This is a genomic window from Novosphingobium sp. (genome assembly GCF_032093395.1).
GTDB lineage: Bacteria > Pseudomonadota > Alphaproteobacteria > Sphingomonadales > Sphingomonadaceae > Novosphingobium.
In genome coordinates this window covers 1-49,932 of sequence record NZ_DAMDBA010000034.1, presented here as the reverse complement: position 1 = coordinate 49,932, position 49,932 = coordinate 1, and the positions used below count along the sequence as shown (strand labels likewise).

Sequence of the window (49,932 nt, the reverse complement as noted above, 5' to 3'; positions counted from 1 at the left end):
CTGGGCGACTTCGGCAGCCTGCTGGACGGCTCAATATGCTGCCCGGCACATGCATCGCTACGGCCTCACGCGCGAACAGCTTGGACAGATCGCCATCAATGGCTCGAAAAATGCCATGGCGAACCCGCGCGCCCGCGCGATCACCAAGGAAGAGCTGACGCTGGACAAATACATGGCCGCGCGAATGATCACTACACCGCTCTGCCTTTACGACTGCGATCGCTTTTCGGACGCGTCGACCGTGGTGATCGTCTCCGCAGGTGACGCACTGGACGAAGTTTCGGCCAAGCCGATCCGTATCGCCGCGATGTCGGGATCGGTGGACCGCTATTCATGGGATCAGGTGGAGGAATTCGCCGCCTACGAAACCGGCGCGGATCTCTGGAAGCGTACGGACTACACCACTGCCGACGTCGATACCGCGCAATTCTACGACGGCTTCGCCTTCCTGCCGATCACCTGGCTGGAGGGCCTCGGCTTCTGCGAGAAAGGCGAAGGCGGTCGCTTCATAGAGGGCGGCCACCGCATCGCGCGAGACGGCGAACTGCCGCTCAACACCTTCGGCGGGCAATTGGGAGCAGGCCGCCTGCACGGCTTCGGCTTCGCCCATGAAGCCGTCACCCAGCTTCGCGGGAAAGGCGGTGAACGGCAGATCGCCGGTGACCCCAAAGTGGCGGTGGCCACGTCCGGCGGCGGTCCGATGGCGGCGGCCCTGCTGCTGGCGCGGGACTGACGGACAGGCTTTCCGCCCCCCTCGGATGGGGGCGGGGATGCCTATCGAACCGGTGTCAGCCTGCCGAAGCCAAGGCGGGTTTCGTCTCGTCCGAAGTTTTGCGCGCGCGTTTGCGCTTGAGTCCGATAAGCGGACGCAGCGGTCCGATCTCGCGCCCGATCAGATAGAAGATCCACGATCCACCCGCCACCGCTGCGCAGAGCGTCAGGAATTCCGCCAGTGCACCAAGCCCCATGTCACGGATGCCGTAACTCACGAAGACCATGACCGTCTGGTGGGCGATGTAGATCGGAAATACCGCCTCCACCAGCGTGGTGCGCCAGCGATGGTCGAAGTTCCAATAGCGGTCGGCAATGCCGAACAGCGCGATCACGGTGCCCCAGCACTGCACCGATTTTGCGAAGGAAAGCGGTTGCTGCCAGTCGGCCGGGGTCGGGATGTTGCCGGGATAGAGCAAGGTGTCGCCCATGACCCAGGCGTAGCCCAGCATGCCGAGTACGAGCGCCAGCTTCCACTGACGGGCGATGGCCGCCCGCATCGGCTCCGAACCACGCAGCAGGAAACCGAACAGGAACATTCCGAAATAGTGCAGGTGCGCGCTGCGATCCTGGAGGAAGTTGTGCATGTCGGTCCAGCCATAAGGCAACATGCGGATCAGGAAGATCAGCCCGATGCCCAGCGGCAGCAGAGCCGGTCCCGAAAGTAGGCGCTCAGTCCCTCGACGCAGACCTGCGCGCCACGCTTCAGGCAGCAGCATCAAGGCCGCGCACAGTGCCAGGGTGTAGGCCAGCAGGTAGATCACGAACCACATATGCATGGTCGCGGGAAGAACTTCGTAGCCGACCTTGTGGAACCGGAACGCATCGTGAAGCAGGAAGTAACCATATCCATGGTCGTACCCGCTGTTGACAAGGCCCATGTACGGCTGCGGTGGCACCACCACGGTAAGGCCGAAAAGAAGAGGAATTCCAAGGCGAAGGATGCGACTCTTCAGGAACGCTCGATTGTCGCCGTCCTTTTTCAGCAAGGCGGCGCTCGCATAACCGGAAATCGCGAAAAGCAGCGCGAGGCGCCATGCACTCAGCCCAAGCAGCGGGATTTCCGCCCAACCCACGACGCCGCGAGTGGGGGTCTGGTAACCCCACGGCGTGAACGAAAAGCCTACATGGTAGAAGATCAGCAGAACGAAGGCGCCTACGCGCAGCCAATCCATGCCATAGTGGCGTTGCGACGGGGCAGGCTTCATCGTTCTCCGGTGGGGTGGGCGGGTCCGCCAATGCGGAAGCATCGCTCACTTAGGGATTTCGCGGCTTTTCCGCAATAACCGGGTTGTATCAGGTCGTCGCAGCAGGACCATGGGAGGATCTCTCCAGATCGGACCGGGAGGAACTACCGGCGATTTGCGCCGAGGCGGGAATCGGCTGCGCGCGCCTGGGATATGCAGACCTGGCGTGCGACGATCGCGCCGCCATGGCCCAGCTCGTTCGTTGGCTGTTAGCCGAGGGGCACGGCCGGGTCGGCTTCATCTCGCATGCCGACAGCTCCCCTTCCGGCAGGCTTCGTGAAGAAGGCTACGTGGAAGGTATGGGGCATGGCCTCCGAAACGGCCCCTTGATGATCGTGCCTGGAGACGGCAGCCTCGCTTCCGGGTTCACAGCCGCACAAATCCTGCTGGACGTGAGTCCACGCCCCGCTGCAATCGTTGCAGGCAATGACGAGATGGCGGCCGGCGCGCTTCAGGCCGCAGCGCAAGCCGGGCTGTCGGTCCCGCGCGATCTGTCGGTGATAGGCTTCGAAGACCTGCCCATCGCAGCCAAGACCTGCCCCCCGCTTACCACCATGCGCGTGCCCTGGCAGGATATCGCGAAGGAGGCTCTGGCGCGACTGCTCGACGGACGGGTGTCGCGCCATACTTTCGCGATGGATATCGTCGTGCGCAGATCGGCCCGGCCCCTTGCCCGGCCCCCTGCTCAGCCCGGCCCGGCCGCACGCCTCACTCTCGGGGTGCCCCGGCGCGAAGGTCCTCGAGAGTGAAGCCGTTATCGGGGGCGCATTGCTGCACTTCGATCACGTTGCCCTCCGGGTCGTAACCGTAGAGCGTTTTGACATGCCCCATGTCCACGAAGGAACGATCGTTGAAGGTCATGCCGCAGGCTTCCAGGTGAACGATATCGGCAGCGATATCCGTCACGTCGATGCAGAGATGCGTATATCCCCGGTCGTTCGGACGAAGCGGCGGGGCGGCGCTGGGTGGCGGCGCGGAATAGGAGAAGAGTTCGAGATAGCATTGCCCGGCCCTCAGCATGATGCCGTTCGCTGCGGAGCCCGGTACGTCGACGATCAGATCCATCACCGCCTCATCCTGCCAGCCGAAACCCTCGCCGACCGGCTCGAAGCCGAGCGCCTCGACGTAGAAACGCGTCATCCGATCGAGGTCGCGGCAGTTTACGCCGATATGGTGAACACCCCTGATCATCGCTGCTCCCCGCCTTACGCCCCGCCCAGGCTACTCCCGCGCGACACCGGCGAACAACGACAACGGCTTGACCGGAAAGGATCGGAGCGATGGGCCTAAGGGCAATAGGCGTGTGCCAGCCAACTGGGCTAAGCGCTTGCAGGCTCCACCCAGGTGGTGCGGGTCACTCTCGGGCTGAGGTACTTGGTCGCGGTCCATCCGCCATCCACGACGATCGACTGCCCATTGATCATCTCGCTGCCCGGTAGGCAAAGAAAGGCGATCACGCTGGCGATGTCTTCCGGCTGGGCCAGGCGCGGATAGGGCGTGGTTTCCACATTCGCCCGCTTGAAACCTTCGTCCTCGAAGCGGTGGCGGACCATGTCGGTCATCGTCACGCCCGGCGCGACACAGTTCGAACGGATGCCGCGAGGACCATATTCGCACGCCATGTGCTCGGTAAGAGACTTCAATCCGCCCTTGGCCGCGGAATAGGCACCGCCGCGCCGCCCGCCGATGTGCGCGAACGTGCTGGTGACGTTGACGACGCTGGAGCCTTGCGAGAGATGCGGAATCACGTCGCGGCAGAGCCGAAACGGGGCGACCAGCATGATGTCCAGGAAATCGTCCAGCGTTTCGTCGTCGGTCTCGTCCAGCGGCTTGGGGCTGCCGACGCCGGCATTGTTCACCAGCGCATCGATCTGCCCGAAGCGCTCCATGGCTGCGGCGACGATGGCTCCCGGTGCGGCAGGGTCCGTCAGGTCGGCGCTGATCGCCAGAACATGGTCGGGATTGCCGATCTCGGCTTCCAGCACCGCCAGCTTATCCCTGCTGCGACCGACACCTACGATCGCATAACCTTCCGAATGGAGGATCTTCGCGGTTTCCAGCCCGATGCCGCTGCCCGCGCCGGTGATGATCGCCGTCTTCATCGCATGATCCCCTCGAACTTCTTTCACTTTTGGGCTCTTTCGCTTCCGGCTAGGCGCTTTCCTCCCGTCGCATAAGCCCGGTCACGCGTTTCGCGATGCGTGATCGTGGCCGCGATAAGCGAGGGCACTCGCCTTGGCCGCTTTCGAGGGCGGGGCTAGCCTTGCCCTCATCATGAGCACGAACCACAACGATAAGGCCGCCCCCCATTCAGCATTGGCGGGGATTCGCGTCATCGACATGAGCCGCGTCTTCGCCGCCCCGATCGGCGCGCAGATCCTTGGCGATCTCGGCGCGGACGTCATCAAGATCGAACGCCCCGGCGTGGGTGACGACGGGCGCGGCTACGGCTTCTCGTGGGTGCCCGGCAAGAACGGAATCGAGACGCGGCACTCCAGCTTCTTCACCGTCTCCAACCGCAACAAGCGCTCCATCACGCTCAATCATTCTCATCCCGAGGGTCAGGCGATCCTGCGTGAACTGGCGAAAAGCGCCGACGTGCTGATCGAGAATTACAAGGTCGGCGATCTCAAGCGCTTCGGCCTGGATTACGAGAGCCTGCGAGAGATCAACCCGCGCCTGATCTACTGCTCGGTCACCGGCTTCGGCCAGACCGGCCCAATGGCGGCGCGGCCCGGCTATGACGGCCTGTTCCAGGCCACCGGCGGCATGATGGCGGTCACCGGCATTCCCGAAGGCCAGCCCGGCAGCGGCCCGCTCAAGACCGGGCCAAGCCTGGTGGACTTCGTGACCGGCCACAATACCGCGCTCGCGATCCTCGGCGCCCTGCAATATCGCAACCGCACCGGCGAAGGTCAGTTCATCGACATCGCCCTGCTCGACAGTTCGGTGGCGATGGTCAGCCACATCATGCAGGACTACCTGATCAGTGGCCAAGCGCCGCCCCGCCTCGGCAATGGCGGCAATGGCGGGGGACCGGCTGATTTGATGCATTGCGCCGACGGCATCGTCTATCTCACCGCCGGCACCGACGAGCATTATCGCCGCCTCACCGTGCTGATGGAGCAGCCCGAACTCTTCACGGACCCGCGTTTCGACAGCAACCTGAAGCGCGGCAAGACCAACCGTGCCGAACTCATGGACCTCATCAACGCCTGGAGCGGCGGCTTCACCGTTGCCCGGATGCAGGAGATGCTCGACAACGCCGGTATCCCCGCGGCCCGCTACAACGAACTGGCAGACGTTTGGGAGGACGAGCAAGTCAAGCATCGCAACTTGCGCGCCACCACGCCCCACGCCTGGGCGGAAAGCGGATCGGTGGACCTTATCGCCAGCCCTCTCGCCCAGATGTCCGCCAGCCCGGCAACGATCCGCATGGCGCCGCCGATGCTGGGCGAACATACCGCAGAAGTGCTGGCGGAACTCGGCATCGACGAGGCTCGACTGACGGTGCTGCGAGACGCGGGCGCGGTTTAAGGCCGCGTCCCGCCTTCCCTTGCCTTCGAGATAAGGCGTCCGTGGTCCTGCTTGCGTTCACCGCCCCCTGAAAGCCGGACTGCGCTTTTCGGCGAAGGCCTTGACCCCTTCCACGAAATCCTCGGTGCGCGACGCGTCGCGCTGGCCGAGCCGTTCGTTGGTCAGAGCCTGCTCCAGCGTGCAGTCGGCGGCCGCCCAGGCCACCTGCTTGATCCGGCGCAGCGACCAGGGGCCTTGCGCAAGTTCCCCGGCAAGCGCCATGGCGGCCGCTTCCACTTCAGCGTCGGGTACGACCCGGTTGACCAGGCCCCATTCCAGCGCCTTGGCGGCGGTAAGACGCTCGCCGAGCAGCATCATTTCCATGGCGCGCACCCGGCCCACGGCGCGGGTCAGCAGCCACGACGACCCGCCATCGGGCACGAGGCCGACGTGGCGGAATGCCTGGAGGAAAAAGCCGCCTTCGCCGCAGACGATAAGGTCTCCCGCCATGGCCAGTCCGGCACCTACGCCCGCCGCCGCGCCGCGCACGGCGGTGACCACCGGCTGCTCCATGTCGCGCATGGCGATGATGACGGGGTTGAAGTGCCGGTCGAGCAAGGTGCCGACATCGCGGCGCGGATCATCGAGCATGTCCTGCGCGTCGCCCAGGTTGGCGCCTGAGCAGAACGCCTTGCCTTCGCCCGTCAGCAGTACCGCCCGTGCCTCGAAGGCGGCGCGGGAGACGGCGTCGAACAGTTCCTCACCCATCTGCGCCGATCCCGCATTACGCGTTGCAGGATCGTTCATCGAAATGCGCGCGACGCCGTTATCGAGGCTGTAGAGGACTTTCTCGTAAGTCATTGTGGTCTTGGCTCCTGTTCAGGCCAGCATCTTCCCAAGACGGCCTTCGACGATTTCCGTCGCCTCGGCAACGATCCTATCGATCAGTTCCCGGCAGGTTGGCAGGTCGTGGATCAGGCCCTGAACCATGCCGGCCCAGAAAATTCCCTTGGTAAGATCGCCCGACTGCAGCAATTCGCGGCCCACTGCCCCGGCGACAAGATGCTTGATGTCGTCGAAAGTCGAGTCCGGCCGCTCCGATATCTCTACGACTTCATCCGAAACCCCGTTTTTGCCGACGCGGGCGGTATTCTTGAACTTGCGAAAGATCAGGTTGGTCCCGCGCTCATCGTTCTCGATATAGCGGGCTTTGACGTTGTCATGGATCGGCGCTTCCCGGGTGGCGCAGAAACGGGTGCCCATGTTGATCCCCTCCGCCCCAAGCGCCAGCGCTGCAACAAGCCCGCGTCCATCGCCGAATCCCCCGCTTGCCAGCATCGGGATCTGTACCTTGTCCGCCGCCGAGGGGATCAGGATGAGGCCGGGAATGTCGTCCTCGCCCGGATGGCCGGCACATTCGAACCCGTCGATCGAGATGATGTCGCAGCCGTGCTTCTCGGCCGAAAGCGCGTGGCGAACGGCCGTGCACTTGTGGATCACGGTGATGCCATGCGGCTTCACGAGTTCCCAAATCTCGCGCACCTGCTGGGTGCCCGCCGTCTCGACGATCTTCACGCCGCCTTCGATCGCGGCCTGCGCGTAAGCCTTGTAGTCGGGCGGCAGAAGGGTCGGGAACACGGTGATGTTCACCGCGAAAGGCTTGTCGGTCATCGACCGGCAGCGTTCGATTTCCTCACGCAGTGCCTGCGGGCTTGGCTGCGTCAGGGCTGTCAGGGTTCCCAGACCGCCCGCGTTGGATACCGCGCTGGCCAGTTCCGCCAGCCCCACGCCCTGCATGCCACCCTGCACGATCGGATGCTCGATGCCGAGCATCTCGGTAACGCGGGTTTTGAACGCCATTGCCTGCAACTCCCCAGAAAACGTCTTTCCGGTCGTCCTAGGCGGGATTGCCGCGCTTGGGGACACCTCGCCCCCGCAATTCGCGCAGGCGATGGGAAAGCCGTTCCGGATATTGAAAGCCGCGCCGTGATACCCAGATCGCGCATTCGGCAATTCAAAGGAGTTTCAAGACGTGAACGGTTTCAAGACGGCCATGCTGCTGGCGGCGCTCACGGCGTTGTTCATGGGGCTGGGCTATATCTTCGGCGGCGCAGGCGGGGCGATGATCGCGCTGGTGCTGGCGGCGGGGATGAACCTGTTCACCTTCTGGAACGCCGACAGCATCGTGCTGCGGATGCACAATGCACGAGAAGTTGACGAGCGCACCGCCCCTGACTTCTACAACCTGGTTGCCGACCTCGCACGCCGCGCGCAACTGCCGATGCCGCGCGTCTATCTGGTGGAGAGTGCCAATCCCAACGCCTTCGCCACCGGCCGCAATCCGGAACATGCGGCGGTGGCGGCCACCACCGGACTGATAGAAAGGCTGACTCGCGAGGAAGTGGCGGCGGTGATGGCGCACGAACTCGGCCATGTGAAGAACCGCGACACTCTGATCATGACCATGGTGGCGACGATTGCCGGCGCCATCTCCATGATCGCCAACTTCGGACTGTTCTTCGGCGGGCATGGAGAGGACCGGCCCAATCCGATCGCGGCCATGGCAGCGGTGTTCATGGCACCGTTCGCCGCGATGATCGTGCAGATGGCGATCAGCCGCACACGTGAATTCGGCGCCGACCGCGCGGCGGCGGAGATCAGCGGCAATCCTCGCGCGCTGGCCTCGGCACTCGCCAAGATCGCCGGACCGGCGCAGTCGGTGCCGAGCGTAGCATCGGAACGCAACCCGGCCGCCGCGCAGCTTTACATCGTGCCGACGTCCGTCTCGGACCTGTTCTCGACCCACCCCGCGACCGAGAAGCGCATCGCCGCGCTGATGGCGATGGAAGACGTCGCGCCGCGCCGCTCGGCCTCCGCGCTCGATCCCACGCGGAAGTAACGCCATTCAGATAGCGCGCCCGCGATGCGGACGGGCGCGCCTCGGCATTGCCTGCACCGCCCACGGTTGTACATTCGTTCAATACGAACGAAGAATAATCCGAGAGGTGTCGGAGTGCTGAAATCTGTCGACGGCGGGCTGCGGTCCGTCCCCTACCCGATCGACGATCCCGAGCGGATCCCGGTCAAGCGCTACTACGATGCCGAGTTCTATCAGGCCGAGCTGGACCACTTGTGGCCGCACGTCTGGCAGATGGCCTGCCGCGAGGAACAGATCCCCGAAGTGGGCGACTGGATCGAGTACGAGAACGTCGGCAAGTCCGTGGTGATCGTGCGCACCGCCAGCGGTATCAAGGCCTTCCACAACGCCTGCCGCCATCGCGGCGTGCCGTTCGCCGGTGGCACCGGCCAAGCTCACGGCAACTGCAAGAAATCGGGCTTCGTCTGCCCGTTCCACGGCTGGCGCTGGAACATGGATGGCGAATCCACCCAGGTTTACGGCAAGCACATGTTCTCCGAGCGGCAGCTTCAGGAAGACGATATCAACCTGATCCCCTGCCGCGCCGAGACTTTCATCGGCTGCGTCTGGATCAACCATGAAGACGAAGCCCCTTCGGTCCGCGAATCGCTGGGTTCGCTCGCCGGCAATCTCGAAGCGCGCGGGCTGGACAAGATGCGTGCCGAATGGTGCTTCGCCACCGATCTGCCCGCCAACTGGAAGATCGCGATGGAAGCCTTCATGGAAGGCTATCACGTGATGCAGACGCATCCCCAGCTCCAGCACGCCGCGCCGATGATGTACGATTCGATGTACCGTAGCCCGCGCGGCCCGGTGCCGATCATGGCCGAACCGCATCTATCCTATCGCGAGAACCAGGAGTTGCAGGTCAAGTCCATGGCCCTGCTCAGCGAAGGCATGGCGGGCATGGTCCACGAAAAGGAAGTGGAGATCGCGCGCGGCCTGATCGGCATCGAGGAAGGCCTGCCGGAAGACCAGAACATGGCAATGTTCCATTGGCTGGGCATCGTCATGCACCAGATCTCGGAGCAGCTGAAAGCACGGGGCGAGCCGGTTCCCGACTTGTGCACCGTATCGCAGACGCATCCGGTGAAGGCGGTGGAGTTCCTCTTCCCGCACTATTTCCTGCTGCCCTACTTCACCTCCATGTCGGCCTATCGCATCCGCCCGCTCGGGCCGGAAAGCTGCCGCTTCGAAATCTGGTCGCTGACCTACGCGCCCGAGGACGACACGTCGGAGCCGGTCATGGAACCGACCGTGCTGCCGTACAACAGTCCGGATTTTCCGCCGATTCCCCGGCAGGACTATGCGAACATTCCCATCCAGCAGAAGGGGTTGCACGCCAAGGGCTTCGAATTCATGCGTTTGTCGCATGAAGTCGAAGGCCTGATCAGCAACTACCAGCGCATCATCGACGGCTACCTGAAGGGTGTTCCGCAAGAGCAGCTCGCCACGGCCATCCACAAGCTGGGCGGCAACTTCGACGGGCCGATCGAGGATCTCGGCTTCTGATCCGAACCAGGCTCCGCCCGCTTTCTCCAACGAAGGCGGGCGGGTCCATGGGCCTTGGGCTCAGTCGGAAAAAGCCTGCTCCGCCAGAGCGCCGACCAGGGCCTTCACTTTCTTCTGGCGCCATTGCGGCAGTGGGGCCACCAGCCAGTAGCCCCGGCGGCACGGCGTAGTCGCCTGGATGACGCTCTGGTCGCTTGCGCTGATCAGACCGCGCGCCAGCAAGCCCGGTACGCGTGCGCGACCGAGACCGGACCGCGCCGCGGCGATAGCCTGACCGGCATCGCTCACCGCGATCGCCGGCTTGGCCTCCTCGTTCTCCTGATCGTCCTCGGTGCCGGGTGCGGGATCGCCCGGCCAGCCGATCCAATCGCCCTCGCCGATCTCAACCCACTCCGCCGCCCCCAAAGGCGCGCCTTCAAGCTCTCCCGGGCCGTCCGTCCAGCGCACAGCCAGATCCAGATTGGCTTCTGTGAAGTCCGTCAACTCGCCATCGACGATGACGTAGCGGACTTGCGGGTTCTCGGCCCGAAATGCCGCGAGGCGCGGGGCCAGCCAGGCCGCGAAGAATTCGCGCGGCGCGGCGATCGTATAGACGTGGCTCGATTGCCCCGCCTGCATCGCCTGCACCGCGTCCTCGAAATGGAGGAAACCGGTGCGCAAGGCCGCGAGGCCAGCCCCCGCTTCGTCCGTCAGTTCCAAGCCCTTGCTGGTGCGGCGGAACAGCACCACGCCAAGAAGGTCTTCCAGCGCGCGAATCTGCTGGCCCACGGCGGCTGGCGTCACCGCCAGTTCGTCGGCGGCGCGGGTGAACGAGAGGTGGCGTGCCGCTGCATCGAACACGCGCAGGGCATTGAGGGGCAAGTGCGTGCGCTTCATGGGAGTTCCCTATGCGCTGGGACGGCCTGGAGCAATGCCCATGGCGCCTCGATCGATCCGATCGCTCAACGCCCGGTTACTCAACGCGCGGTTACTCAACGCGCGGTTACTCAACGCGCGGTTGCAGGTGCCGCCAGAGGAAAGAAAGGAATGGCCGCCTCTACCTCGCTGCCGTCCTCCCGCAGGAAGACGTAGTAGCCTTCCATCGACCCTTGCGGCGTCGGCAGCGGGCAACCGGAGACGTAATCGTGGCTGCGACCGGGAACGATGACCGGCTGTTCGCCAACCACACCTTCTCCATCGACCATGCTCACGTCGCCATTGCCATCGGTGATGCGCCAGTGCCGGGTCATAAGCTGAAGCGTTTCGTCCGAATCGTTCTCGATGCGGATGTGGTAGACCCAGAACCACTTACCCGCCTCGATGCGTGATTGCTCGGGCAGGAAATTGACGGCGACCCGCACGGTCACACCGTCGCTCATCGCGGTATGCTGGAAGAATTCCTTCATAACGCTCGCCAGCCTAACGATGAAATGAGCCCGCGACAACTGCGCAACCGAGCCGGTGAAGGCCGCCCCCCGCCCCGTTGCCGGGCGGAGCGGCGCGACCGCGCCACGGAAGCGTCCGGCCTGTCGCCCGGCGCCTCACCGCAAGACCCGCGCCATAAACGCCCCGCCGCGAAAGCTATCGTCAGAGCCCCGCCCTGGTCAGCGCCTGATCGAGGTCCTCAATGAGGTCGTCCGCGTCTTCGAGCCCGACATTGATGCGCAGCATGCCCTCGGTAACGCCCATCGCTTCGCGCCCTTCCGGCCCGACGCCGTGATGTGTGGTCGAGGCGGGGTGACACATCAGCGAGCGCGAATCGCCGATGTTGTTGGAGATATCGATAAGCTCCAGCGCGTCGAGAAGCGCATGGGCCTGTTCGCGCCCTCCATGCAGTTCGAAGCTGAAGATCGGGCCGCAGGCATCCATCTGCTTCTGGGCCAGCGCCTGCTGCGGGTGGCTGTCCAGCCAGGGGTGAAGAATCTTCGGCACCCGACCGGCGACGAACTGGCCGACCTTCAGCGCATTCTCGCTCTGCTTCTTCGCCCGTAGATCGAGCGTTTCCAAGCCCTTGAGCACGACCCAGGCATTGAACGGCGAGAGGTTCGGCCCCGTGTTGCGCTGGAACGGCAGCAGCTTGTCGTTGATGAATTCCTCGGTGCCACAGACGGCGCCGGCCAGCACACGGCCCTGCCCGTCCATCAGCTTGGTGGCGGAATAGGCGACGACGTCCACGCCGAATTCCATCGGGCGTTGCAGCACCGGCGAGCAGAACGCGTTGTCCACCACGGTCGTGATGCCGTGCGCCTTGGCGATGGCGCAGATGCCTTCGATATCTGCAATGTCCATGGTCGGATTGGCGGGCGATTCGAAGAAGAACACCTTGGTGTTCGGCCGGATCGCCGCTTCCCAGGCCGCGGTGTCGGTGGCGTCGATCACCGTCACGTCGATACCGAAGCGCGGCAGGAGGCTGTCGCCCAGCCAGCGGCAGGATCCGAAGGCGGCGCGGGCCGAAACCATGTGGTCGCCTGCCGAAAGCTGGCAGAGCAGCGCAGTGGTCATGGCCGCCATGCCCGAGGCCTGGGTACGGCAGGCCTCTGCCCCTTCGAGCAGGGCGATGCGCTCTTCCAGCATCTGCACGGTCGGGTTCTGGAGACGCGAATAGGTCATGCCGTCGTCCTCGCCCATGAAGCGGGCGGCGACGGTGGCGGCATCGTCGTAGCTGTAGCCGGAGGTGAGGAACAGCGCTTCGCTGGTCTCCCCCATTTCCGAGCGCCAGGTTCCCCCGCGGATTGCGCGGGTGGCCGGGCGCCAGTTGCGGGTCTTCGAGCGGTCCTGTCCGGTGGTGCGTTTCATGGCCGAGGCTCTAGAATCGCGGACGCGCCAGCGCAAGGCGCCAATGCAACCTTCTGGAGCACGCTCTTTGGTGGAGCACGCTTCAGCCAGTCTTGCAGTGCTCCCACTTCGCCCTTATCCCGCCCACCCGATGCCGAACGCTTCGCGCAATGACCGAGATCCGATCGGCTGGAGCCTGATCGTGGCGAGCCTGTTCCTGGCCCTCGCCCTGTTCCGACTCGCGGAGCCGGGCCGCTACTATTTCGACGAGGTGCACTACGTCCCCGCCGCGCTGAAGCTGCTGGAACTGATCCCGGCCAATCGCGAGCACCCAATGTTCGGCAAGGAAGTGATCGCCGGCTTCATCGCCCTGATGGGAGACCGCCCGCTTGCCTGGCGGATCGGCCCGCTGCTGTTCGGGGCCTTCGGACTATTCGCCTTCGCCCGTTTCGTCTGGCATTTGTCCGGCCGGCGGCGCGCTACGATCACCGCCACCGTCCTGCTGGCGACCAATTTCATGTGGTTCGTCCAGAGCCGCATCTCGATGCTGGACATGATCGAGGCCTCGGTCTGCATGGTCGGGCTCTGGCAGTTCGCGGCAGCCCTGCGCACGCGGACGAGAGGCTCTGCCCGATTCCATCTGGCGGCGGCGGGGATCGCGCTCGGGCTGTCTCTCGGTGCGAAATGGAGCAGCGCGCCCGCTCTCATGATTCCCGGCCTCTGGTTTCTGGCGCTGCGCATCCGCGAAACGGGATGGAAGGTCATCGGCCGCAAAAGCGCCGGTCCCATTCCCGGCGTCTCTCTGGCAGAGGCGGCGTTCTGGCTGGGGCTGCTACCGATCCTGGTCTATTGGGCGACTTACGCCCCTGCCATGTTCTACTCCATTCGACCGACTTCGCCCTGGGGTTTCGTCGAGCAGCACCGGCACATGATCGCGCTTCAGGACAGCGTGAAAAAGCTGCATCCCTATCGCAGCGTCTGGTACCAGTGGATGGTCGATTGGCGCCCGATCTGGTACCAGTTCGAGAACATCGACGGGCACCAGCACGGCATCGTCATGCTGGGCCATCCCTTCTCCATGATCGCCGGCCTTTTCGCGCTCGTCTGGGGCATCTGGGCATCGATCTTCCGCGCGCGGCGCGACGTCCTGACCCTGGTGCTGCTCTACGCCAGCACGCTGGGAATCTGGATCGTCAATGGCAAGCCGATCCAGTTCTACTACCATTATCTCCTGCCCGGCGCTTTCCTCATGGCGATTCTCGCCTTCGCTCTGGACGCGCTGTGGGAACGGCGCGACCGCTGGCGCCATCTCGGCACGGGCACGCTGGTCGCCTCCGTAGGCCTGTTCGTGGTGTTCTATCCGATCATTTCGGGCGCGCCGCTGCCGACGAAGGAGTTCTACAATTTCTGGATGTGGTTTCCGAACTGGCGTTGACGCCCGTGCGGCTCTGACAATTCAGGCGCTCTGCATATCGGCTGTCAGCACTTCAAGCCTGCAATTCCCTTCCAGAAGCAGCTCGATCACGCCCGAAGTTCCCTGCGGCCGGCGATAGCGCGCGGGCCACCCCTCGCGCCCGGCGACGGCGAAAACTTCGGCTACGGTCAGCGGAGTTGCGAGCACTATGCCGTATTCCTCGCCAGGGGGAAGCCCTTCCGGTCTTTCGAGGATTTCGAGATCGGGCCCTTCGGCCGAAACGACAAGCCAGCCCGCCTGAGCCTGGACCGCCGGGCGGCCGACGATTTCCGCAAGCACGGTCGCGACATGGCATGGATCGCGGACCTTCATGGAAACGCGCAATATCATGGTTCGCCTCATCCGTCGGTTCCCGGCGAAGACAGGATCGCACCGCTCGGCACAAAGGGAAACCGGCGAACGCCCTACGCGCACCGTCGAAGGTATTTCAGGTGAACCGGGCCTTCGTCCGCAGGCAGATCGCCGCAAGGACGGCTCCCAGGCCGGCCATGGCCATGTCCTTCTGCGGATCCCAGGGATCGCCCTGCTGGCCGTTGTAGGCCAGCGCATCCGGGCCCGCCATGAACACGGTGAGCAGCCATTCGAAAATCTCGTAGACGGCGCTGCCGGCCAGCACGAACTCTACCGCCACGTAGGTCGCCAGCGAGATCGACAGCGCCTTGTGCCTCGCCAGCCAGCAGGAGATCGGATGGACCCAGAGCGCGCCGAAGCTGAAATGGACCAGTCGGTCCCAGCCGTTGCGTTCCAGCCCCAGTGCCACGGAGGGTGAAGGCAGGCCGATCGCCCGTGCCCAGTCGTCATAAGGCACGAAGGAATAGATGTAACGGCCGCCGATCGTGTGAAGCACGAGGAACAGGCAGACGCAGGCTACTGCGCTGGTCGGCATGGGCCATCGCCGCAGCGAGAAGCCGATGCCTGCCAGGATCGCCAGGGTCGGCAGGTTCTGCATTGGCGCCAGACGCGGAAACGGCGTGTCCAGCAAGCTGAACAACGCCGCCAGGCCCGTCAGCGCGAGCCATGCCATCTGTCCGCGCGGCAAGGGATGCCCCGTCATGGAGCGGGTCGCCTTGGGCCTCAGTACTTGCCCCAGACGAACTTCGACGAGAGCGCGAAGTTGAACACCGAGGCCAGCAGCACGCCGGTGATCACCGCCAGCACGTCATGGATGCCGATGGTCTTGAGCACTGCGGCCGAGCCGATGTTGGTAAGCAGGCCCAGCGAACAGGTGAGCGCGAACTGCGCCCAGCCGCGCATCAGCGGGCCGAAGCCGCGCAGGCGCTTGTCCGAATAGGTCAGCTCGTTGTTGAGCACGAAGTTGAACGTCATCGCGACGACGGCGGCGATGGTGTTCGAGATGTTGAACGTCGCGCTCTCGGACCAGTTGCCGTAGACGAACCGTTCGGCGAACACGAGGTGAAGCATCACCCACAGCACGCTCAGCTGCACCACGACGCCCAGGGCACCGACCGTGCCGAACAGCGCGAAACGGGTCGGAATGATCCGACCCAGCCACTTGTCGTAAAGACCCACGAGGAATTCGAACACGACGGTCTGGTCCAGTTTGCTTTCACCTTCCGCACGGGCCGCGAAATGGAGAGGGAACTCCTTGACGCGAAGCGGACGGTCGACGGTTGCGAGGATATCGAGAAGAATCTTGAAGCCCACGCCGGATAGGCGATGCGCGTCGGCGCGCAGGGTTTCGGTGCGAAGCATGAAGAACCCGCTCATGGGATCGGTCAGCTCGACGCCGGTCACCTTGTTCGCGATCCGGTTGGCAAGACCGGACGCCTTGACGCGATCCGGCCGCCCCCAGGCCTCGGTGCTGGCGCCTTCGGCGAAGCGCGAGGCATAGGCAAGGTCGTATTCGCCGGACGTGACCGCCTTCAGCATATTCGGCAGCAAGGCCGGGTCATGCTGGTGGTCGGCATCCATCACCGCCACGACCGGGGCGGCGGTGGAGCACATCCCTTCGATCGCGGCGCTGGCAAGGCCGCGACGCCCGATGCGCTGGATGCAGCGAACGCGCGGGTCCACCAGCGACAGGCGGCGAGCCTCGTCCGAGGTGCCGTCAGGGCTGTTGTCGTCCACGAAGACGGCTTCCCATGCCACGCCCTTCAGCGCGGCATCGAGACGCTCGATCATCGTCGCGATGTTCTTGCGTTCGTTGTAGGTGGGCAGGACGACCGCCAGCTCCAGCGGCCTGGCGCCAGCTTCGATCGTCCCTGCAATATCAGAACCGGTAATGTTCATGCGCCCCGTGATAGGTGGTAAATCTGAATAAATCTTCGCCGATCAAAGCGCGAACGCCTTAAAGGCGTTCGAGCACCGCGTCACCGATTTCACGCGTGCCTGCGGTGCCGCCGAGATCGCCGCCCTTGATACCGTCGGCCAGCGCCTTGGCGACCGCCATCTCGATCCGGGCCGCTTCCGCTTCCAGGCCGAACGAATGGCGCAGCAGCATCGCCGCCGAGAGGATCGTCGCCATCGGATTGGCAAGACCCTTGCCCGCGATATCCGGCGCCGAACCGTGGATCGGTTCATAAAGGCCAAGCGTGCCCTCTGCAAGACTGGCCGAAGCGAGCAGGCCGATCGAGCCCACGCACATCGACGCCTGGTCGGAAAGAATGTCGCCGAACAGGTTGCCCGTGACGATCACGTCGAACTGCCCCGGGTTCTTCACCAACTGCATCGCCGCATTGTCGACGTACATGTGGGTAAGCTCGACCTCGGGATATTCCTTGGCGACTTCGATCACCACATCGCGCCAGAGCTGCGACGTTTCCAGCACGTTGGCCTTGTCTACCGAGCAGAGCTTCTTGCCGCGACCCATCGCCGCCTTGAAGCCGACATGAGCGATGCGGCGCACTTCATCCTCGGCATAGGACATCATGTCCCAGCCCTGGCGACGGCCGTCCTCCAGCGTGCGGATGCCCTTTTCGCCAAAGTACACGTCGCCGTTCAGCTCGCGCACGATCAGTAGGTCGATCTTGCTGGCCACTTCCGGGCGCAGCGTGGTCAGGTCCTCAAGGCCCGCGAAGACCTGCGCCGGGCGCAGGTTCGCGAACAGACCGAGTTCCTTGCGCAGACCGAGGATGGCCTGTTCCGGGCGCAGATGGCGCTCCAGATGGTCGCAGGAGAAATCGCCCACGGCGCCGAACAGGATCGCCTGAGCCGATCGCGCGATGTCCAGGGTTTGGGCGGGAAGCGGATGGCCGTGCTTGTAATAGGCGGCGCCGCCGACATCGCCTTCGACCAGTTCCAGTCCCGGAAGCTCAAGCTTCTCAAGAACGCGCACCGCCTGCTCGGTGACCTCGGGACCGATCCCGTCTCCTGCAAATACCGCGATGCGCATGTCGTTCTCCGCTTGCTTCTCAGCCATGAATCCGTGCCAGCCGCTCGCGCAGCAGGACGCGCGACCCCATAACGTCTCCGCGCCGATCGGCAAGCGGATAGCGCGAAAGCTCGCGACCGAGGCGGTCGAAAGTCGTGAGGATGGCGCTCCAGTCGTCGTCTTCGGGGCGGTTTACGGGCACGCCGTAGCCCAGTTCGCGCAACAGCAGAACCTCGTAGGAAAGCAGCGGTAATGCCCACCCTCGCGCCGACGGCGCAACGCAGATCGCTTCGAGCAGAGCGCTGAGAGCATCGTAGAGTGCAGGGAAAGCCTGGCGCTCCGGCAGGGCCATCGCCGTCAGGGCGGTGACCCAGGAAATCGCGGCTGCGGGAAGCGGCTCGCTCAGCCAGGGACCGCGACTGGTGACAAGTTCCACCCGCGCGAACGGCAGCTGGCTCTCGCTTTTGGACCGGATATCCGCCTCCACCGCATTGCCGGGAATCAGCACGGGCCGCAAGGCGCGCCCCCGGCCACCCGCCACGTAGGCGGCAACGATCCCCGCCTCTGCCGTAAGCATGCGCGCGATCACCGCCGTCTCGCCGTGCGGGCGGGCAGCACAGACGATGGCGGAAGCGCGAAGCTGCATGGCGGTGGTTACTGGCCGGTCGGCATGGCAGAGGCAAGCGCCGAGAGTGCAGACATGAAAAACGCGGGAAATCCCCCGCGTTTTTCGATGCTAATCAAATCGGACCGAAGAGGAAGCCTTACTGCCCCGACTTGCCTTCGAGCGCCTCGATGCGCGCCTTCAAAGCCTCGACCTCTCCGCGCGCGGTGGCGGCGAGTTCCTTGACGGCCTCGAATTCCTCGCGGGTGACATAGTCCATGTCGCCCATGAGTTCCTTGAAGCGCTCACGCGCGTTATCGCGCGCTTCACGGCCCATGCCGGCGAGCGTGCCGGCAGCACTGTTCATCATCTTGACGAAATCGGCGACGAAGGGGTTTTCGCTTTGCATGCCGCGTTATTTGGTATGTCGCGCGAAAACGCGCAAGAGGCCTTGGCGATTTTCCCGCCAGTCGCCGTCAGCAGTCGCTCATATCTCGAAACGCTCGACACTGCGCGGGCCTTCGGCGCCGTCCAGCGTGGGGTTCGCTTGCAGGAACGCAAAGTTGAGGTAGGTCGCGAAGCAGATCCAGGCCAGGTAAGGCACCAGCAACAGCCCTGCCATCGGGCGAATCCTGGAGAACAGGATGATGGTGACCAGAACCGCCAGGTCCAGAACGCCGATCAGGATCAGCGCCATGGTGATCTGGTGCGCGCCGAAGAACAACGGGCTCCAGGCCAGGTTCAGCGCAAACTGCACCGCGAAAACCGCCACCGCCAGCCCACGCCCCCGTGCGCCACGCGCCGCGCAGACCATCGCCAGGGAAACCCCCATCAGCACGTAGAGTATGGTCCACACGATCCCGAACGTGGCGGGAGGGGGATAGATTCCGGGCTTTGCCAGTGCATCGAACCAGGGATTGCCCGGTCCGCTTTGCGCCATTCGCCCGGAAACGAAGCCCAGAAGCACCATGAGGGGAACGAGCACGAGAGCCCAACGAAACAGGCTGGCCCGCAACTGGCCGGACGAGGCGATCAGGTTCATTCCCTTGGCACTCCCGAATCAGGAAAATCCGTGATGGTGAGCGGGTTGTGTAACGAGCCTGCCTCGCACGCAATCGTCGGCGATCGGGAAATTCACCCGCGCCATGCCGACACGAGGAACTCGACATTGCCCTCCGGCCCCTTGATCGGGCTTTCGACAATCCCCTGGATGGTCCAGCCATCGCCCTCCAGCCAGTCCCGCACTTCGTTGCAGACCCTCTCGTGCAAGACCGGATCGCGCACCACCCCGCCTTTGCCCACTTCGTTCCGGCCGACTTCGAACTGCGGCTTGATCAGCGCCACCAGTCGGCAGTCCGGCGCGGCCAGGCGCAGCGGCACTTCCAGCACTTTCGATAACCCGATGAAGCTGGCATCGCACACCACCCAGTTGCATGCCGCATCGATCTGCTGCGACGTCAGGATGCGGGCGCTGGTCTGCTCCAGCACAGTGACGCGCGGATCCTGTCGCAATTTCCAGGCCAGCTGATTCGTACCCGAATCGACCGCGAAGACCCGCTCCGCTCCATGCGTAAGCAAGACGTCGGTGAAGCCGCCGGTCGAGCTGCCGATATCCATGGCCAAGGCACCGGTCGGGTCGAGATCGAAGTGCTCGATGGCATGCGCCAGCTTGATCCCGCCACGCGAGACCCAGGGGTGATCGCGACCGCGCACTTCAAGCGGCGCATCCGCCTTGATGTTCTGCCCCGGCTTGGCGATCTTGGTTTCGCCCGAAAAGACCAGCCCGGCGAGGACCAGCGCCTGAGCGCGTGTGCGGCTCTCGACAAGCCCGCGATCGACCAGCAGCTGATCGACCCGCGCCTTTGCCACCTTGGGCGCCGACCTAGGCGCAACTTGGGACGAAGGGCCTGATTTCTTTTCGACGGGGCGGGGTTCGATCGGGTCGGTCATGGCTTTGCATACTTGAGATGGGCCGCGCCTCATTCCATACCAGGGGCATGAAGGCAAATCCGCGCCGGCGTACCGACGCCCTCCCATTCTCCCGCAACTTGTCCCGCAAGCTGCTGGCACTCGCGCCGCTGACGGCACTCACCCTTGTCGCGGCCTGCGTGCCGGCCAGCAAACCGCCCGCCCCGGCGCCGCGGCCGGTTCCGACGACACCGGCCGCGCCGCCCCTTCCGGCATCGCCGCCGCCCGCCGACTGGCGGGACGCGCCCCGGACGCCGGGCGACTGGCGAATCACCAGCCCTGGCATCGCCAGCTTCGGCGACGGAATCTTCGGCATCCGCTGCAATCGCGGTTCATCGACGGTTTCGCTGTTCCGCAGCGGCACAGCGGCCGGCCCGGTGTCTCTCGCGATCACGACGTCCGACACCACGCGCACGCTCACCGCCAATCCGGTCAACGGCGGGGTGCAGGTCGATCTGCCCGCGCGCGATCGCCTGCTCGATTCGATCGCTTTCAGTCGCGGGCGCTTCGCGGTGCAGGCGCAGGGCATGCAGCCGCTCTACGTTCCGAGCTGGACGGAGATATCCCGCGTCATCGAAGACTGTCGCTAGAAAGACTGGCGCTGCAGATAGGCGCCAATCCGCAAACACACATCGCCGCGCGCTTCGTCCTTTACAGACGGGTCGCGCGCGCTGGTGCTGAAAGCTCGAATCAGGGCCGATCCTGTGGCCATAAGTGAGCGGGACTCGCCTTCACGATCAGCCTGCCAAACCCGGCCCGAGCGTAAATTTGAGGCGATTTCAGAGGGTTTCAGGCCGCAGTTCGCAGCCCCCAAAAACGGACCTTCAACGAGGTTCGCAGGCTGGGGAAAACTAGCCCGAAGCACTGATAATGACCGCAAAAAAGATGATTGCAAGGCTTGTTGTGCGCTGCGGAATCGGACACAAATTTCTCAGGACGACGGAACCCGGCACACGCGCCCGGACGTTCATGAAGTCCAGCCGCTTCGGTGGAAGTCCGGGGTGGCAACCTTGGCTCAACAGCGCGAAAGGAGGTGATCCGATGTCTCATGGTTCAGCAGAGAGGTCGGCAATTTCCGTCGCGAGGCATTATCGCCAATTCTGATCTGGCGATAAAGGCTTTCGCTGGCGGCACTTCCCGGCCGCTGACCATGCGAAGGGCCGCACCGGGCAACCGGGGCGGCCCTTCTCATTTGCAAGCCGTCTAGACTTGCAGGCTGTCGTCGCGCCCGCATGCGCCCTTGCGGTCGATCCGGCGCCTGAACGTTGCGCCTTCTCCGCAAAATTCATGTCGGCCCAAAAATTCATGCTGGCCCTGCGCCGAGCTACGGGGCTAATGCTCTGCTTCTGAAACTTCCGCATTTCTGTCTCGACGCTTTTGCACGTCGTGAGGCAGGAATTGCTGAGTATCAAAATTACTTTTCAGTTGCCTTTGTTGTAATTTTCATTCAGCAGCGGCGCGGAACGCATTACAAGAGGACTTCGTTAAATGGCGACGATCGCCGATGCCGGCCTGACTTTCACCACCCTGTCCCATCCCTCGCCCGTCAGCGCGGAGCAGAGGGCGGCCGTGCTCGCCAATCCCGGTTTCGGCACGAATTTCTCCGATCACATGGTGACGGTGGAATGGACCGAGGGTCGCGGCTGGCATGACGCGGTCGTCGGGCCGCGCCAGCCGATCGCACTCGATCCCGCCGCGTCCGTGCTGCATTATGCCCAGGAAATCTTCGAGGGCCTCAAGGCTTACGTCCAGGCCGACGGCTCGGTAGCCCTGTTCCGTCCCGAAGCGAATGCCGCGCGGTTCAACCAGTCGGCCCAGCGGCTGGCCATGCCGGAACTGCCTGAGGACCTCTTCGTGGAGGCCATCGAACGGCTGGTGAAGATCGACCGGGCGTGGATTCCCGAGGGCGAAGGTGCCTCGCTCTACCTGCGTCCCTTCATGATCGCGACCGAAGCCTTCCTGGGCGTGCGTCCGGCCAAGCAGTACAAGTTCATCGTGATCGCGAGCCCGGCCGGCAACTACTTCAAATCCGGTGCCCCGGCCGTCTCGATCTGGGTTTCCGACTATACCCGCGCCGCGCCCGGTGGGACCGGTGCCGCCAAGTGCGGCGGCAATTACGCCGCCAGCCTCGTGCCCCAGGCCGAAGCGATCTCGCGCGGGCATGACCAGGTCGTCTTCCTCGACGCCGCCGAGCACAAGTGGATCGAGGAACTGGGCGGCATGAACCTCTATTTCGTGTTCGAGGACGGCACCCTGCTGACCCCTGCCCTCACCGGCACGATCCTGCCCGGCATCACTCGCGACAGCCTGCTCCAGCTCGCTCGAGAGGAAGGCCTCAAGGTCGTGGAAGGCAAGTACAGTCTGGACCAGTGGCGCGAAGATGCGCAGTCCGGCAAGCTGGTGGAGACATTCGCCTGCGGAACGGCAGCCGTGGTCACCTCTGTGGGCAAGGTTTCCGGGCGCGATGGCGAATTCGTGATCGGCTCGGGCGGCCCCGGCCAGCTTACCGCCAGGCTCAAGAGCCGCCTGGTTTCGATCCAGCGCGGCGAAGCGGCCGATACCCACGGCTGGATCCGCAAGGTATCCTGATCGAAAGGGCGGGGATCGTACCCCGCCCTTTCGCTACAGCCTCAGACGCCGGCGGGACTGCGCGTGATTCGCATGAATTGCCGCAGTTCCGCGTGGCTGGCTTCGCTATCCTTCTGAAGTTCGACCGCCAGCGACACATGCGCAAGGCTGAGCAGCAGGTTCATCAGCTTTTCATCGGCCGCATCCAGCGCGTGCAGCCCGCGGGCATCCAGATGATCGAGTGCGTCACCGAGCAGCGCGCGCCCCTCTTCGTAGAACGCTTCCCGCTCCTCCCTTGAGGATGCGCCACGTCGCTCGGCCCGCGCGGCCGACCCGCTGAGGGCCCAGCGATGGACGAACGGTTCGAGCCGAGCGAAACCCTCCGGCAATATCCGCGTCATCGCACCTGCTCCGGAGTGGCGCCGCGATAAGCACGAACCTTGCGATCGACCTCGACGAACAGATGCCGGCAGAGGGATTCCTGCACCTGGAAATGGATGTGGCGAAGCGCCCCGCTAGCCAGGCCCTTGTGCCCTCTCTCGATCACCGACCGGTCTTCGGCGTGGACGTCCCGCGCGGTCGCCATGGCGTACTCGCGGGCGAAACGCTCGCTGGCGCTCTCGTCCTCGCCCACCCAGTAGAGCCGGATCACGCCACGCGAACGGTCCGGCGCGATCGGCATCACCATGTGCGAGAAGTGCTGCACTGGCGATCCGAACAAAAAGAAGTTCGGAAAAAGCGCAAGGTAGTCCTTCACTGTGTCGGCGCCGAGCAGCCCATCGGCCATGGCCGACGCACCGCCGCGCCGAAACGCCTCACCCTGGATCGGCGCAGGCGGCGGCATGGCCGGATTGGTCCAGATTCGCTGGGCGCGATGCGCGCCATGGAAGCCGTAGGAGACGGGATAACCGAAGGGATTGTCTGCGCTGCATACCGGTTTCGCGGCCGCTGGATGGATAAAGCGCAAGTGATAGTTTTCCTGGAAATTGTCGAAAGTCAGCTTCCAGTTGGCATCGATATCATAGACATATTCCGAGAACGTCGTCGCCTGCCCGACCGGCATTCCGTCCAACTTCTCCGCCAGTGGTCCAAGTTCGTCGCGCAAACTGGTCTCGGGCTCTCCGAAATGGACGAAGATCAGCCCCCCGATCACTTCGCAATAAAGCCGCGGCAACGCGCAGGCCTCCTTGGAGACATGGAACGATCCGAAATCGGGCGCGGAAACCAACGCACCGTCCAAGGCGAACGTCCACATGTGATAAGGGCAGCTGAACGTGTTCCTGCGGCCTTCGCCGTCATCCACCAATTGAGTGCCGCGATGCGTGCACACATTGTGGAAAGCCCGAATTTCGCCGTCCTTTCCGCGCGTCACCAATACCGACGCCTTGAGCACCTCGACTTCGCGGCGAATGAAACTGCCTCGTTCGGGGAGTTCGCAGGAATGGCCGATCTGCATCCAGCTCTGCCGGAAAACCGCTTCTCGTTCCATCTCGAACCAGGTGTTGTCGAAGTAAGGTTCGGCCGGGACCGGCCCGGTTCCGAGCCAATCCAGTTCATCCTTGCCGACCGGTTCGAACGCCACACTGCATTCGCCCATCTTCCGCTCTCCCGTTCTCGTTGTGGAAAGCAGGCTAAAACGGATCACCGATTCTTACAACAATGGTGTCGTAATTTTAGCGCCCGGGCGTTACGCCGATCAGGCGAAGCATGGCGATCTGGGTGCGTGACAGCCGGTCCACGGTGTCTTCCAGCGAAAGCTCGGGACGCACGCTGTTGCGGTAGACCCGCGGCCCGATCATGGCCCAGGTCAGCAGGAACGTGGCGAAGGCTTCAGCGTCGATCTCCATCGTGTCCCGGCTGGCCTGCAACTGGGCGTGTAGCCCCTGGACCAGGCCATCCCAGTGCGGATAGCGCTCGGCGGCACGCCCCGGCGCCAGGAACTCCTCGGTCCACAAGGCGATGACTTCCGGCTGCTCGATCACGAAGCGAGTGATGAAGCGCGTGCGGTTTTCCGCCGTGTCCGATGGCGCGAAGGCGGCCGAAAGCTGATCGGCGGACCATTCCCGCACCGCAGCCAGCAACGCTTCGCGGCTGTCGAAATGATAGTAGACCGTCGTGCGATTCACACCCGCCTCACGCGCCACTTCCGACAACGACAGCGCTTCGGTGCCCTTCTCGGACATCAGCCGCACGGCGGTGTCGATCAACAGGGCGTGGGTTTCCCGAAATCCCTTGTTGCGGCGACGCGAAGGCTGCCGCCTGCCGATAGGCGCCGCTGCCGGGTCGATCATCTTGGTCATTGGCCTTCCGCCTGTCTTGTCATGCGGGCAAAGCAAGCCGCAATATCGATTATGCGATTGATTTAAAATGACATTACAAAAATGTCGAGAGGTCTTCCGGAAATATGTCGCTTGCTGCACATCTCTTCTGGAGGGTCTGCCGGCCTTGTCACTCCTGGGCCCGCTTCCTAGATCAGCGGCCGCACTATCAAGGAGTTGATGATGGCCGACCTTACCTACACGCCGCCCGCAGTCTGGACCTGGGAACAGGGCAACGGCGGCGAATGGGCCAGCATCAACCGCCCCATCTCCGGCGCCACGCATGAGAAGCACCTGCCACGCGGCGAACATCCGCTGCAACTCTACTCGCTGGGTACTCCCAATGGCCAGAAGGTCACCATCATGCTGGAAGAGCTGCTGGCCGCCGGCGTGGCGGAAGCCGAATACGATGCCTGGCTGATCGACATCGGCGAAGGCGACCAGTTCGGCTCCGATTTCGTCTCGATCAATCCGAACTCCAAGATCCCGGCCCTGCGCGATTATTCCGGAACGGCGCCGGTCCGCGTATTCGAATCGGGCGCCATCCTGCTCTATCTGGCCGAGAAGTTCGGAAAGTTCGTTCCCGCCAACTACCCGGAGCGCGCCGAATGCCTGTCTTGGCTGATGTGGCAGATGTCCACTGCGCCTCTAATCGGCGGCGGTTTCGGGCATTTCTATGCCTATGCCCCGGAGAAGTACGAGTACCCCATCAACCGCTACGCCATGGAAACCAAGCGGCTTCTCGACGTGGCCGACAAGCGCCTTGGTGAAACCCGCTATCTTGCGGGCAACGAATATACGATCGCCGATATCGCCGCCTACGGCTGGTTCGGCGGCTTTGTACGCGGCGATGCCTATGGCGACGCCGCGACGTTCCTGGACGTTCCAAGCTACACGAATCTGGTTCGCTGGGGCGAGGAAATCGGCGCGCGCGAACCCGTGCAGCGCGGGCGCATCGTCAACCGCAAGGGCGAAGGCTTCGTCCGCGAGCGCCACAGCACTGCCGATATCGACGCGGTATTGAAGGCCTGACCGATCAAGTCGATGCCGATGCGGGAAAACTCTTCGATAAGGGCTTTTCAGCATCGGCATTAGCCGCTAAGCGCGCAATCCCTGCTGGGGCGTCGCCAAGTGGTAAGGCACCGGTTTTTGGTACCGGCATTCGCAGGTTCGAATCCTGCCGCCCCAGCCAGGTTTGAATTTCCCAATCAGATCAGTGCATTAGAGTTCGAGCTTGGCTTATTGTGGGCCATGTTCGTGGGCCAACTCTGTGGGTCGAATCCCGCCTTATACACATAGTCCTTGCGGAAATGGTTTGATCGGCCTTAGCGTCGTAAAACCAGCTAGGGGCCTTGAATTGCACAAGAATATTTTCGCGTACGGTTTCAGCCTTCCTGAGGTCGCAGGATTTGAGCCCCTTAGCTTGGCGTCGGCGCGTTCTATGCTGGATGCCGACATCATCGTCGTCGAACCGAGTCTGGGGACCTTTTCAACTTACGGTTCGTATCAAGGCGTGCCGAAGATGGAGGAGCATAGCTCCGCTCTTTACCGAGAGACGCAAGTTCGGTGGGCTGCGCAGCTTGATGCAGCACTCAAGGCAGGGCGGACCGTTGTCTTTTTCCTTACCAAGCCGGAAAAACGCTTCTTTTATACAGGCCAAACTAAAAACGTCGGCACGGCGGGGAAGCCGAGGCTGCAAACGATGGTGCAGCCATGTAGTAGTTATGACTTCTTACCTCTTCGCCTGCCCGACATGTCGGTTGCTGATGGTTTCGGGTTCGGCCTGACAAAAGAAGGAACTGAACTTCTAGCCGACTACTGGCGAGAGTTCGGACGTTATTCCGCCTACCGGTGCTATTTCGGAGCCGTCGGCGGATCAACGACTCTGCTGACGACGAAGGGCGGCGAACACGCCTTAGCTGCTAAGCTATCGATCGGGGGCGGCAGCCTGCTTATCCTACCTGAATTGACGTGGGATCACCTGAGCCAGGACGAAGCGGCAGATGAGGATGGGGACGAGGACGAGGACGAACAGACCGAGTATCAGTGGCCGGAAGAATATAAACAGTTCACGCTACGGTTACGCGACGCCATCTTGGGGCTAGATAGGCGACTTCGGTCAACCGAGGAACGAACCGAAGCTCCGGCTTGGGCGGCAGCGTCTGCATACCGATTGGATGCCGAAAGCGTGACCGAAGAAAAAATGCTAAACGTCACGGCTCAAATCGAGACCCTGCGCGCTCAACATGCTGAACTTGAAAACCAGCTTGAGCGAGACGGCGCACTTCGCGAGCTTCTTTACGAGACCGGCCCGCGGTTAGAAATGGCCGTGAGGTGTGCCCTCCGTATCCTCGGGTTTGAGGTTCAGCACTTCGAAGATGATCAGAGCGAGTTCGATGCGATCTTCGTCAGCGCTGAGGGACGCTTTATCGGTGAGGTCGAGGGCCGCGACAATAAGGCCGTGGACGTAAAGAAGGCTTCACAGCTTCACAGGAATATCAGCGAGGACTTCGCCAGAGACGATGTGGAGGAAATGGCCGTGGGTGTCCTCTTTGGCAATCCGCATCGCCTCATGCCACCGGAGGAGCGGGACGAGGCTTTTACCCGAAAGGTAGTCACGTTTGCTCAGACGGTAAGTTTGGTTCTGGTCCGGACGCCTGACCTATTTGTAGCTGCAAGGCATGTGAAGAACACGGGGGACATGGCGTTCGCGGAGCGATGTCGAATAGCCATCGCCGCCGCAGTAGGTTCTGTGGCAGAGTTCCCCGTAGTTGAGGGGGAAGCCCGCGCTGAAGTCCTCGTGAGCCCCGGCGGCGGCGAGTGAGGAAAAAAGCAGGGCATCGGGCCTACACGCCCGAAAAGATTGGAGCTGTTAGGCGTTCCCACGTTTCTCCACCCGCTGAATGGCCGCGCGGCTGACCCCGTACTCCTTTGCGAGTATGCCCAAGGAAACTCCCGACGACCTCTGAGCCCTGACGGTCTCTTGTTGCTCTTTGGTGAGCGCTGAGGGCCTTCCGAGAGTCTTCCCTTCAGCTTTCGCACGGCTCAGTCCTGCCTGCGTCCGCTCTATGAGCAAGTCTCGTTCAAACTCCGCCACGGCGGACAGGACGCCCATGGTCATCTTGCCGGCGGCGCTGGTCAGGTCGACCCCGCCAAGGGCGAGGCAATGCACACGCACTCCCTCCCCTGCCAGCCGTTCTATCGTCGCTCTAACGTCCATAGCATTACGCCCAAGGCGGTCGAGCTTCGTGACGATCAGCACGTCCCCCTCTTCCATGCGGTCTACAAGACGAGCGAACCCTCCTCGCTCCATTGCGGCCACAGAACCGGAGACAGTTTCCTCCACCACGCGCTTAGGCTCGACGCTGAACCCGGCAGCGGCGATTTCGCGCACCTGGTTCTCGGTGGCCTGGTCGGCGGTGCTGACGCGGCAGTAAGCGAAGGTGCGGGCCATGGATCGAAGCTCTGTAACGGAATGGTGGCTCGTTATGTGCTATGGATCGGAAGTGCGGTCAAGCTAATTTTCGATACACCTCACCGACCTGTATCGTAATCGCTCGTTTCCGAGCCATCGCTATCGCGGCCGCAGGCACAACTCGCCGCTGGAAAAGACCGTTTCGACTCAAAGCGCTCAGGCTTGTGGAACCATCATCTTACGGCGGTGAGACGTTCCGCTACATCGACGAAGCGCGCTGTTGCGCAACGGGGGACCTCAATCGTGATCCATCAGAACATTGCCATCACCAGCCGAGAAATGCTTGCGGACGAAAGCCGCCGCAGCACTAACCGGCTCCTCTACGGAATGGATGCCACGGAATGCCGCGGCCATCGGGCCCGCCGCCGGCTCAACCTTCTGAGGTTTGGCGTAGATACCGCGGTGCGCATCGACGGTCCCAACGGCGAGGCTGTCTTGACCCGTGACCAGGCAGTGCAGCGCATCCGCGACCTGAACGGCGAAGACCGCCGAGCCCTTCGCAGGGAACAGCAGCGCCGCTTGGCGGCTGGCCTGCCGCAGTTCTCTCGCGGCTGATCCCGCAGCCCGTCAGCAGTTCACTTTAAATCCGGTGCCTCAAGAACGGAGGCTCCCCGGATCAACCGAAGGAGCCTCCGCCCACTCACTTCTTCAATGCGCGGAGTGGGAACGTCTGCTGGAACCAAAGGTCCATGCGCCGTTCCACTCCGCCCATGTAGTCTCGGACCTTCTCCGGCGACACGTCGCCCCGGCCTAGCTCGGCCCGCACTTCATCCAGCTTTCCCCGGATCAAGCGTCGAGCCGCCTGCCCATCAACACCACGCGGCATCCGCACCTTTCCGAGCTGGCTGGCGTAAGCCTCTTCCCAGTTATTCAGGTCGTTGTCGGCTCCCTTATATTCAGGGCCCTTCACCCGTAGCGTCTGAACATTGTTCAGTTCGCCCCCGACCTCCCGCAGGAGGGCTTGGCGAATCTCGGGGTCCATTTCGCGCGCAACCATCGCGAGGAGCTTGCCAGTTGCGTCCGTGACGCTCGACCGGCCAGCGTAGACCGGACCAAGCAGCGTACCGACCCGACCACGGAGGTAGTCCTCTTTCGCGTCCTTTCGGTCTTCTCGGGCCCATGACGCGGCTTGCCGCGCATCTGAGACACGTTGCCGCCTGTCGCTGTCGATGATGTTCAGGAGCTGCATCCCCTGCTGCGGCGCGACCGCTCCGGCTCGGATAAGGCCTTGGACTTCAGCGACGGTCGGGTAGGTCCCCGTAGCACCCGACAGCCGGGAGATGAACGAGGCGGCGGTTGTTGCCTGGCGTTCCGACCTCTCCCGCTCCGCCTCCGCCTCTGCCCGCTGGCTATACATTCTCCTGAACTCCTGAAGGTGGAGGGTTTGTCCCGGAGAAAGAGAAAGTGGTCCCGTGAGCGTGTCCGCACCCGACGCCCCGCCTGGTCCCGTATCTGCCTGAGGTACGGCATCGGCCAAGCCACCGTCACCGAAGGCAGCCTGGAACGCGGGCGAGGAAGCGGCGCCGGAGGATGCCGGCTGTTCCGAAAAGTAGCCCGAGGGCGAGACCTTCTTTCCGCCAACCTCGACGGTCATGTGGACGTGGGGTCCGGTGGACTTTCCGGTGTTCCCGGAGAGGCCTAGCTCTGCGCCTGCCTCGACCCGCTGACCAACCTGCACCCCTCGCGAGGAGAGGTGGGCGAAGCCTACGATGGCTCCGTTGTCGAGCCTCACTCGGACCTGGTTACCACCTCGGGCGTTGCGCATGGAGGAGACGACCTCGCCGCCCATAGGGGCCACGATGGAGGTCCCGACGGGGACAGGGAAGTCCTCGCCGTTGTGTGCGCTTCCGCCGCTACGGGCATCGCCCATCTTGCCGGTGCGCTTCACCGAGGCGAACCCGGCGAAGGGCTGCATGAGACCGGCAGGAGCGGTTGTTGGAGCAGCTTCGGGCTGCTGCGGGTTGGCCTGCTTGGTCCACCCAAGGAGTCCGTCAATCATCTTGAGGCCACGGGCGGGGTCGCTCTGTTGCAGCTCACCCGCTGCGGCCTCAGTGGCCTGCATGAGGGTTTCGACTGCCTCTCGCCGGTCCACGAAGGGAAGCAGCCGGGAGAACTCCTCGGCCGGGTCGACGTGGATGCCTGCCTTGAGCTTCCCAACTACCGCCGTTGCCATGCTAGACAGACTCTCCTCGCCCATCCTCTTACGAATCATCGCGGAAGCCTGCGGGATGATCTCGCCGCGCGCCGCAGCCATCTGCGCGGCGAAGTGTCGGTTAGCTGCGGGGGAGCCGAAGTCCCGAAGGGATTCATCCTCGTTCACAGCAAAGTCGCGGTTCTGCTGCTCAAGGAAGGCGGCAACCTCGGCTTCCCGCTTTGCAGGGTCGGGATCGGTCTGGTTCTGAATGAGTTGTTGAACGCCCTGCGCCATGGCAGCTCGTCTCGTCGACCAGTCAGCATCACCGCGCTGCCAGAGCACCCCGGAACGATAGGCATTCGACTCGGCCTCTTTCTCCGGGTCGACAAGGCCGGCTGCCGCTGCCTCGGCACCCTGAGCTTGATCGGCCTCCGACTGCTTTGCGGCGCTCGCTTCCTGGTACTGCTGAAAATCCGACGCGGCTTCTTTGACCATGCCAAGAGCGCGCATCAGCTCTCCGGCGCCGCCATCCCCGCGGGAGGCGTTGCGCATGTCCTGATAGTATCGGCGGGACGGAGCGTCGGTATTCTGCCGGGAGAACATCCGGTCGCGTCCTTGGGTGACGCGCCCTTGCTGCGCGGTGCGTACTCGGAGCTGGGATAGATCGGAGGCCATGTGAGTGGGTCCTTGGGCTATGCGGGGCTGCGCAGTGCGCTCCCGCCAGTGTCGTGGGGTGGTGGATCAAATGCGGGCGGGCTCGGCGGGCTCGGCGGGGCCCCGCAAGACAGCCCACCCCTTTCCAGCGGAAGGTAGTCGCCGTGCTATTGGAGGAACCGGGGCCGATGAGTGGACCCACGGCTCCCTGCGTGGCCCCCGCATGGGGGGAACCGGTGCCAGCCGTCGGTGGCGTATCTTGCTTCGGAATTTTTTACAGAAAGCGACCGGCCTTCGGCTGCGGAACGAGCAAGCATATGGGGCGGCGACCCGGCAGAGACGCACCGGGCCGCCTTAGTTCCGCCACCGCTGGCGAAATCGTTTCCGCAGATGTGGGCTAGAGCACGAAGACCGCTTCGATGGCGACCCGCAAGCGCGCGGTCAGTCCGTCGGCATGGCCGGCCAAACCTTCGTCTATATGCTCCACGCTGATGTTGAAGGCTCTCGCTAACACTTCCCGCCCGAGAGTCGTCGTGCGGAGGAAGCGCCTTCGGCCGTCAGCCGGGTCCGGCTCTTGGTACAGCCACCCTAATCCCGGACGTGTGCTCACATAATCCGAGCGTTTACGGGGCTCCGCCATGAATAACTTGTAGGTCGACGCAAACTGTCGGTTCACGGCTGGCCCGAACTCCGCCTTTATTTCGACGTAGGTCCTAGGGGCTCCAGCAAGGTCATAACGCGCAGCTGCCAAGAAGAAGGCGAGTTGCGAAGCGGTCGACCGATAAGGCATATCCTCGGAGAGCCGGACTAAGCACGTCAGCCAGCTTCCGCCGTCAGCCTTACGCGTCGTAAAGGAGTTGTCGTTAGCGGCGTACGGCACGACTATAGGTGCCGCGCTGCTTGCGCAGTCGGTAGGATGAATGTCCATAATGATCTTTCTGTGCGGTGGTCGGATAGGGAGAAGGTCCGCTGTCTCGGCGGAGCAATCCTTCATGTCCTGTTAGATGGGGATTCAGAGTAGGTAGGACGGAGGACACCCCGCGGTGCTCCTGAAGACCACCTTAGGATCACCTAAGGTTACTTCCTTCCATGTATCCTTCCCCCAAGGGTGAGTGCTAATTGCCACTCGATACAACGATTGGCCGGGACAGACTGCTCCATCCCGGCCAATCGTTGTTACATTACAGGTTCAGGCAGCCCGTAAGCCGCCACGTCTTCACGCGCTGACGTTTGCGCATCACGTCGGGACATGCCCTCTGCCATGTAGTCCGCCAGCGACTTCGTGTATTGTCTCTTGGAGGCAAAGCCGGGGCTACGCTCCTCAAGGATTTCCCAAGCGGGCTTATTGAACTCCCGCATCGTCGCAACAACTTCAGAACGCTTCTGATCTTTCGAAGGCAGGGTCCGAAACCAGGGGTCTGCGAACAGTTCGGACAGAGCCTCCTCCATCGTCTGCCCGCGGTCGTTCACCGCCTCCTTACCTCTGATCTTCCGAACCTCCGAAAGTTCTTCGCTGGTCAGCGAGAAGCCGTCCGGGTCGGACTTACGGATCGTGCTGATGTCGATCTTCAGGCGGCGGAGTTCGCGTTTCACGTCGGACATAGGCCCGCCTTCGGTCAGCTCGGAGTTGCCGAATTGGACACCGCCGGCACGAGACTTCACCTCATCACCTAGTGGGTCGACACGAGGTGCCATGCCCCAGCCAGCGCCGGGGATGTGGCGAAGGAGCTGGTCCATAAACCCGACTGCCTCGATGGAGGACGAACGGAAGGTCTCGTTGATTTGGCGAGAGATGCCTCCGAAGGGGACCATGCGGCCGACTGAGCCGCCCGCGGTCCTCTCAGCGATCCCGAGGGCTTTCTCCAGGTCCTCAGCCGAGGCCAGCTCGACGAGGTCTTGCAGGCCCTTGAGGTAGGACTTGTCGAGGATGCTGTCGCGAGCTGCGAGGTAGGCCGTGCTCAGGCCGGTAATGAGGGCCTGCTGCTGGTCGTACTCGGTCCCATCGGCAAAACCTTCCTTGAAGGCCTGACCGACCATCGCTCCCATCCCGAGGGTGAAGGCGAAGGGGTCCACGCGGCCGAACTCGAAGAAGCCGCCTCCCGGAAGGTTAATCCGGTTGGCAGGACCAGCATCGAGATTGCCGGAGCTGTCGAAACCCCCGTTGGTAGCGGTGACGCCTCCCACTAAACCGAGGGCGAGACCGGATTGGAACACCATCGTACCGACCTCCACCCGAGCCTGCTCCAGCGTTGCTGCGAGCTTCTCGTCTGCGGTCGCACCGGCACGAGCGCCGCGCGCCAAGATGTCCTGAACCTCAGCGCTGCGAGCGGCGAGGGGGCCATAATTCACCACACCCTGCTCGAAGAGACGGATGGGCGTCCGCACGAACGGCACAAAGACCGCCGTGAGTAATGCCGGAACCTTGTCGAAGAAGGCTGCCGACGCCTTACCTAGCTCTGATTGAGGGCCGTCCATGAACAAGACCCGGTCAGCTTCATCCTCGACGATCTTGTGGAGGTCTGCGAGGAATTCGCCTTCCCCGGTGAGGGGACCGTCTGCCGCCAGTAGGGCAGCGTCGACACGCTGTAGGAGGTCTGCCGTCGGCAGCTCGGCAAGCTCTTGCGCCCGAGTCTGGACGTAAGAACCAAGCCGCTCCTGAGGGACGCCGGCCTCCACCGCCTCGCGAGTAGCGAAGCGGGTTGCTTGGGCGTAGGTCTCCTTGACCCGCACGAAGTTCCGACCCCAATCGTCGACGGCGCCAGTGAACAGCTTCATGCCGAAGGAGCCCCCAGCGTCGACCACGTTGGCCGTTACGGCCCGGGCCCGCTGGAGGTGGTAGACGATATTGGCAAGGGCGCTGTCGCCGGCTGCCTCACGCGCTCCATCGATCCGGGTGTTGAACTCTCCGACGTCAGCCACGTTCAGGCGGAGCCTCTCGCGGAACTCACGCAGCTCCGGCGGGACGAACCCATCAGCGAGCATGGTGGTCTTCTTGAGGCGAGCCTTGGCAGCGACGACGCCGGTGCCCCAGCCCACGCCAGCGATCCGCTCGACGTCTCCCCAAAACTCCCACTGGACCCGCTTCATGAGCGCCTTCAGGCCGGCCTTGTGGGCCTTCCAATAGACGGCCCTGCCGGTGTCCCGTTCGAGCTTGAGGGCGAGGCCGGCTTCCACCTGACCGCCCTTGACCATCCCACGGGCGGCCCAGCTCTTAGCCAGGTCGTTGCGGAAGAAGTCATTGAGGACGAAGCCGACGGTGTTGAATAGGCCGGTCGCGGGGGTCAGCGCGTTGGAGCGCAGGAACAGCGAGACGGAGTTGAGGGTGCGGGTCCATGCCGTCACGGCAGCCGCACGTTCGGGGTTCATCAGGACGTCTGCGAGCTTGTCGCTGTCCGCCATAGTCCGAACCTGACTGAGCAGATGGCTCAGCCCTTCGTCATCCAGCTCTCTCAGGGAACCCTGCACCCGCTTGCTGATCGCCTCTCGGCTCTCCAGCTCGTAGATGTCGTCGGCAACATCGACCATCCGGGCACGGGTGCCGTGCGACAGGATTGATAGTGCTCGGCCGGCGTTAGAGACGATCCCACGGGCAATGGCGAAGCGATGAGCCGCGTCAGTCAGTTCCTCCGCCAGCTTGTCGCGGGAACCCTCGACGCCCTTGAGGACGTCCGGCAGGAGTTCGGTGCGAAGGCGGATGACCTTGGCCGTGGTCGAGAACATGACGTGTTGAGCAATACGCGTCTTGATGTAACCCTTTTGGCTCTGCTCGAAAGCCTCCTCAAGGTCACCGAGGGTGACGCCCTTCTTCAGCTCTTTACCGACCTCGGACTCCATGCCCTTCACGGTACGCGGCTTGATTCCGGCTTTCTCTGCGAGCTTCTGCGTAGCGAATTCAAAGGCCTCGGCAGCACGGACAACCTCGTCGGTAGTCAGCTCCGTGTCCCCAAGGTCGATGCCGAGGAGCGATCGATAGTGCGGGTCGGTCAGAACGGAGCCGTCGGCTTCCGCCTGCTCGATGCGCGAATAGAGCTTCTGCGCTTCGACCCCGGAGAGCTTGCCAAGCCTCTTGGTGATTGCCGCTCGGGCTGCCCCGGGTTCACCGAGGAGTTCGCGGGCGGAGATTAGGGCTCCGTCCTCTATGGTGTCCGAGATGCTCTCACGGGCTCCGAGCTTGACCGAGGTGTCGAGCCCCAGCGGGTCTTTCGTCGGAGCCTTGGCCGCGCTGGCCGGAGCCGTATCGAGGACGTCCACAGCTTCCCGCCGGATCGACGGGGGGATCAGCGAACTCTCCATGTTGATCGGAGCGCCGCGCTTGAACATGGTGCGGACCTTGTCGAATCCTAGCCGGCCGACGGGCATGACCATCCCTTCAAGGATGTAGCCGCCGAGGCCGCCGATGGCCGCACCGACAGCGCCGCCCGTAAGGCGATCTTGGAAGCCGCCCTCGGCCGAACCGACGCCGTAGAGGCCACCCATGGCTGCGCCGCTGAGGACTGCACCTCCCACGCCCTTGCCCGCCGCCAGCTTGTTGCCGATGGGGACGAGGGCGCCGGCTACTTGGCCGGTGAGGAAGGCGGTGCCGTGGTTCTCCTGAGCGCTGCTGAGGATTGCGCGGTTCTCATCGACGTTGGCACCGAAGATGTCGCCAAAGTCGCGTTCGCTGTTCCAGACGTTCTCACGCCCGTCGGTCAGGCCGATGGAGTCTACGAACGCCCCGGCCTCATCAAGGAAGCCGAAGGTGATCGTGTCGGCCACGCCGAGCATGAAGCTGCCGGCGGTGTCGGGATCGTCGCCACGACGGACGCGGGTGGTGCCCACGTCGCGCCCCGGGGCGTCTCGGGATTCTTGAAAGGATTCGGGCTCAGCGTACTGCGCCATGAACTGTTTGCTAGGCATTTTGCCTCCGGTGTTCGTGAGCTATTGAGGGGGGTGCCGAACAATCGCCTAGGGGCCTCCTGCTCGTAGAGCTGAGGCGTTCTTCGGTTCGATCATCAATGATGAGGGCTAATCAGGGAGAAGGAAGGACACACTAAGACGTCCGAAGGGCCTCCCTCGGTGCACCTAAAGTTGCATCCTTCCCTATCTCTTCCCCGAGGGTGAGTGCTAATTGCCCACGGCCTAATTCACTGCACAGTCGTCTACGCAGCCGGCAGCCATCTTCGGCGGCATCCGGGGTCCCCCGCGTCAGCAGGCTTTTCGCGAAATCTGAAGCGCAACCAACTAGGCGGCTGCGCGGCAAGAAACCGTCTAGCCGCTGCCTACCGGAGCCTCGACGCTGGACCAGCTTTCAGCCCGACAATGCATCGCAGCGCGCCTCAGCAACTCAAGCACTGCGATCTTAGCCTGCCAGTCCGTTTCATCATCAAACAGATTGGTGACGGCTATCACACCGCAGGCTGGCAGCACCTTGCCGGCTTCCAGCAGCAAAGACCGTATGGCAGCTCCCGCAGCGGCCAGGTGTTCCGAATTGAATGGATCGTAGTCCGGGCTCGAACCACGGGAGGCGATGTTGTCGAGTTCCACCATGAGCACATTGCATAGGCAACGAAGCTCTCGGCGGTGCTGTAGGAGGCGGGCGGGCGACACTTGTGGCATGGGCTTCTCCTTGGCCGAGACCTACGCACCATGCGCGAGTTCATTAGACCAATGGTGAGGCCCAATTAAATGGGCCTAGAAGCTCCTAGGAAGCGATCTCAGTGCGCCGAAGCGCAGCCGCCACCTTCCCTTCAAAATCCACGATGCCCTCTGATAACGCCCCTGACGCCGTTCTACGAGAATGCCTGAAGAAATACTTCGCGGCCCTCTTCGGTAAGCCGCAGCAACTTCCGCCGTCCATCTTTCGGGTCAACCTCCCTCGTCAACCAGCCGAGGCCGTGCTGTCGGCAGTCGTAATCCGAACGCTTCCGCTGCTCGTCAAGGAAGACACGGTAGGTCGTGTGCAGACTCCGGCTCACGTTAGGTCCAACCTCATCCCGCAACTCGGTGAAGGTGCACGGGCTGTCGGCAAGATCGTGCATGGCCGCCGTCAAGAAGAACATGAGCTGAGCAGTGGTACAGCGCTCCGGCAGCGTCTCCGAAATCTTCTGAAGGGAGGACAGCAGGATCATGTTCAGAGCGATCGCGTTCCCGCCGCGGCTGAGGCTTTGGGACCTGCTGGCTACGCTGGGGTTGAACACGTTACCTCCATTGATCGCTGCCCACTGAGCGGCAGCCGTCTGCTAACACCGGCTTTGCGCCCCAACAAGAATCCCAATAGTGTAGAGCGATTACAAGCCGTTGGCGCTGCTGTTTTCACTTGGTGCATTGAGGCTCCGGCAGGTCAACGCCGGGGTAAGCAATCAGCGCGACTATCTCCGCCTTGCGAGCCAGCGTGATCCCATGCGGGGAGTAACGGCTGTAAGTAAAGCCTCTTTCATGGCCGAGAATCTGCGCCGCCTCATTCTCTGGTATTCCGGCCCGCTCGAATATCTGTGTCACGTTCTTGCGGAAGGAGTGAAAGGTCTGGCGGCGATCAGTAAACCCCCTGCCGCTCTTGAACCTGCTGAACTCCCGCCCCGCGTCGGCCCCCGCCTTTTTACCTGGCCCCTCGGGATTGAATCCAGGCCACACTCGCGCGTGGGCAGGACCCTCCCGCCTCGACAGCCACAGCAGCTTATTGTGAATAGGAACTTGCCGCCGTCCCGCTGGCGTCTTTGCGTCTGCCACTTGGATGAACGACACCCCTTCGGCGTTTTTTATCTGCCCGTAGGTCAGAGAAGCGATTTCGTCCAACCGCAACCCAGTAAACAGACCAACTAGCATAATCTCCGTCACATCCTGCCGAGCAGGCGGTGGATCGAACAGCTTGGCGAGGTCGTCGCTTTCCCACGGCAAGTAGCCGTGCACGTTGACACCTGGTTTAAGGCGCCGCCTGTGACCGGCGAAGGGGTTGATGCCTTCGCACCTTCCACGCTCCTCCGCCCACCTCCATGCCTCCTGCAATGTTGTCATGTGCCTGTTCATTGTGGCATCCGAGAGACCCGCATCTCGGCCCCCGAAACGCCGCAGCAGCTCTAGCCAAGGCAAGTTCCTCGCTGAAGACGACCTCGCCCACATTGGGTCCAGACAGCGCATCTGGTCAGCAAAGCTCGCTGCGTCCTGTCGCCGCACGTCGCGCATGGGCCGCTCACCGAAGAAGCCTGCGAACAGCGCAAACGTCGCCTTCTTCTGCTGCTCTGTGTTGCTCTTACGGAGCCCGGGCTTCACCTTCCATGCCGCGAGGTAGTCGGCAGCGGTCTCTGCGAAAGTCGGCTCCAGCTCCGGCCTCACTGTTATCGGCTTTCGCTGTAACTGCGCCGCCGCGTCCTGAAGGGCGGCGACCCGCGCTTCTTCTAGCGGGCTTAGGTCTCTGCCGTCGGTAGCATCCTCCAGCTTGTTAAGCTCGTGGTCGATTCCGGCCAGCTCGGGCATAAGGTCCCCGCCCCCATGAAGCTGGTAGACGCCGCTAGCAGCCTCCGCGCGGAGCTGCTCGTACAGAGAACGGAGCGCCGCCTTGGGAGCCGCGGCCCTGCCCGACCGCTCCGCCCATTCCGCCTTTAAGAGTACCTCCCACAGATCGGCCTCGATTGTGGCCGAGCGTCGATCAGTAGCGGTAAGCGTCCTGTAGACGTGTTCCGGCTCACCGGCGCCGCGAATAGAAGCGGGCACCCGCACTTTCGCTCGCCACTTATGTCCTCGCTGCTGCAACGCCGCCATGTGAAAGATACCTTGTGGGCCAAGTCTGTGGGCCAGCTTTGTGGGCCCGACATGCGCAGAAATCAAGGCTTTCAACGGCATTCAACACGTTAGGGGCAGTCTTGCTCCGCCTCCTGCCGCCCCAGCCAGGTTAGGATAAGTCCTTGATATAGGAGTGCGGCAGAGCGCGGATTTCGGCGAGTAGCCACCGCGTGTAGCCACGAAAGGGGACCGTCCCCGTGCACACCTGCTCCCAGCTGTTCCGCCGCGGCGCCGTCTACTATTACCGGCGGCAGGTCCGATGGTCCGACGGCCGAAAATATCGTATAGCCCTGAGCTTGCTGACGAGGAGACTCGAAGTGGCGAGATCGCGCGCGGCCCACCTCTCCAGTGCTGCAGACTTCCTGCAGCGCGGGCTCGACCGCGCCGACCCGCCGATTCCTTTCCTGCAACGCTGCGAAATTTTTCGCCGGCGCCTCCTCGCCGAGCGCGATCACCTCGAGGCATTGCATCACGAGATCGTGCGGTCGGTGCCCCACGACGTTGATCCGGAAGCGCAAGTCGAGACGGTGTTCAATGGCGTCGAACGCTTTTCGCGTGCCGTGGTAAGCGGCGGCATGCCGAACGCGGCATCGACCGCAAAACTAGCGGCCGAGGGGCTCATTTTGAACTCGCAGACTATCGCGCTGTGGGATGCCGAGGTCGACAGCGCGATCGCCCAAGTCGCCCTTACGGATGACGCCGCAATGCGCCAGGCCATGCTGAAGATCATCCATGAGGCGCGAATCGCCGGTATTGCAGAGTTTCGCCAACGCCTGCTCTCGCCCGCCAGCGGCTATGAGCTAGCGCTCACCAACCAGCCTTCCACGATCGATCATCCCAGTGGATCAAGCCAGCCCGAGAAAAATGCGGACAATCCGCTGCCGTTTTATCAAACTGCCCTTCCCGAACGCGGTGTGCCGGTTCGCGGTCGTGCAGGCGCTGCGCGGCGTTGGACAGCCCAAAGCGGGCGGCGGCGCCGCGCCCAAACTTAAAAAGGCGCGCCATACCTGGGATCCTAAGACGCTGCGCCAATTCGAAAGCGCGGTGATGCTCCTCGACAAGGCTTGCCCAAGGCCGATCTGGCAACTTTCACAGTCCGACCTCGATCACTTCGCCGCCCTGCTCGACCGACTCCCGACCCGCAGCCATCACAAGACGGCACGGCATGAGGCGATGTCGCTCGAGGAGATCGCCAGCGAAGCAGAAGCTATGGTCGCCGCTGGCACGCTGTCGGCGGAGGCGATCGGGCTGATGCCCCAAACCACGAATCGTCATTTTCGCTTTTTGCGGGCGCTATGTGAGTGGGTGAAGAAGCGCGTGCCGCAAATGCCCGAGTTGGACTGGTCCGACTTCATTATCGATGAGGCGAGCGACAGCCGCGAACAGCGCGACGCCTTCACCGCCGATCAGGCCTGCACGTTGTTCCAGCTCCCGACCTGGACGGGCTTCGACAACCTCGCGCGGCGTAATCGGCCGGGTGAGCGGATCGTCCATGACGTCGCCTATTGGCTCCCGCTTTTGGCGCACTATACCGGCGGACGCCGCAACGAACTCGCCAATCTTATGCTGGCCGACATCGGCGTCGAGGACGGCATTCCTTACCTACGCATCGACGCAACCGATACGGGCCGGGTCAAGACCCCGCGTTCGAAAAGGTTGATCCCGATCGCCGATGAACTCATCAGACTTGGATTCTTGGGATACGTGGCCGCCATGCAGCGTGACGGACAACGCCTGCTGTTTCCCGATCTCGTTCCGGGCACGCCAGGCCAAACGATGGGCGACGTTTACTACAAACGCTTCTGGCGGGCCCTGGCTCGGCAACTGCCGTTCCTGAAGCCCGGGCAAGCGATGCATGCGTTCCGGCATCTGGTATCGACGGAACTGAAAGACGCTGAAGTCTTCGAGGAAAATCGGAGTGACCTGCTTGGCCATGCGGGGCCGAACGCGATGGCCGATCGTTACTCGAAGGCTTCCGCGCTGCTGAAACTTCAAAAGGTCGTGAACAAAATCCCGATTGTTACCGGCCACCTTCAGGCAACGCAGCTAACGCTTTGCAAGGATCACTGGATAAAGGCGGCACCGCCCTCGCCCCTCTCGCCAACCGACAAGGACATCGCGGGTCGCTCCCGTCGGTCAATGCCATGCGCGCCCGTTACGCCAGCCCAACGTGCGACTAGCGGCAAACGTCGAGGGAGCGGCAGCCTCTCGCATCAATCGCTCAGCCGCCTCTAACAGCTGAACAGGTACAGTCAGGTCGAAGTTTGGTTTTCAGAACGGCAACTTGATGACCGAGCCTGCCTCCAAGCCGAATGATGCGCCCGACGCACGGCATACCAGAATGGCGCCCAGACCTTCAAAAAATCAATCGGGATCTTCCGCAGCCCGTCGACCGGTTATGGGACTTACCCGAATGACGGCTTCGGAGCGGTTCATTGCGATAAGCTGTCATTTCAGGCGACTTCAGCGCGCATTCGCGGAGGCGCGCATGGAACATTCGCGACAGTCTGCTTCAGATAGTCATCACGCTTTCTTCGGACGTCAGTTGTTAGTAATGGGAGAACTCCGTTGATGCAGACTTCCCGGACGCTTCTCTGGCGAAACGTCCAGCCCGCGGCTTCCCGTTCAGCAGACCAAAACTTAAAGCCGATGCGGATCTCGAGCGTTTGTGCAAACAGCGACAGTTGAGTGATCCGGTCGGCAAAACGCCACGCTAATCAGCCACATGTGGGTCGATCCCGGCGCTTGCCAAATGGAGTGCTTCATCCGCTGTAATTGAGATTTCCTTGCACGCGGCGCTTCGGCTATGGCAGCCCGATAATCAGGCTCGCGAGCCCTTGCCATATCGGCAGTGGAATGCGGCTTCCAGGGTCTTGCAACATGTCCACCGTGCCGATTGTAGATAACGATCTCGTTGCAGGCAATCTTCCCTTTCCCGCGGACAGCAGCAAATGCGCCGATCTCATCGTTCGCAAGGACTGGTCGGCAACACCCCTCGGTCCGATAGAGCGATGGCCGCAATGCTTGACCAGCGCCCTGTCCATCATTCTGTGCTCGCGGGTTCCCATGGTCATACTGTGGGGTGCGGCGGGCGTCATGCTCTACAACGATGCCTATTCAGATTTCGCAGGCGGGCGCCACCCTGATAGCCTTGGCTCCAATGTGCGTGAGAGCTGGCCGGAAATCGCAGAGTTCAACGATGCCGTCCTGAAAGCGGGCCTCACGGGCAAGTGCCTGCGCTACCGCGATCAGGAAATGTCCCTGCTTCGCAGTGGAGCCCCGGAACGTGTCTGGATGGACCTGGACTACTCTCCGATTCTCGGCGCCTCTGGCGTGTCAGAGGGTATCATCTGCGTCCTCACCGAGACGACCCAGCGTGTCCAGGCGCAGCGTCGCAGCGCGTTTCTCCTTTCGCTGTCAGATGATCTTCGCCCATTGAAGACGCCGGCCGAGATCACCAATCTAGCCGCCCTGCGCATTGGCGAACTGCTCGACGCCAGCCGGGTGTTCTACGCCGAGATCACCAGCAGCGGCATGATGACGGTCGAGCGCGATTATGCGCGCCGCGTCGGTTCCATTGCCGGTGTTCATTCGCTCGCTTCGTTCGGACCCGATCTGCTGGCCGCCTACCGCAACGGCGCTCCGGTCGTGGTACGCGACGTTCCCGGCGACGAGCGCCTGAGCGCGCCCGCCCGGGCCGGGCTGACGGCCAGGGAAGTTGGCGCTTTCATCGACGTTGTTTTGTTCGAGGAAGAACAGTGGGTCGGCCTGCTCGCGGTGCAGAACGCCTCGCCCAGGATCTGGAGTGAGGCGGAAGAAACACTCGTCCAGGAAGTGGGCGTACGAGTAAAGGCGGCCATCGAGCGAGTCCGCGCCGAACGCGACCGACTGTGGGACCTCTCGCAGGACCTTCTCGCGCGTGCCGATTTTGCGGGCATGATGTCGGCGATCAATCCAGCCTGGACCCGTGTATTGGGCTGGAGCGAGAATGAGCTGCTAACGCGCGGCTATGCCAGCATAATGCATCCCGATGATGTGGCGCATTCCCTAGACGCCATTGCCAGAATGGCGCAATCGCGCGAGCCTGCACGCTTCGAAAATCGTATCGCGACGCAGGACGGCATCTGGCGAAGCATCGAATGGACTGCGGCCCCCGAACCGGATGGCATCAACTTCGTGGCGGTCGGCCGCGATCTGACCGATGCCAGGGCGCAGGAGGCGGAACTCGAAGCAGCACAGGAAGCCTTGCGCCACAGCCAGAAGATGGAGGCTATCGGGCAATTGACTGGTGGGATTGCGCACGACTTCAACAACATGCTCACCGGGATCATCGGCAGTCTCGATCTTGTTCAGCGCAACATCGCGGCAGGACGGCTGGACCGGGTGGATCGCTACATTGCGGCTGGCAATGCCTCCGCGCAGCGGGCTGCCGCCCTTACCGCGCGTCTGCTGGCATTCGGCAGGCGCCAATCCCTTGATTTGCGGACCACCGACGTCAATGCCCTTGTGACCGGCATGAGCGAACTTCTGGGCCGTACGCTTGGCGAACAGACGGTCCTGGAGACCCATCTAGGGGCCAGTTTGTGGACAGCGGCGACCGATATCAACCAGCTTGAGAGCGCGCTGCTGAACTTGTGCATCAACGCCAGGGATGCGATGCCGGACGGTGGCAGGCTCATCGTCGAGACCGATAACATCGAGCTCGATCAGTTCTACACCCGCGATTACCCCGACCTTGTGCCTGGCGAATACGTGGTCCTGAGCGTCAGCGATACCGGCACCGGCATGGACGCTTCGACGCTCGACAAAGTGTTCGAACCGTTCTTCACGACGAAACCCGTGGGACAGGGCACGGGCCTCGGGCTATCGATGATCTACGGGTTCGCCCGCCAGGCTGGCGGACATGTGCGCATTTACAGCGAGCCGGGCGTCGGAACGACGGTGAAACTGTTCATGCCCCGTGCCTATGGCGCTGCGGAAGCGGCTGAACAGGGCACTCCGCAGCTCGCCCAGGGCCTGGGGGAAACCGTAATGGTGGTCGAGGATGATCCATCGGTTCGCCTCATCATCACAGAAGTGCTTCAGGAATTGGGCTACGAGGCGATTGAGGCCGCTGATGCCCAAGCGGCCATTCCGGTCCTGCAATCGACCGAACGGATCGATCTGCTGGTGACGGATGTGGGATTGCCCGGCCTCAATGGCCGTCAGCTCGCCGAAATCGCGCGCCAGACCAGGCCCGACCTCAGGGTTCTCTTCATCACGGGTTATACGCAGGCAGCCTCGGCCCGCTCTGGTTTTCTGCCTGCCGGCATGGAGATGCTGACCAAGCCATTCTCAGCGGAATTGCTGGCGACGAAAATAAGGGAGATCATCGAGCGGTGAAAGCTTATGATGTCCCGGCTAGCCAGCCCGATCGCCTATCGAGCTGGCAAACTGAGATGCATGGATCCTTGCCCCTTATCTGCCGCACCTGAGAAATCGACGTCTGCGGCGGGGCGCTACGCTTGCGCCTGGAAAACGGTCAACTCATAGGTTCCAAGCCGAGCAGTTCCTCGGCCGCTCGCGCGAGATTATGGGCGGTGTAGGGCTTTTGAACCACCATCCTCGCCCTGTGCTCATCGGGAAGCTTCGCCTGCTCCCCGTAACCCGACGCGAAGAAGAAGGGCACGCCCATTTCCAACAACCGGTCCGCGACCGGGAAGCTCGTCTGGTCGCCAAGGTTGATGTCGAGGACTGCAAAGTCCGGGGCGTCGCCATCGAGCGCGTCGTGGGCAGCTTCAACCGTCGATACTGCGGTGAGTTCGGCACCAAGCCGGGTCAGGATATCTTCTGCATCGAGGGCGATGATAAGGCTGTCCTCGACGAGCATTACCGACCTTCCGGACAGCAGGTCCGCCGGCGGCGCATTCTGTGCGTGATGCGGGGGCGCCGGAAGCTTCACATACGGCCCCTGATGATTGCGCGGCACGGACACGTGACGCGCCGGAATGCGGAACCTGGCCCGCACGCCCGCAGGATCATAATGGATTTCAGAGGAGCCCCCCAGGTCATATGGCACCGAACGGTCGACGATAGTGGTGCCAAAACCTTTGCGTGTAGGCGGCGTTACCGGCGGGCCGCCTGCTTCTTGCCAGGTGAGGACGAGATCATTGGCGTCATTGCGATCCCAGGCGATGCGTACTTCGCCCTCGCCCGACAAGCTGCCGTACTTTGTCGAGTTCGTGACCAGTTCGTGGATGACGAGCGCCATCGTTGAGTAGGCTTGCGGATTGAGCAGCAGCGGCGGGCCTTCGGAGAAGATCGAGGTTTCCTTGTCGGCGGCAAATGCGGCAGCCTCCGCATCGATGAGCGCCTGCAATGGGGCGGGTCCCCAGTGATCGTCCGTGATCTGATTGTGCGCGCGGGCAAGCGCATGGATGCGTCCATCGACCACCTTCACGAAATCGCGCACCGCATCCTCGTCGGGCTGGGATTGGCGGATCAGGCCGCGAATGACGCCAAGGATGTTGCGAACGCGGTGGTTGAGTTCCGCGATCAGCAGCTCCTGGCGCGCATTGGCTTGATGCCGCTGCGCTGCGGCCTCGTCCGCAAGACGCAGGACGACTTCGATGAGCGTCGCGCGTAGTGTTTCTGCCACCCGCATTTCGGACGAGGTAAACGGCCGCGAGCGGCCCTCCACGTTCTCTCGCCACTCGGCAAAGCTTTCGCGCGGCGTCAGACGTGGTCCATTGGGACCATAGGCGATGGGCTTGTGCGGGTCACCGGCCCAGCGCACCGATTCCCGCATCTCTGAGCGGAACAGCACGACATAGTCGCGCGGAGAGCGGGAAATCGGAATGGCAAGCAGCCCCGAAGCTTGGGGAGCGAACGCGGCCGCCTTGTCGACTAACGACCCGATGTGGTCCGTCGCAAAGACCTTACCTGCGGCTGTCCCGTTCAGGGCCCGGACAATGCGGCGGAAGTCATCCGTCGGGGGCGTCACGCCGGAGAAAGCATAGCTGCCGTTTACCCACACCCCGACACCATCGGCCGGGACCGCGCTGGTCAGGATGTCGGCAAGCCAATCGGGGTCGTTGAGCAGGGTTTCATCTGACGCGACGGCACCCAGCAACTGGTCCGAAATATCGCGCGCGCGGCGCTCGTACTCGACGAGTTCACGCCGCTCGCGGCTCTCGAGCCGCATCGAGAACATCTGGGCGAAGAGTTCGCTGACCGAACGGCGCTCGAAGGTAGGCGCGCGCGGGGAATAGTGATGGCAGGCGAACAAGCCCCAAAGCTCGCCGTCGACCAGGATGGATATCGAGAGAGATGCCTCGACGCCCATGTTCTTGAGGTATTCGATGTGGATCGGCGAAACAGAGCGCAGCACGGACAGCGAAAGATCGAGGGGCTTGCGGTGCTCGTCGAGCGCCGGCACAATTGCGACGGGCACGCAGTTCACATCCCGGATCACCCGGATGAGGTTGCGCTTGTAGAGGGCCCGGGCCTGGCGGGGAATATCGCTTGCCGGGTAATGCAGCCCTTTGAAGGAGCCAATGCCCGACTTGCAGGCTTCGGCGACAACCTCGCCCGCACCGTCGGGTGCAAACTTGTAGACCATGACCCGGTCGTAGCCGAGCAGCGCACGAATTTGGCGGGCACCTTCCTTGTAGAAGGCTGGCAGGTCCGGCTGGTTATCGAGCCTTGTCATCATTGAGCGGACCGCGCCCGATGCATCGCCATTGCTGTGGGCACCCGGCTCGGCTTCGATTATGATCTGGCCGCCCGAGTTGTGGATCGCGATGTCGAAGGGAGGGCCGTTCTCACTGATCTGGCACCCGAACATGCGTTCGACCGTATCAGGGGAAATCAGATAGGCGACCCTGTTGCGCAAGTCATGGACGAGCTTGGGCGGAAGGAGTTGAGTCAGCGGCGTTCCGATGACCGCCTTGGCGTCGAACGGCAGGAACTCCCCAAGATTTGCCGAGACGCGCGCTATGATCCAGTCGGTGCTGACCGCAATGAGAAATCCGACCGGTTGGATCGCCCCCAGGAGGTGAATCGGCTCCCGGTCGCAGTTCGTCAGGTCGACATGAAATTCTGCGTCAGCCACATTATCCCCAATCAGTAAGGCCGCTACGCCGAAAAACTACCGTTCAACAAACCTGAATGCTGACGGTTCCCGCCAAGTGCCAATGGCGCGGTGCCTATGATCGCAGCGTGAAATTCAGCGTGAGCCCGCCGGATGCTGGATCAATTCCAAGGCTCTCGACGTTGCTGGTCGAAACATCTGGAGCAGACATGCCGGACGATTGCAGACCCTTTGCCCTTATCGCGGATGATGATCCTCTGGTGCGGATGAACTCGGCCGAGATCCTCGAGAATGCCGGATTTCAGGTATTCGAGGCAAGCGGCGTGGAGCAGGCGGCGCAAATCCTGGATGCCAATGGCGGCAAAATCAGCTTGCTCTTCACCGACGTCCAAATGCCGCCGAGCCAGCGCGACGGCTTCGATCTTGCCAGAGTGTGCGCCGCTGCCTGGCCCGACGTTCACATTCTCGTCGCCTCCGGGATGGTCCAGCCAACCGAGGATGACCTACCCGAGGGCGCCATCTTCATAAACAAGCCCTTCAGTGCCGAGGTGGTCTATGATCGCCTGCAGGAACTGCTGCCGGATGATGAACAACCAGCGCCGCTCCGACAGGCGAACCCGTAAAGGACCGCTTTCCGGTAAAAACTGTGCTGGTTGAAAGACAAGGCAAGTAAGCGTTGCTCGCAGGTTACTTCGCAGCTGATGGCCGGTTGAGACCGGCAGTAGAGGGGTTCGCTTGTGCCGCGACGCCACTCGGCGAAAAGTTTCTGACCAAGCCTTTTGCGGTAGAAACGCTGGGCGCGCGGATCGGCGAGATGATTACCGACGTGTAGAAGGACACTTCATGTCACTGGCCTCGAGGAATTCTGAAAGCACGGCCATCAGCGCTCGAGCCGCCGAAGGCGCCGCCGCGTGAACTGGTAGGTCCACCCCCAGCTCATCCGACAGATTCGACTTCAGCCGCATAAACATCAAACCTTTTCAGCTCGGCCTGACCAAAAGCGGTGGTGAGGGCAACATCGGTCGCGTCTCGCCCGCGGGCCATCAGAACCCGGCCGATTCGCGGCTTGCTGTGACGGGCGTCGCGCGTGTACCAGTTGCCGTCGATGTAGACATCGAACCACGCGCTAAAATCCATCGGTGCATCCACGGGCGGCACCCCGATATCGCCAAGATACCCTGTGCAGTATCGGGCCGGAATGTTCAGGCAGCGGCAAAACGTGATGGCAAGATGAGCGTAGTCGCGGCACACGCCCTGCCGTTCCTGGTAGCCGTTCCACGCGGTCTTGTCCGGTCGGGCGTGGTGATAGCCGAACTCTATGTGGTCGTGAACGAAATCGACGATCGCATCCACCCTGTCGCGCGCAATGAGGTAGTGACCAAAGTTGCTCCAGGCGACGTCCATGAGACGGGTCGGTCTCGCAATAGCGGCTTGCAAGGAGGAAGGGCATTACGAAGTCGGGCAGATCTTCGACGGCCATCTGGGGGGCGTTCGGAGCGGAAAAGTCAGGCTCGCCGTTATCCTCGATCACGAATTCGCACGATAGCGTCGCGCCGCCCGGCGGCAAACCGAAGCGTGTGGCCACGTTTCCGAAGGCGTCCTCGAACTGATAGAGTGGGATATCTGGCTCGGCCATAAGCCGCTGCGCAGATCGCAAGTCCTGATGCCGCGAGAGATGCAGGCATGGACGGTCTGTTTCGCCCATGGGATGTGGGCATCCTGCACTGGCTGGGGAACACGGATTTAGCGTTGGCGATGCGCGATCTCCTCGCCGACAAAGGCGACATTACCGTGGGAGACAACGTACCTTATGCGATGGACGAAACCGATTATACTGTCCCCCTCCACGCCTTCTCCCACGGTATTGCGTATGCCGAGATCGAAGTGCGCCAGGACCTGATCAGCAATCTTACCGGCCAGAAATCGTGGGCGCGTCCCTTGGGAGATGCCGCATGCGAGGCGCAAGCCATGCTGAATGGGAAAAGAGGGTAGCTGCCGGGCTCGGAATTTTCGCGCCGCTGAAGGTCGGTTCATGCCAGACCTTGCTCGTTCATTCCTGATCGTCATGACCGTACTGCCATGCTAAGGGCATGGGCTGAAAGGTTTCCATGACCCAAAATCGTGCTTCCCGGCTGGAATCGAACGCATCGCAGTCGTTCCTCGTAGAAGCCAGCGAACGCCTGGCATCGGCCAGGTCGATGCCCGCGGTCGTAGAGGTCCTCCGTAATACGGCGCGTGCCGCAATCGGCGCCGATGGGATCGCAGTCGTGCTCAAGGACGGCGACGAATGCTCGTACGTTGCCGAAGACGCCATCGCCCCGTTGTGGAGTGGACGCAGATTTCCCGCCGACCAGTGCATTTCCGGCTGGTCGATGCAGCATGTCGAGACCGTGATCGTCAGCGATGTACGAGCGGATCCGCGCATTCCACAGACCGCTTATGAACCTACGTTTGTTCGCAGCCTTGCCATGGTGCCGATCGGTCGCCCCAATCCTGTCGCTGCGCTGGGCGCCTACTGGTCCACCACGGGAACCCCGCCCGAGGGAAGCATTGCCCGGCTGGAAAGCTTGGGCCGGCTTGCGGCGATCGCTGTGGAAAATGCAAGGTTGCTCGACCTCAACCGGGAGGACGCGCGCCTCAAGGCCACCATGCTGGCGGCAGGGCGGATGGGCCTTTGGTCGTTTGACGTTGCGTCGGGCACGCTCGATGCTTCCGCAGCCTGCCGAAAGAACTTCGGACGCGATCCGGCGCTGCCATTCACCTACGATGACCTGCAATCGGCGATCCATCCGGATGACCGAGAGTGGGGGTGGGTTCAACGGGTGGAGGCAACACTTTAATCTTTTGAGGAAGATGGAGTGTC

General features: G+C 62.8%; 43 protein-coding genes, 1 tRNA gene and 1 pseudogene. 18 read left to right on the top strand and 27 right to left on the bottom strand.

Translation table 11 applies throughout. The features are described 5' to 3' along the window. Positions 1–733 (top strand): thiolase family protein (locus RT424_RS13030; protein WP_313438751.1); only part of this gene is annotated, 733 nt, incomplete at its 5' end. Positions 734–788: 55 nt separating this feature from the next. Here RT424_RS13030 and RT424_RS13025 read toward each other — a convergent pair. Further along, entirely contained in the window at positions 789–1,979 is a 1,191-nt protein-coding gene (locus tag RT424_RS13025) for an acyltransferase (RefSeq protein ID WP_313438748.1), read from the bottom strand. An 83-nt stretch (positions 1,980–2,062) separates the two neighbouring features. On the opposite strand from RT424_RS13025, the gene RT424_RS13020 reads away from it, so the two are divergent. Further along, positions 2,063–2,767 carry a substrate-binding domain-containing protein gene (locus RT424_RS13020; protein ID WP_313438745.1) on the top strand — a complete coding sequence of 235 codons (705 nt, stop codon included), beginning with the start codon at positions 2,063–2,065 and terminating at the stop codon, positions 2,765–2,767. Here RT424_RS13020 and RT424_RS13015 read toward each other — a convergent pair. Continuing rightward, positions 2,727–3,209 carry a VOC family protein gene (locus tag RT424_RS13015; protein WP_313438743.1) on the bottom strand — a complete coding sequence of 161 codons (483 nt, stop codon included), beginning with the start codon at positions 3,207–3,209 and terminating at the stop codon, positions 2,727–2,729. The genes RT424_RS13020 and RT424_RS13015 overlap by 41 nt on opposite strands. Positions 3,210–3,337: 128 nt before the next feature. Next, positions 3,338–4,120, bottom strand: a complete 783-nt coding sequence (locus RT424_RS13010; RefSeq protein ID WP_313438740.1) for an SDR family oxidoreductase — start codon at positions 4,118–4,120, stop codon at positions 3,338–3,340. A gap of 172 nt (positions 4,121–4,292) precedes the next feature. Here RT424_RS13010 and RT424_RS13005 point away from each other — a divergent pair, with 172 nt between their 5' ends. Further along, positions 4,293–5,555 carry a CoA transferase gene (locus tag RT424_RS13005; RefSeq protein ID WP_313438738.1) on the top strand — a complete coding sequence of 421 codons (1,263 nt, stop codon included), beginning with the start codon at positions 4,293–4,295 and terminating at the stop codon, positions 5,553–5,555. A 57-nt stretch (positions 5,556–5,612) separates the two neighbouring features. Here the strand turns inward: RT424_RS13005 and RT424_RS13000 are convergent, their stop codons facing one another. Both RT424_RS13000 and RT424_RS12995 read right to left on the bottom strand, forming a co-directional pair. Then, positions 5,613–6,395 carry an enoyl-CoA hydratase-related protein gene (locus RT424_RS13000; protein WP_313438736.1) on the bottom strand — a complete coding sequence of 261 codons (783 nt, stop codon included), beginning with the start codon at positions 6,393–6,395 and terminating at the stop codon, positions 5,613–5,615. Between the two features lie 18 nt (positions 6,396–6,413). After that, positions 6,414–7,394, bottom strand: a complete 981-nt coding sequence (locus tag RT424_RS12995) for a nitronate monooxygenase family protein (protein ID WP_313438733.1) — start codon at positions 7,392–7,394, stop codon at positions 6,414–6,416. Between the two features lie 172 nt (positions 7,395–7,566). Here RT424_RS12995 and htpX point away from each other — a divergent pair, with 172 nt between their 5' ends. Next, positions 7,567–8,433 (top strand): zinc metalloprotease HtpX, encoded by an 867-nt coding sequence (htpX, locus tag RT424_RS12990; RefSeq protein ID WP_313438730.1) that lies wholly within the window; start codon positions 7,567–7,569, stop codon positions 8,431–8,433. A 114-nt stretch (positions 8,434–8,547) separates the two neighbouring features. Continuing rightward, positions 8,548–9,963: an aromatic ring-hydroxylating dioxygenase subunit alpha gene (locus tag RT424_RS12985; protein WP_313438728.1), complete on the top strand. Its 1,416-nt coding sequence runs from the start codon at positions 8,548–8,550 to the stop codon at positions 9,961–9,963. Positions 9,964–10,023: 60 nt separating this feature from the next. Here RT424_RS12985 and RT424_RS12980 read toward each other — a convergent pair whose 3' ends face one another. From RT424_RS12980 to RT424_RS12970, 3 genes are all read right to left on the bottom strand, one after another. Beyond that, a complete protein-coding gene (locus RT424_RS12980; RefSeq protein ID WP_313438726.1) occupies positions 10,024–10,839 on the bottom strand; it encodes a LysR family transcriptional regulator in 816 nt (271 codons plus the stop codon). 110 nt (positions 10,840–10,949) lie between these two features. Then, entirely contained in the window at positions 10,950–11,348 is a 399-nt protein-coding gene (apaG, locus tag RT424_RS12975; protein WP_313438722.1) for a Co2+/Mg2+ efflux protein ApaG, read from the bottom strand. A 181-nt stretch (positions 11,349–11,529) separates the two neighbouring features. Continuing rightward, complete coding sequence (locus RT424_RS12970) at positions 11,530–12,738, bottom strand: aminotransferase class I/II-fold pyridoxal phosphate-dependent enzyme (protein ID WP_313438719.1); 1,209 nt, start codon at positions 12,736–12,738, stop codon at positions 11,530–11,532. Positions 12,739–12,868: 130 nt separating this feature from the next. Between RT424_RS12970 and RT424_RS12965 the strand changes: the two genes are divergently transcribed. Then, positions 12,869–14,152 carry a phospholipid carrier-dependent glycosyltransferase gene (locus RT424_RS12965; RefSeq protein WP_313438716.1) on the top strand — a complete coding sequence of 428 codons (1,284 nt, stop codon included), beginning with the start codon at positions 12,869–12,871 and terminating at the stop codon, positions 14,150–14,152. A gap of 21 nt (positions 14,153–14,173) precedes the next feature. Here RT424_RS12965 and RT424_RS12960 read toward each other — a convergent pair whose 3' ends face one another. The 8 genes from RT424_RS12960 to RT424_RS12925 all read right to left on the bottom strand — a co-directional run bounded on the left by RT424_RS12960 (position 14,174) and on the right by RT424_RS12925 (position 20,076). Continuing rightward, the gene (locus RT424_RS12960; RefSeq protein WP_313438713.1) at positions 14,174–14,503 is read right to left on the bottom strand and encodes a hypothetical protein; all 330 of its coding nucleotides are present in this window, start codon (positions 14,501–14,503) and stop codon (positions 14,174–14,176) included. A 115-nt stretch (positions 14,504–14,618) separates the two neighbouring features. Continuing rightward, positions 14,619–15,245 carry a DUF2238 domain-containing protein gene (locus RT424_RS12955; RefSeq protein ID WP_313438710.1) on the bottom strand — a complete coding sequence of 209 codons (627 nt, stop codon included), beginning with the start codon at positions 15,243–15,245 and terminating at the stop codon, positions 14,619–14,621. 20 nt (positions 15,246–15,265) lie between these two features. Continuing rightward, on the bottom strand, positions 15,266–16,441 hold the full coding sequence (locus RT424_RS12950; RefSeq protein ID WP_313438707.1) for a glycosyltransferase family 2 protein: 1,176 nt from the start codon (positions 16,439–16,441) through the stop codon (positions 15,266–15,268). Positions 16,442–16,499: 58 nt separating this feature from the next. Continuing rightward, positions 16,500–17,543 (bottom strand): 3-isopropylmalate dehydrogenase, encoded by a 1,044-nt coding sequence (gene leuB / locus RT424_RS12945; RefSeq protein WP_313438753.1) that lies wholly within the window; start codon positions 17,541–17,543, stop codon positions 16,500–16,502. A gap of 19 nt (positions 17,544–17,562) precedes the next feature. Further along, positions 17,563–18,168 (bottom strand): DNA repair protein RecO, encoded by a 606-nt coding sequence (locus RT424_RS12940; RefSeq protein WP_313438705.1) that lies wholly within the window; start codon positions 18,166–18,168, stop codon positions 17,563–17,565. 118 nt (positions 18,169–18,286) lie between these two features. Next, complete coding sequence (locus RT424_RS12935) at positions 18,287–18,535, bottom strand: accessory factor UbiK family protein (protein WP_313438702.1); 249 nt, start codon at positions 18,533–18,535, stop codon at positions 18,287–18,289. Positions 18,536–18,613: 78 nt separating this feature from the next. Beyond that, complete coding sequence (locus tag RT424_RS12930) at positions 18,614–19,168, bottom strand: TspO/MBR family protein (RefSeq protein WP_313438699.1); 555 nt, start codon at positions 19,166–19,168, stop codon at positions 18,614–18,616. 92 nt (positions 19,169–19,260) lie between these two features. After that, a complete protein-coding gene (locus RT424_RS12925; protein WP_313438696.1) occupies positions 19,261–20,076 on the bottom strand; it encodes a TlyA family RNA methyltransferase in 816 nt (271 codons plus the stop codon). Between the two features lie 47 nt (positions 20,077–20,123). Here RT424_RS12925 and RT424_RS12920 point away from each other — a divergent pair, with 47 nt between their 5' ends. Both RT424_RS12920 and RT424_RS12915 read left to right on the top strand, forming a co-directional pair. Next, positions 20,124–20,684, top strand: a complete 561-nt coding sequence (locus tag RT424_RS12920; RefSeq protein ID WP_313438693.1) for a hypothetical protein — start codon at positions 20,124–20,126, stop codon at positions 20,682–20,684. 898 nt (positions 20,685–21,582) lie between these two features. Beyond that, on the top strand, positions 21,583–22,683 hold the full coding sequence (locus tag RT424_RS12915) for a branched-chain amino acid aminotransferase (RefSeq protein ID WP_313438691.1): 1,101 nt from the start codon (positions 21,583–21,585) through the stop codon (positions 22,681–22,683). Between the two features lie 41 nt (positions 22,684–22,724). Here the strand turns inward: RT424_RS12915 and RT424_RS12910 are convergent, their stop codons facing one another. The 3 genes from RT424_RS12910 to RT424_RS12900 all read right to left on the bottom strand — a co-directional run bounded on the left by RT424_RS12910 (position 22,725) and on the right by RT424_RS12900 (position 24,962). Beyond that, complete coding sequence (locus RT424_RS12910; RefSeq protein ID WP_313438688.1) at positions 22,725–23,051, bottom strand: hypothetical protein; 327 nt, start codon at positions 23,049–23,051, stop codon at positions 22,725–22,727. Between the two features lie 8 nt (positions 23,052–23,059). Continuing rightward, a complete protein-coding gene (locus RT424_RS12905; RefSeq protein ID WP_313438685.1) occupies positions 23,060–24,259 on the bottom strand; it encodes an aromatic ring-hydroxylating dioxygenase subunit alpha in 1,200 nt (399 codons plus the stop codon). 76 nt (positions 24,260–24,335) lie between these two features. Further along, complete coding sequence (locus RT424_RS12900) at positions 24,336–24,962, bottom strand: TetR/AcrR family transcriptional regulator (protein WP_313438683.1); 627 nt, start codon at positions 24,960–24,962, stop codon at positions 24,336–24,338. A gap of 201 nt (positions 24,963–25,163) precedes the next feature. Here RT424_RS12900 and yghU point away from each other — a divergent pair, with 201 nt between their 5' ends. The 3 genes from yghU to RT424_RS12885 all read left to right on the top strand — a co-directional run bounded on the left by yghU (position 25,164) and on the right by RT424_RS12885 (position 27,804). Then, on the top strand, positions 25,164–26,012 hold the full coding sequence (gene yghU / locus RT424_RS12895) for a glutathione-dependent disulfide-bond oxidoreductase (RefSeq protein WP_313438680.1): 849 nt from the start codon (positions 25,164–25,166) through the stop codon (positions 26,010–26,012). A gap of 85 nt (positions 26,013–26,097) precedes the next feature. Further along, positions 26,098–26,172 (top strand) — tRNA-Gln (locus RT424_RS12890). A 165-nt stretch (positions 26,173–26,337) separates the two neighbouring features. After that, the gene (locus RT424_RS12885; protein WP_313438678.1) at positions 26,338–27,804 is read left to right on the top strand and encodes a hypothetical protein; all 1,467 of its coding nucleotides are present in this window, start codon (positions 26,338–26,340) and stop codon (positions 27,802–27,804) included. Between the two features lie 48 nt (positions 27,805–27,852). Here RT424_RS12885 and RT424_RS12880 read toward each other — a convergent pair whose 3' ends face one another. Continuing rightward, entirely contained in the window at positions 27,853–28,434 is a 582-nt protein-coding gene (locus RT424_RS12880) for a recombinase family protein (RefSeq protein WP_313438675.1), read from the bottom strand. A gap of 264 nt (positions 28,435–28,698) precedes the next feature. Between RT424_RS12880 and RT424_RS12875 the strand changes: the two genes are divergently transcribed. Further along, positions 28,699–29,010, top strand: a complete 312-nt coding sequence (locus tag RT424_RS12875) for a hypothetical protein (protein WP_313438672.1) — start codon at positions 28,699–28,701, stop codon at positions 29,008–29,010. A gap of 85 nt (positions 29,011–29,095) precedes the next feature. On the opposite strand, the gene RT424_RS12870 is transcribed toward RT424_RS12875, so the two are convergent. The 5 genes from RT424_RS12870 to RT424_RS12850 form a co-directional block, all read right to left on the bottom strand. Further along, complete coding sequence (locus RT424_RS12870) at positions 29,096–31,264, bottom strand: M23 family metallopeptidase (protein ID WP_313438670.1); 2,169 nt, start codon at positions 31,262–31,264, stop codon at positions 29,096–29,098. Positions 31,265–32,419: 1,155 nt separating this feature from the next. Then, positions 32,420–36,061 (bottom strand): hypothetical protein, encoded by a 3,642-nt coding sequence (locus tag RT424_RS12865; RefSeq protein ID WP_313438667.1) that lies wholly within the window; start codon positions 36,059–36,061, stop codon positions 32,420–32,422. A 429-nt stretch (positions 36,062–36,490) separates the two neighbouring features. Next, on the bottom strand, positions 36,491–36,769 hold the full coding sequence (locus RT424_RS12860) for a hypothetical protein (RefSeq protein WP_313438664.1): 279 nt from the start codon (positions 36,767–36,769) through the stop codon (positions 36,491–36,493). A 242-nt stretch (positions 36,770–37,011) separates the two neighbouring features. Then, positions 37,012–37,419, bottom strand: coding sequence for a hypothetical protein (locus RT424_RS12855; RefSeq protein ID WP_313438661.1), 408 nt, complete (start codon positions 37,417–37,419; stop codon positions 37,012–37,014). A gap of 115 nt (positions 37,420–37,534) precedes the next feature. Next, a complete protein-coding gene (locus RT424_RS12850; RefSeq protein WP_313438658.1) occupies positions 37,535–38,977 on the bottom strand; it encodes a tyrosine-type recombinase/integrase in 1,443 nt (480 codons plus the stop codon). 338 nt (positions 38,978–39,315) lie between these two features. Here RT424_RS12850 and RT424_RS12845 point away from each other — a divergent pair, with 338 nt between their 5' ends. From RT424_RS12845 to RT424_RS12835, 3 genes are all read left to right on the top strand, one after another. Next, a complete protein-coding gene (locus RT424_RS12845) occupies positions 39,316–39,990 on the top strand; it encodes a hypothetical protein (RefSeq protein ID WP_313438656.1) in 675 nt (224 codons plus the stop codon). After that, positions 39,929–41,233 (top strand): site-specific integrase, encoded by a 1,305-nt coding sequence (locus RT424_RS12840; protein WP_313438653.1) that lies wholly within the window; start codon positions 39,929–39,931, stop codon positions 41,231–41,233. The genes RT424_RS12845 and RT424_RS12840 overlap by 62 nt, the downstream gene beginning before the upstream one ends. A gap of 831 nt (positions 41,234–42,064) precedes the next feature. After that, entirely contained in the window at positions 42,065–44,380 is a 2,316-nt protein-coding gene (locus tag RT424_RS12835) for an ATP-binding protein (protein ID WP_313438650.1), read from the top strand. Positions 44,381–44,519: 139 nt separating this feature from the next. On the opposite strand, the gene RT424_RS12830 is transcribed toward RT424_RS12835, so the two are convergent. Next, the gene (locus RT424_RS12830; protein WP_313438647.1) at positions 44,520–47,090 is read right to left on the bottom strand and encodes an HWE histidine kinase domain-containing protein; all 2,571 of its coding nucleotides are present in this window, start codon (positions 47,088–47,090) and stop codon (positions 44,520–44,522) included. A gap of 56 nt (positions 47,091–47,146) precedes the next feature. Here RT424_RS12830 and RT424_RS12825 point away from each other — a divergent pair, with 56 nt between their 5' ends. Then, complete coding sequence (locus tag RT424_RS12825; RefSeq protein WP_313438644.1) at positions 47,147–47,692, top strand: response regulator; 546 nt, start codon at positions 47,147–47,149, stop codon at positions 47,690–47,692. Positions 47,693–48,005: 313 nt separating this feature from the next. Here the strand turns inward: RT424_RS12825 and RT424_RS12820 are convergent. Continuing rightward, positions 48,006–48,774, bottom strand: a pseudogene (locus RT424_RS12820) (transglutaminase-like domain-containing protein). Here RT424_RS12820 and RT424_RS12815 point away from each other — a divergent pair. Both RT424_RS12815 and RT424_RS12810 read left to right on the top strand, forming a co-directional pair. Next, entirely contained in the window at positions 48,753–49,061 is a 309-nt protein-coding gene (locus RT424_RS12815; protein ID WP_313438642.1) for a hypothetical protein, read from the top strand. The pseudogene RT424_RS12820 and the gene RT424_RS12815 sit on opposite strands and share 22 nt — an antisense overlap. 116 nt (positions 49,062–49,177) lie before the next feature. Continuing rightward, on the top strand, positions 49,178–49,909 hold the full coding sequence (locus RT424_RS12810) for a GAF domain-containing protein (RefSeq protein WP_313438640.1): 732 nt from the start codon (positions 49,178–49,180) through the stop codon (positions 49,907–49,909). Positions 49,910–49,932 lie beyond the last annotated feature (23 nt).

Coding starts and splice junctions, on each gene's coding strand:
- RT424_RS13025 (WP_313438748.1), bottom strand. CDS start 1,979: ATGAAGCCTGCCCCGTCGCAACGCCACTATGGCATGGATTGGCTGCGC.
- RT424_RS13015 (WP_313438743.1), bottom strand. CDS start 3,209: ATGATCAGGGGTGTTCACCATATCGGCGTAAACTGCCGCGACCTCGAT.
- RT424_RS13010 (WP_313438740.1), bottom strand. CDS start 4,120: ATGAAGACGGCGATCATCACCGGCGCGGGCAGCGGCATCGGGCTGGAA.
- RT424_RS13005 (WP_313438738.1), top strand. CDS start 4,293: ATGAGCACGAACCACAACGATAAGGCCGCCCCCCATTCAGCATTGGCG.
- RT424_RS13000 (WP_313438736.1), bottom strand. CDS start 6,395: ATGACTTACGAGAAAGTCCTCTACAGCCTCGATAACGGCGTCGCGCGC.
- RT424_RS12995 (WP_313438733.1), bottom strand. CDS start 7,394: ATGGCGTTCAAAACCCGCGTTACCGAGATGCTCGGCATCGAGCATCCG.
- RT424_RS12980 (WP_313438726.1), bottom strand. CDS start 10,839: ATGAAGCGCACGCACTTGCCCCTCAATGCCCTGCGCGTGTTCGATGCA.
- apaG (WP_313438722.1), bottom strand. CDS start 11,348: ATGAAGGAATTCTTCCAGCATACCGCGATGAGCGACGGTGTGACCGTG.
- RT424_RS12970 (WP_313438719.1), bottom strand. CDS start 12,738: ATGAAACGCACCACCGGACAGGACCGCTCGAAGACCCGCAACTGGCGC.
- RT424_RS12965 (WP_313438716.1), top strand. CDS start 12,869: ATGCCGAACGCTTCGCGCAATGACCGAGATCCGATCGGCTGGAGCCTG.
- RT424_RS12960 (WP_313438713.1), bottom strand. CDS start 14,503: ATGAAGGTCCGCGATCCATGCCATGTCGCGACCGTGCTTGCGGAAATC.
- RT424_RS12955 (WP_313438710.1), bottom strand. CDS start 15,245: ATGACGGGGCATCCCTTGCCGCGCGGACAGATGGCATGGCTCGCGCTG.
- RT424_RS12950 (WP_313438707.1), bottom strand. CDS start 16,441: ATGAACATTACCGGTTCTGATATTGCAGGGACGATCGAAGCTGGCGCC.
- leuB (WP_313438753.1), bottom strand. CDS start 17,543: ATGCGCATCGCGGTATTTGCAGGAGACGGGATCGGTCCCGAGGTCACC.
- RT424_RS12940 (WP_313438705.1), bottom strand. CDS start 18,168: ATGCAGCTTCGCGCTTCCGCCATCGTCTGTGCTGCCCGCCCGCACGGC.
- RT424_RS12935 (WP_313438702.1), bottom strand. CDS start 18,535: ATGCAAAGCGAAAACCCCTTCGTCGCCGATTTCGTCAAGATGATGAAC.
- RT424_RS12930 (WP_313438699.1), bottom strand. CDS start 19,168: ATGAACCTGATCGCCTCGTCCGGCCAGTTGCGGGCCAGCCTGTTTCGT.
- RT424_RS12925 (WP_313438696.1), bottom strand. CDS start 20,076: ATGACCGACCCGATCGAACCCCGCCCCGTCGAAAAGAAATCAGGCCCT.
- RT424_RS12920 (WP_313438693.1), top strand. CDS start 20,124: ATGAAGGCAAATCCGCGCCGGCGTACCGACGCCCTCCCATTCTCCCGC.
- RT424_RS12915 (WP_313438691.1), top strand. CDS start 21,583: ATGGCGACGATCGCCGATGCCGGCCTGACTTTCACCACCCTGTCCCAT.
- RT424_RS12905 (WP_313438685.1), bottom strand. CDS start 24,259: ATGGGCGAATGCAGTGTGGCGTTCGAACCGGTCGGCAAGGATGAACTG.
- RT424_RS12900 (WP_313438683.1), bottom strand. CDS start 24,962: ATGACCAAGATGATCGACCCGGCAGCGGCGCCTATCGGCAGGCGGCAG.
- yghU (WP_313438680.1), top strand. CDS start 25,164: ATGGCCGACCTTACCTACACGCCGCCCGCAGTCTGGACCTGGGAACAG.
- RT424_RS12880 (WP_313438675.1), bottom strand. CDS start 28,434: ATGGCCCGCACCTTCGCTTACTGCCGCGTCAGCACCGCCGACCAGGCC.
- RT424_RS12870 (WP_313438670.1), bottom strand. CDS start 31,264: ATGGCCTCCGATCTATCCCAGCTCCGAGTACGCACCGCGCAGCAAGGG.
- RT424_RS12860 (WP_313438664.1), bottom strand. CDS start 36,769: ATGGTGGAACTCGACAACATCGCCTCCCGTGGTTCGAGCCCGGACTAC.
- RT424_RS12850 (WP_313438658.1), bottom strand. CDS start 38,977: ATGGCGGCGTTGCAGCAGCGAGGACATAAGTGGCGAGCGAAAGTGCGG.
- RT424_RS12835 (WP_313438650.1), top strand. CDS start 42,065: ATGGTCATACTGTGGGGTGCGGCGGGCGTCATGCTCTACAACGATGCC.
- RT424_RS12825 (WP_313438644.1), top strand. CDS start 47,147: ATGCTGACGGTTCCCGCCAAGTGCCAATGGCGCGGTGCCTATGATCGC.
- RT424_RS12815 (WP_313438642.1), top strand. CDS start 48,753: ATGGACGGTCTGTTTCGCCCATGGGATGTGGGCATCCTGCACTGGCTG.
- RT424_RS12810 (WP_313438640.1), top strand. CDS start 49,178: ATGACCCAAAATCGTGCTTCCCGGCTGGAATCGAACGCATCGCAGTCG.